The organism is Pseudomonas sp. KU43P (assembly GCF_033095865.1).
Lineage (GTDB): Bacteria > Pseudomonadota > Gammaproteobacteria > Pseudomonadales > Pseudomonadaceae > Aquipseudomonas.
In genome coordinates, this window is record NZ_AP019365.1 from 3,101,789 (window position 1) to 3,158,776 (window position 56,988).

The 56,988-nt window shown below is 64.1% G+C and carries 52 protein-coding genes (2 of these 52 only partly in view); 26 read left to right on the plus strand and 26 right to left on the minus strand.

Features of this window, described 5'->3' with window-relative positions; translation table 11 throughout:
• The 3 genes in view from KU43P_RS14090 to KU43P_RS14100 are tightly spaced (at most 42 nt apart) and all read right to left on the minus strand, a layout consistent with a single transcriptional unit that may run on beyond the window.
• A protein-coding gene (locus KU43P_RS14090; RefSeq protein WP_317657990.1) for an SDR family NAD(P)-dependent oxidoreductase crosses the window boundary here: on the minus strand, nt 1–394 show its 5' portion. The gene continues 347 nt to the left of window position 1, outside the view; 394 of the gene's 741 nt are visible here — the first part of the coding sequence; its start codon is at nt 392–394; the stop codon falls past the left edge of the window.
• Nucleotides 391–1,740: an MFS transporter gene (locus KU43P_RS14095; RefSeq protein ID WP_317657991.1), complete on the minus strand. Its 1,350-nt coding sequence runs from the start codon at nt 1,738–1,740 to the stop codon at nt 391–393. The genes KU43P_RS14090 and KU43P_RS14095 overlap by 4 nt, the downstream gene beginning before the upstream one ends.
• Before the next feature lie 42 nt (nt 1,741–1,782).
• Nucleotides 1,783–2,610 (minus strand): amidohydrolase family protein, encoded by an 828-nt coding sequence (locus KU43P_RS14100; protein ID WP_317657992.1) that lies wholly within the window; start codon nt 2,608–2,610, stop codon nt 1,783–1,785.
• A 145-nt stretch (nt 2,611–2,755) separates the two neighbouring features.
• On the opposite strand from KU43P_RS14100, the gene KU43P_RS14105 reads away from it, so the two are divergent.
• Nucleotides 2,756–3,709, plus strand: a complete 954-nt coding sequence (locus KU43P_RS14105) for a LysR family transcriptional regulator (RefSeq protein ID WP_317657993.1) — start codon at nt 2,756–2,758, stop codon at nt 3,707–3,709.
• Nucleotides 3,710–3,720: 11 nt separating this feature from the next.
• Here KU43P_RS14105 and KU43P_RS14110 read toward each other — a convergent pair whose 3' ends face one another.
• Nucleotides 3,721–4,200, minus strand: a complete 480-nt coding sequence (locus KU43P_RS14110; RefSeq protein ID WP_317657994.1) for an isochorismatase family protein — start codon at nt 4,198–4,200, stop codon at nt 3,721–3,723.
• 270 nt (nt 4,201–4,470) lie between these two features.
• On the opposite strand from KU43P_RS14110, the gene KU43P_RS14115 reads away from it, so the two are divergent.
• The 5 genes from KU43P_RS14115 (at nt 4,471) to KU43P_RS14135 (ending at nt 9,221) form a co-directional block, all read left to right on the plus strand.
• Complete coding sequence (locus KU43P_RS14115) at nt 4,471–4,779, plus strand: hypothetical protein (RefSeq protein ID WP_317657995.1); 309 nt, start codon at nt 4,471–4,473, stop codon at nt 4,777–4,779.
• Between the two features lie 232 nt (nt 4,780–5,011).
• Nucleotides 5,012–6,067, plus strand: a complete 1,056-nt coding sequence (locus tag KU43P_RS14120; RefSeq protein WP_317657996.1) for a Rieske 2Fe-2S domain-containing protein — start codon at nt 5,012–5,014, stop codon at nt 6,065–6,067.
• Between the two features lie 14 nt (nt 6,068–6,081).
• Nucleotides 6,082–7,437 carry an FAD-dependent oxidoreductase gene (locus KU43P_RS14125; RefSeq protein ID WP_317657997.1) on the plus strand — a complete coding sequence of 452 codons (1,356 nt, stop codon included), beginning with the start codon at nt 6,082–6,084 and terminating at the stop codon, nt 7,435–7,437.
• A 129-nt stretch (nt 7,438–7,566) separates the two neighbouring features.
• Complete coding sequence (locus KU43P_RS14130) at nt 7,567–8,487, plus strand: LysR family transcriptional regulator (protein ID WP_317657998.1); 921 nt, start codon at nt 7,567–7,569, stop codon at nt 8,485–8,487.
• 95 nt (nt 8,488–8,582) lie between these two features.
• A complete protein-coding gene (locus KU43P_RS14135; RefSeq protein WP_317663817.1) occupies nt 8,583–9,221 on the plus strand; it encodes a TetR family transcriptional regulator C-terminal domain-containing protein in 639 nt (212 codons plus the stop codon).
• Between the two features lie 6 nt (nt 9,222–9,227).
• Here KU43P_RS14135 and KU43P_RS14140 read toward each other — a convergent pair whose 3' ends face one another.
• Nucleotides 9,228–12,020, minus strand: a complete 2,793-nt coding sequence (locus KU43P_RS14140; protein WP_317657999.1) for an amino acid adenylation domain-containing protein — start codon at nt 12,018–12,020, stop codon at nt 9,228–9,230.
• 113 nt (nt 12,021–12,133) lie between these two features.
• The gene (locus KU43P_RS14145; RefSeq protein ID WP_317658000.1) at nt 12,134–13,306 is read right to left on the minus strand and encodes an MFS transporter; all 1,173 of its coding nucleotides are present in this window, start codon (nt 13,304–13,306) and stop codon (nt 12,134–12,136) included.
• Nucleotides 13,307–13,577: 271 nt separating this feature from the next.
• Here KU43P_RS14145 and mexE point away from each other — a divergent pair, with 271 nt between their 5' ends.
• From mexE to KU43P_RS14170, 5 genes are all read left to right on the plus strand, one after another.
• On the plus strand, nt 13,578–14,819 hold the full coding sequence (mexE, locus tag KU43P_RS14150) for a multidrug efflux RND transporter periplasmic adaptor subunit MexE (RefSeq protein WP_317658001.1): 1,242 nt from the start codon (nt 13,578–13,580) through the stop codon (nt 14,817–14,819).
• A gap of 12 nt (nt 14,820–14,831) precedes the next feature.
• Entirely contained in the window at nt 14,832–18,011 is a 3,180-nt protein-coding gene (locus tag KU43P_RS14155) for an efflux RND transporter permease subunit (protein WP_317658002.1), read from the plus strand.
• Nucleotides 18,008–19,423, plus strand: coding sequence for an efflux transporter outer membrane subunit (locus KU43P_RS14160; RefSeq protein ID WP_317658003.1), 1,416 nt, complete (start codon nt 18,008–18,010; stop codon nt 19,421–19,423). Before KU43P_RS14155 ends, KU43P_RS14160 begins: the two co-directional genes overlap by 4 nt.
• 253 nt (nt 19,424–19,676) lie before the next feature.
• Nucleotides 19,677–20,732 carry a tetratricopeptide repeat protein gene (locus KU43P_RS14165; RefSeq protein ID WP_317658004.1) on the plus strand — a complete coding sequence of 352 codons (1,056 nt, stop codon included), beginning with the start codon at nt 19,677–19,679 and terminating at the stop codon, nt 20,730–20,732.
• A gap of 102 nt (nt 20,733–20,834) precedes the next feature.
• On the plus strand, nt 20,835–22,439 hold the full coding sequence (locus KU43P_RS14170; RefSeq protein WP_317658005.1) for a response regulator: 1,605 nt from the start codon (nt 20,835–20,837) through the stop codon (nt 22,437–22,439).
• A 6-nt stretch (nt 22,440–22,445) separates the two neighbouring features.
• Here KU43P_RS14170 and KU43P_RS14175 read toward each other — a convergent pair whose 3' ends face one another.
• Entirely contained in the window at nt 22,446–24,434 is a 1,989-nt protein-coding gene (locus KU43P_RS14175; RefSeq protein ID WP_317658006.1) for a response regulator, read from the minus strand.
• Between the two features lie 329 nt (nt 24,435–24,763).
• On the opposite strand from KU43P_RS14175, the gene KU43P_RS14180 reads away from it, so the two are divergent.
• Together KU43P_RS14180 and KU43P_RS14185 are read left to right on the plus strand one after the other, a co-directional pair.
• Nucleotides 24,764–25,471: a type 1 glutamine amidotransferase domain-containing protein gene (locus KU43P_RS14180; RefSeq protein WP_317658007.1), complete on the plus strand. Its 708-nt coding sequence runs from the start codon at nt 24,764–24,766 to the stop codon at nt 25,469–25,471.
• A gap of 142 nt (nt 25,472–25,613) precedes the next feature.
• Nucleotides 25,614–26,387, plus strand: a complete 774-nt coding sequence (locus KU43P_RS14185; protein WP_317658008.1) for a CSS-motif domain-containing protein — start codon at nt 25,614–25,616, stop codon at nt 26,385–26,387.
• Between the two features lie 16 nt (nt 26,388–26,403).
• On the opposite strand, the gene hppD is transcribed toward KU43P_RS14185, so the two are convergent.
• Complete coding sequence (hppD, locus tag KU43P_RS14190) at nt 26,404–27,480, minus strand: 4-hydroxyphenylpyruvate dioxygenase (RefSeq protein ID WP_317658009.1); 1,077 nt, start codon at nt 27,478–27,480, stop codon at nt 26,404–26,406.
• A 302-nt stretch (nt 27,481–27,782) separates the two neighbouring features.
• Here hppD and KU43P_RS14195 point away from each other — a divergent pair, with 302 nt between their 5' ends.
• On the plus strand, nt 27,783–29,354 hold the full coding sequence (locus KU43P_RS14195) for an EAL domain-containing protein (RefSeq protein WP_317658010.1): 1,572 nt from the start codon (nt 27,783–27,785) through the stop codon (nt 29,352–29,354).
• A 48-nt stretch (nt 29,355–29,402) separates the two neighbouring features.
• Complete coding sequence (rarD, locus tag KU43P_RS14200) at nt 29,403–30,290, plus strand: EamA family transporter RarD (RefSeq protein ID WP_317658011.1); 888 nt, start codon at nt 29,403–29,405, stop codon at nt 30,288–30,290.
• Here the strand turns inward: rarD and KU43P_RS14205 are convergent.
• Nucleotides 30,253–31,824: a TerC family protein gene (locus KU43P_RS14205; protein WP_317658012.1), complete on the minus strand. Its 1,572-nt coding sequence runs from the start codon at nt 31,822–31,824 to the stop codon at nt 30,253–30,255. The genes rarD and KU43P_RS14205 overlap by 38 nt on opposite strands.
• Before the next feature lie 259 nt (nt 31,825–32,083).
• Here KU43P_RS14205 and KU43P_RS14210 point away from each other — a divergent pair, with 259 nt between their 5' ends.
• Complete coding sequence (locus tag KU43P_RS14210; RefSeq protein ID WP_317658013.1) at nt 32,084–32,665, plus strand: LysE family translocator; 582 nt, start codon at nt 32,084–32,086, stop codon at nt 32,663–32,665.
• Here the strand turns inward: KU43P_RS14210 and KU43P_RS14215 are convergent.
• Complete coding sequence (locus tag KU43P_RS14215) at nt 32,610–33,506, minus strand: AraC family transcriptional regulator (protein ID WP_317658014.1); 897 nt, start codon at nt 33,504–33,506, stop codon at nt 32,610–32,612. The two genes, KU43P_RS14210 and KU43P_RS14215, sit on opposite strands and share 56 nt — an antisense overlap.
• Before the next feature lie 9 nt (nt 33,507–33,515).
• Nucleotides 33,516–34,058: a helix-turn-helix domain-containing protein gene (locus tag KU43P_RS14220; RefSeq protein ID WP_317658015.1), complete on the minus strand. Its 543-nt coding sequence runs from the start codon at nt 34,056–34,058 to the stop codon at nt 33,516–33,518.
• A 156-nt stretch (nt 34,059–34,214) separates the two neighbouring features.
• Here KU43P_RS14220 and KU43P_RS14225 point away from each other — a divergent pair, with 156 nt between their 5' ends.
• Together KU43P_RS14225 and KU43P_RS14230 are read left to right on the plus strand one after the other, a co-directional pair.
• A complete protein-coding gene (locus KU43P_RS14225; RefSeq protein WP_317658016.1) occupies nt 34,215–34,997 on the plus strand; it encodes an aldolase in 783 nt (260 codons plus the stop codon).
• Nucleotides 34,998–35,030: 33 nt separating this feature from the next.
• Entirely contained in the window at nt 35,031–35,927 is an 897-nt protein-coding gene (locus KU43P_RS14230) for a dihydrodipicolinate synthase family protein (protein WP_317658017.1), read from the plus strand.
• Nucleotides 35,928–36,043: 116 nt separating this feature from the next.
• Here the strand turns inward: KU43P_RS14230 and KU43P_RS14235 are convergent, their stop codons facing one another.
• From KU43P_RS14235 to KU43P_RS14245, 3 genes are all read right to left on the minus strand, one after another.
• On the minus strand, nt 36,044–37,462 hold the full coding sequence (locus KU43P_RS14235) for a short-chain fatty acid transporter (protein WP_317658018.1): 1,419 nt from the start codon (nt 37,460–37,462) through the stop codon (nt 36,044–36,046).
• Between the two features lie 140 nt (nt 37,463–37,602).
• On the minus strand, nt 37,603–38,259 hold the full coding sequence (locus KU43P_RS14240; protein ID WP_317658019.1) for a CoA transferase subunit B: 657 nt from the start codon (nt 38,257–38,259) through the stop codon (nt 37,603–37,605).
• Between the two features lie 35 nt (nt 38,260–38,294).
• Nucleotides 38,295–38,993 (minus strand): CoA transferase subunit A, encoded by a 699-nt coding sequence (locus tag KU43P_RS14245; RefSeq protein WP_317658020.1) that lies wholly within the window; start codon nt 38,991–38,993, stop codon nt 38,295–38,297.
• 140 nt (nt 38,994–39,133) lie between these two features.
• Between KU43P_RS14245 and KU43P_RS14250 the strand changes: the two genes are divergently transcribed.
• On the plus strand, nt 39,134–40,039 hold the full coding sequence (locus KU43P_RS14250) for a LysR family transcriptional regulator (protein WP_317658021.1): 906 nt from the start codon (nt 39,134–39,136) through the stop codon (nt 40,037–40,039).
• The gene (locus KU43P_RS14255) at nt 40,027–40,848 is read left to right on the plus strand and encodes an aldo/keto reductase (protein ID WP_317658022.1); all 822 of its coding nucleotides are present in this window, start codon (nt 40,027–40,029) and stop codon (nt 40,846–40,848) included. The genes KU43P_RS14250 and KU43P_RS14255 overlap by 13 nt, the downstream gene beginning before the upstream one ends.
• A gap of 111 nt (nt 40,849–40,959) precedes the next feature.
• On the opposite strand, the gene KU43P_RS14260 is transcribed toward KU43P_RS14255, so the two are convergent.
• From KU43P_RS14260 to lexA, 4 genes are read right to left on the minus strand one after another with little or no spacing between them, the layout of a single operon-like run.
• Nucleotides 40,960–44,040 carry an error-prone DNA polymerase gene (locus KU43P_RS14260; RefSeq protein WP_317658023.1) on the minus strand — a complete coding sequence of 1,027 codons (3,081 nt, stop codon included), beginning with the start codon at nt 44,038–44,040 and terminating at the stop codon, nt 40,960–40,962.
• Nucleotides 44,037–45,455, minus strand: coding sequence for a Y-family DNA polymerase (locus KU43P_RS14265; protein WP_317658024.1), 1,419 nt, complete (start codon nt 45,453–45,455; stop codon nt 44,037–44,039). The genes KU43P_RS14260 and KU43P_RS14265 overlap by 4 nt, the downstream gene beginning before the upstream one ends.
• Before the next feature lie 6 nt (nt 45,456–45,461).
• On the minus strand, nt 45,462–46,073 hold the full coding sequence (imuA, locus tag KU43P_RS14270) for a translesion DNA synthesis-associated protein ImuA (protein WP_317658025.1): 612 nt from the start codon (nt 46,071–46,073) through the stop codon (nt 45,462–45,464).
• Nucleotides 46,073–46,690, minus strand: coding sequence for a transcriptional repressor LexA (gene lexA, locus KU43P_RS14275; RefSeq protein WP_317658026.1), 618 nt, complete (start codon nt 46,688–46,690; stop codon nt 46,073–46,075). Before lexA ends, imuA begins: the two co-directional genes overlap by 1 nt.
• A gap of 93 nt (nt 46,691–46,783) precedes the next feature.
• On the opposite strand from lexA, the gene KU43P_RS14280 reads away from it, so the two are divergent.
• The gene (locus KU43P_RS14280; RefSeq protein ID WP_317658027.1) at nt 46,784–47,437 is read left to right on the plus strand and encodes an HAD family hydrolase; all 654 of its coding nucleotides are present in this window, start codon (nt 46,784–46,786) and stop codon (nt 47,435–47,437) included.
• A gap of 209 nt (nt 47,438–47,646) precedes the next feature.
• Complete coding sequence (locus KU43P_RS14285) at nt 47,647–48,375, plus strand: DUF899 domain-containing protein (protein ID WP_317658028.1); 729 nt, start codon at nt 47,647–47,649, stop codon at nt 48,373–48,375.
• A gap of 5 nt (nt 48,376–48,380) precedes the next feature.
• On the opposite strand, the gene ureG is transcribed toward KU43P_RS14285, so the two are convergent.
• From ureG to KU43P_RS14325, 8 genes are read right to left on the minus strand one after another with little or no spacing between them, the layout of a single operon-like run.
• Nucleotides 48,381–49,004, minus strand: coding sequence for an urease accessory protein UreG (gene ureG / locus KU43P_RS14290; protein WP_012314281.1), 624 nt, complete (start codon nt 49,002–49,004; stop codon nt 48,381–48,383).
• Between the two features lie 11 nt (nt 49,005–49,015).
• Nucleotides 49,016–49,690 (minus strand): urease accessory protein UreF, encoded by a 675-nt coding sequence (locus KU43P_RS14295; protein WP_317658029.1) that lies wholly within the window; start codon nt 49,688–49,690, stop codon nt 49,016–49,018.
• Nucleotides 49,690–50,235: a HupE/UreJ family protein gene (locus tag KU43P_RS14300; RefSeq protein WP_317658030.1), complete on the minus strand. Its 546-nt coding sequence runs from the start codon at nt 50,233–50,235 to the stop codon at nt 49,690–49,692. Before KU43P_RS14300 ends, KU43P_RS14295 begins: the two co-directional genes overlap by 1 nt.
• A 20-nt stretch (nt 50,236–50,255) precedes the next feature.
• Nucleotides 50,256–50,753, minus strand: a complete 498-nt coding sequence (gene ureE, locus KU43P_RS14305; RefSeq protein ID WP_317658031.1) for an urease accessory protein UreE — start codon at nt 50,751–50,753, stop codon at nt 50,256–50,258.
• A 10-nt stretch (nt 50,754–50,763) separates the two neighbouring features.
• Entirely contained in the window at nt 50,764–52,467 is a 1,704-nt protein-coding gene (gene ureC / locus KU43P_RS14310) for an urease subunit alpha (RefSeq protein ID WP_317658032.1), read from the minus strand.
• Nucleotides 52,464–52,781 (minus strand): urease subunit beta, encoded by a 318-nt coding sequence (locus KU43P_RS14315; protein ID WP_317663819.1) that lies wholly within the window; start codon nt 52,779–52,781, stop codon nt 52,464–52,466. The genes ureC and KU43P_RS14315 overlap by 4 nt, the downstream gene beginning before the upstream one ends.
• Before the next feature lie 19 nt (nt 52,782–52,800).
• Entirely contained in the window at nt 52,801–53,103 is a 303-nt protein-coding gene (locus tag KU43P_RS14320; RefSeq protein WP_236235799.1) for an urease subunit gamma, read from the minus strand.
• Between the two features lie 9 nt (nt 53,104–53,112).
• Nucleotides 53,113–53,946, minus strand: coding sequence for an urease accessory protein UreD (locus tag KU43P_RS14325; protein ID WP_317663820.1), 834 nt, complete (start codon nt 53,944–53,946; stop codon nt 53,113–53,115).
• Nucleotides 53,947–54,216: 270 nt separating this feature from the next.
• On the opposite strand from KU43P_RS14325, the gene KU43P_RS14330 reads away from it, so the two are divergent.
• The 4 genes from KU43P_RS14330 to KU43P_RS14345 all read left to right on the plus strand — a co-directional run.
• Nucleotides 54,217–54,594 carry a glyoxalase superfamily protein gene (locus tag KU43P_RS14330; protein WP_317658033.1) on the plus strand — a complete coding sequence of 126 codons (378 nt, stop codon included), beginning with the start codon at nt 54,217–54,219 and terminating at the stop codon, nt 54,592–54,594.
• Nucleotides 54,591–54,953, plus strand: a complete 363-nt coding sequence (locus KU43P_RS14335; protein ID WP_317658034.1) for a hypothetical protein — start codon at nt 54,591–54,593, stop codon at nt 54,951–54,953. The genes KU43P_RS14330 and KU43P_RS14335 overlap by 4 nt, the downstream gene beginning before the upstream one ends.
• A gap of 199 nt (nt 54,954–55,152) precedes the next feature.
• Nucleotides 55,153–56,172, plus strand: coding sequence for a branched-chain amino acid aminotransferase (locus KU43P_RS14340; RefSeq protein WP_060514178.1), 1,020 nt, complete (start codon nt 55,153–55,155; stop codon nt 56,170–56,172).
• Nucleotides 56,173–56,414: 242 nt separating this feature from the next.
• Nucleotides 56,415–56,988 carry the 5' portion of a response regulator transcription factor gene (locus KU43P_RS14345; protein ID WP_317658035.1) on the plus strand. 107 nt of this gene lie beyond the right edge of the window, so only the first 574 of its 681 coding nucleotides appear in the window; the start codon lies at nt 56,415–56,417; its stop codon lies beyond the right edge, outside the window.

The following is a 56,988-nucleotide window of genomic DNA, read 5'->3' on the forward strand; positions in this document are numbered from 1 at the left end:
AGCCGCGCTCGCGCATGTGCGGTATCGCCGTGCGGCAGCAATAGAAGACGCTGTTCAGGTCGACGGCGATGACCTTTTCCCAGGCCGCCGGCGGGTACTCCCAGCACGGCAGTACCGGGCCGTTGATGCCGGCATTGTTGACCAGGATTTGCACCTGGCCCAATCGCGCCAGCACCTCGGCGAATGCCGCCTGCACCGATTCCAGCGAAGCCACGTCGACGGCCTGGCGCAGCACCGGCTCGAAGCCGCTGGCACCACTGTCCCAACCCTCGACCGCCAGGTCCCAGATCACCACCTGGGCGCCGGCAGTGTGCAGCCGCTGCGCGATGGCCAGGCCGATACCGCGCATGCCGCCGGTAACGATTGCAGTTTGCCCTTGCAGGGTTTGGCTCATTGTCTTGCTCCATTTTCGACACAGGGGAGATCCGGCAGGCGACGCAGGTCGCGCACCATGAACAGGTAACACAGCGCACCGAGCGCGGTGATGGTGGACACGAAGGCGAGGGCCCAGACGAACGAGCCCGTGGCACTGACGATCAGGCCGATGGTCAGCGGGGTGACGATGCCGGCCGCGTTGGCGAACAGGTTGAACAACCCGCCGCTGAGGCCCAGCAGGCCTTTCGGGGCGATATCGGAGACGATCATCCAGGCCAGCGCCGACATGCCCTGCGCGAAATAGGCCACGCAGAGGATGCCGATCACCTGTGCGTCGGACTCGACGTAGTTGGCCAGGACGATGATCGAGGCCGTCAGCAGGCCGGCGATCACCGGCAGCTTGCGCGCCACGTTCAGCGAATGGCCACGGCGCAGCAAGGCGTCCGACAGCCAGCCCCCGGCCAGGGTGCCCAGCGACGCGGCGATGAACGGCAGTACCGCGACCCAGCCGACTTTCAGCCAGGGCATGTGCCGTTCGGTCACCAGGTAGGTGGGGAACCAGGTGAGGAAGAACACGTTGGTCGAGTTGCAGGCGAACTGCCCCAGGCAGATGCCCAGCATATTGCGGTGCTTGAGCAGTGCCGGGATCTGCGACCAGCGAAACACCGTGGCCTTCTGCCCACCGTCGACCACCCCCCCGCCGGCGGCGATGTAGTCCAGCTCGGCCCGGTTGGCGGAGGTGGACTGATGCGGCTCATGGTACTTGCGCCACCACAGCAGCCCGTACAGCACCCCCAGCAGGCCGACCGCCATCAGCAGGAAGCGCCAGCCATAGGCGTGCAACACCCAGAACAGCAACGGCGTGAGGAACGCAAGGCCGGTGTATTCGGCAAAGGTGTAGATGCCGGTGGCCCTTGCCCGCTCGCTCTGCGGGAACCAGGTCGCCACCACCCGGCTGTTGGTGGGGAAGCACGGCGCTTCGGTCACGCCCACCAGAAAGCGCATGCCCAGCAGCGAAAGAAAGCCTTGGGCCAACCCTTGCAGGCCGGTGAACAGCGACCACAGGGTCAGCGCCAGCCAGTAGGTGAACTTGGTACCCAGGCGATCGATCAGGATGCCCCCGGGAATCTGCGCGGCAGCGTAGGTCCAGGAAAACGCCGAGAAGATCACCCCCATCAACGCCGCGTTCAGGCCCAGGTCGGCGCTGATGCTGGGCGCGGCGATGCCCATCACGCTGCGGTCCAGGTAGTTGATCATGGTGCCGCCACTGATCAGCGCCAGGATCATGAAGCGGGTGCGAGTTCTGTGTTGCAGGCGCGCGGGCGTGTCTAGCACGCCTTGGCCGAGGTGCTGTTCAACGGTCATGACAATTGCTCTGTTGTTATTGGAATGGCAAATGCGCGCGGGTCAGGCGAAGCCGAACAGGCGCCTGGGTGTGTCCCACAGGATCTTTCGGCGCAGGCGGGGCTCCGGCATCAGGCGTTCGGCCAGTTTCAGCAGCGGGCCGTAGTCGACACGTGACGGTTGGCGGATGAACGGCCAGTCCGAGCCCCAGATACAGGCATCCGGGCCGAAGGCTGCGATCAGGGCCTGCACATAGGCGCTGCTCTGTTCGTGCAGGGCATGCGCGGCGGCAAATTTCTGCATGCCGGAGAGTTTCACGTAGACCCGGCCAAGCCGCGCCAGCCTGAGCAAGGCCTGGAAACCGGCCTGCTGCACGCCCGCTGCGGCATCCGGGCGCCCGCAGTGGTCAATCAGCACGCGCACGGTGCTGCGCTCGATCAGGCCCTGCAAGTCGACAAGCTGGTTTTCGCAGACCTGGATCTGGGCGAACAGGCCGAGCTCGGCCAGCCTGGCCAGCAGCGGTTCGGCCTCTTGCAGCCTGGACAGGCCGTGCATGGCGGGGTTGAACGCCACACCCACCACCCCTTGTTCGCGCAGCGCGGCCAACTGCTCGAGGCCGATCTGGCCATCAACCACCGCCACGCCCTTGAAGCGCCCCTGGCCGGAGGCCAGCGCATGCAACAGGCAGCGGTTGTCGGTGTGGTAGCCGCTGTTCGGCCCGACCAGCAGCGCATGACGCACGCCATAGGCGTCCATCACCTGGTCGAACTGCTCCAGCGGGGCAATCTCCTGGCCAGCCGGCGCGTAGGGCGCATCCGGGTGGTAGGCAAAGCGCGCAGGGTCAAACAAATGGTTATGGCAATCGATCTTCGGTTCATCAAAGATGTTCAAAGGCGGTTCCTTCAAGCGCCACTGCGCTTGCCTGCAGATCTTGTTATCGTTCGCCGTCCAGGCGATTACCTGGGTCCAAGATACTGCGGGCGTGTGCGTTGCGCTCATACACAGATAATCAAGACCATAACCTGAGGTAATACCCATGCATCCCGCCAAAGCCAGCAACGATGCCGGCACGATGGTGTTCAAGCTGCGGCATATGGAGGTGTTCCGGGCGGTCATGCTGACCGGCTCGATCAGCGCCGCCGCCAAGCTGCTGTATGTCTCGCAACCGGCGGTGAGCAAGCTGATTGGCTATATCGAGGGGCGGCTGACCTACCGCCTGTTCGAGCGCATCAACAACCGCCTGGTGCCCACCGAGGAGGCGCAGGTACTGTTTCGGGAAGTCGAGCGGGTGTACCAGGCGGCTTTGCAGGTCAACGAATGTGCGCTGTCACTGGCGGCAGGCAGTCACCGAAACCTGCGCCTGTGCTGCAGCGCTTCGCTCTCGACGGTGGTCATCCCCATGGCCCTGGCCCGGCTCAAACGCGAGTCGCCCGCGTTGCAGATCGAGTGGCAGACCTCGCTGATGGGCGAGATGCCCAACCAGATCCTGTCGAAGAAGGTCGACCTGGCAATCGCCGCCCTACCGGTGGTTCACGATCACCTGCACTCCCAGCCTTTCATGCGCGGGCGCATGGTGGCGGTGATGCCAGCCGATCACGTGCTGGCAGGGCAATCTACGCTAGCCCTGCACGAGCTGGCAGGCCATGCACTGTTGCTGTTTCGGCCAGACATGCCGTTTGGCCAGCTGCTCGCCGAAGCGATAGCGCGGCGCGGCCTGCAACTGGATTCGCTGCTGTCGTTCACCAATGCCAACGAAGCCGTGGCGTTGGTCAAGCAGGGCATGGGGATTACCCTGATCGACGAGTTCGTGGCGCAGGACAGTGGCCTGGCAGTGGTGCCCTTGGCCGAGGACATCCACTTCGACATCAGCTTCGTCTACTCGCGCTTCGAGCCACCGTCGCAGGCGGCGCTGCAATTGATGCGGGTTTTGCAGGAACAGGCGCTGCGGCTGGGTCGAAGCATCGATGGGGGCGCCTTGCCCGGCGTGTGAATGGCTGCCCTTCAAGCGTGGCGTTCGGCCAGGATCTCGGCGCGGGTGGTGACGTTGCCGAAGTGATGCTTCCACAGCTCGATCCCCATTTTCCCGGAGCGGTCCAGCGAGGAGCCCACTGTCAGGTCGGTAATCAAGGTCGGCATCAGCCCGGCATCGAACAAGGCGAAGCCTGCGGCCAGTACGCAGGTCTCGGTCTGCAAGCCGCAGACCAGCACCCGCTGCGCCCCCAGTTGGCGCAAGTGCTCGATGGTTTCGGCAGTCTGGCCATAGCCGTGTTTGACGAACACCTTGTCGGCTTCGACCAGGCTTTCGTCCTGGGCGGCGGGGTGCCAGCCGAGCTGCCGCTGGAAGGGGGTGACCTGCTCGTCGTGCAGCTCGATCGAGGCGATGGTGGGAAGGGTGGCGGACAACGCCCGGATGCCATCGACGAGCCACTCGGGCGGGCTGAATGTGGACTGGACGTCGACGATGAGAAGAACCTGCCGCATGAGCGCTCCGAGGGTTGGGTAAAGGTGCGCAGTATAACGTTCCTGCCCCCCATGGCTGCAGTGGGCCAGTAGCGAGCCGTGGCCGTCCGATCATTTAAGTAACGGTTTTCTAGAACTTTTTCCGGTTTGCTGGTCTATGTGAACAGGCCTGTTGGCCTAACGCCCCATAGTCAGCAGAGGTTGTCTTCGCTCATGAAAATCCATGTCCCACGGATAGTGCTTCTTGGCCTGTTCGCGTTCGCGGCAATGGGCTCGGCATCTGCAACACCGATGAAGGTTTCAACCCCGCTGCGCGCCACAGAGGCAACGGCAGTGAAGGCCCCCGACAACCCGTGGCCGAACCTGGCCAGCGAGGGGCTGGAGCAGCCCGCCACGCTGCTGGCCCATGATGACCGCTATTGGCATGACGACCACAGGCATGACCGGCGCGACGACTGGCGTCGTGATCAGTGGCGCCGTGAGCAATGGCGCCGCGAGCAGGCACGGCGTGACTGGGAACGCCGCCGCGACTGGCAACGCCAGCATGAACGGGCCATGCGCCACCGGTATGAGGCGGAGCATCACTACTACCGCCGCTGATGGGGCCGTTTGCCGGCCCTATCGCCGGCAAGCCGGCTCCCACAGCTTCAGTGCTGGCTCAACAACGGCTGGGCATTTGTGGGAGCCGGTTCGCCGGCGATGAAGGCAACGCAGGCCAACCCGCATAACGGCGGGCATATGACCAACATGTTTCCTGCGCCATGGGCAGGCACCCCAGGCTTCTCTAGCATCGACTTCGCATTCGATGGCATCAAAAACAAGGAGAAGCGAAATGCCCACCCCCGCCGCAGCCTGCGCTACCCCCACCTGGAACCCGATCACCCAGACCAGCTCCTTCACCCCGCACGACCGTGAGATCCTCACTCGCCACTGGCACCCCGTGGCCTTTTCCGCCGACGTCGGCGACAAACCCTACGCTGTGACCCTGCTGGACGAACCCATCGTCCTCTACCGCACCGCCGGCAAGTTGAACGCGGCCCGCGACATCTGCAGCCATCGCGGTGCACCGCTGAGCAAGGGTTGGGTGCAGGGCGAGAACATCATCTGCCCTTACCACGGCCTGCATTTCGGCACCGATGGCCGTTGCACCCGCATCCCCTCGGAACCCAACGCCAACCTTACCGAACGCCACCGCATCCAGATGTATGCCACACGCGAAGACTACGGGATGATCTGGGTGCTGATGGCCGGCAGCGATGCGCCGTTTGCCGAAATGCCGTCCTGGCATGACGCAAGCTTCCAGCGCATTCTGCCTCCGTCGATCGACATCGCCGCCTCGGCCGGCCGCCAGGTGGAAGGCTTCATCGACGTCGCGCACTTCGCCTGGATTCATCACGACGCCTTCGCCGACCGCGACAACCCGGTAGTGCCTACCTACAGGGCCGAGCTTACCCCCCACGGCATGCATGCCGAATACATCAGCAGCGTCAGCAACTTCCCCAAACAGTTGCAGCACCGCGCGCCCGAGGGTTTCCAGTGGAAGCGCACGTTCGATGTGTTCGCGCCCTTCACTGCTCGCCTGGCAGTGAATTTCCCCGATGCCGAACACCGTCTGGTGATTCTCAACGCAGCCAGCCCGATTTCGGCGCGCAAGACCCGCATGTTCTGCGCCATCACCCGCAACTTCGACCAGCAGCTGCCGCTGGACGACGTCTATGCCTTCAACCAGCAGGTGTTCGAGGAAGACCGCGACATCGTCGAGCTGTGCCGCCCCGAAGACCTGCCGCTGGACCTCTCGCTGGAGATCCACATCCCCGCCGACCGCTCCTCGACGGCCTATCGGCGTGCCTTGAGTGCCTTGGGCCTTGGCCGCGCTTTCACCAGCTGACGGGAGTCGCGAACATGTACAAATGGGAATGTCTTGTGTGTGGCTTCTTCTATGACGAAGCCTTGGGCAGGCCGGAAGACGGCATCGCAGCGGGTACCCGCTGGGAAGATGTGCCGCAGGATTGGTACTGCCCTGAATGCGGGGTCGGCAAGGCCGACTTCGAAATGGTCCGGTTGCCGCTGAAGGCCGAAGTGCCACAGGCGGCGGCGCCAAGCGAACCGGTGGTGATACTCGGCTCCGGGCTTGCCGGCTATACCGTGGCACGCGAGCTGCGCAAGCTCGATGCCGTGACGCCGATCATGATCGTGACCCGCGATGGCGGCGAGTTCTACTCCAAGCCGGCATTGTCCAATGCCTGCCAGAGCGGACGGCTGCCCGATCAGTTGGTGACCAGCGATGCCGCGCACATGGCCGTGCAGCTCAACGCTACGATCATCACCCACACTCAGGTCGAGCGCATCGATGTCGACGCCCAGTGCATCTACCTCGCAGGCAAGGCGCAGCGCTACGGCGCCCTGGTGCTGGCATTGGGTGCAGACCCGCGACGCCCGTCGCTCAAAGGTGACGGCGCGGATGCACTGATCACGGTGAACGACCTGGACGACTACCGGCACTTGCACCAGCAGATCGGCCAGGCCAGCCGCATCGCCATTCTCGGCGGCGGGTTGATCGGCTGCGAATTCGCCAACGACCTGTGCCATGCAGGGCACGAGATCATCATCGTCGACCGCGCCACCTGGCCATTGAGCCGCCTGCTGCCCGAACAGGCCGGCGAAGAAATGGCCAACGCCCTGCACGCCATCGGCGTGCGCCTGGAACTGGGCAATGGCCCGGTCGCCGTGCATCGCAGCGCCAACGGCCTTGAGCTGCAACTGGCCGATGAACGCGTGCTCGAGGTGGACTACGTGCTCAGCGCCATCGGCCTGCAGCCACGGGTCGAGCTGGCGCGCACGGCCGGCCTCACGGTCGAGGCTGGCATCGTCACGGATGCGCACCTGCGCACCAGTGCCAGCAATGTCTATGCCCTCGGCGACTGTGCCCAGGTGCATGGCCTGCTGTTGCCCTACGTGATGCCGATCATGCTCCAGGCGCGAGCGCTGGCGCAGACCCTGGCCGGGCAACCGACAGCGGTCGCCTACCCCGCCATGCCGGTCACCATCAAGACCAGCGTGCTGCCCACTGTGGTCGCCTCGCCGCTGGATGACCAGGGGTTGTGGTCGACCGAGTTGCTCAGCCGCTGCGACAAAGGCATCGCGGCTGTTCGCTCGCTTTACCACGACCGCGACAGCCGGGTGCAGGGCTTCGTGCTGATGGGCGCGGCGACCCAGCAGAAAGCCGAGTTGCTGAGCGCCCTGCCTGCCTGGAGGTGACAGCACAGGCCGGCTTGCGTTATATATCTTGATATATACCGAAAACAGCAACCTTCTGCGGGAGCCGGCAAGCCGGCTCCCGCAGGGATCGCACTCGCATTCAGGTTTTTGCAGTGCTGGAGAGCGCCTGTGCCCAAACCCACCCCCAACTGCGATGCCCAGCTCCTGCGCACGCTGCACACCCTGCTCACCGAAGGCAGCGTTTCACGCACCGCCGAACGCCTCGGGCAAAGCCAACCCGCCATCAGCGTGGCCTTGCGCCGCCTGCGCGACATGACCGGTGACCCGCTGCTGGTCCGCAGTGGCAGCCGAATGCTGCTGACCAGCCACGCCCAGACCCTGATCGACCCCGTGCGCCAGGCCCTGGCCGGCATCGACCAGGTGCTGCACCCGGTCGACCACTTCGACCCCGCCACCAGCCGGCAGCACTTTCGCATCAGCACGCCGGACTACCTGAGTGTATTCTTCGTGCCCGCCATCATCGAACGCTTCCACGCCCAGGCGCCCTGCGCCACCCTGGAGCTGACACACCTGCAGGCCGAAGGGGGTTACGAGCATGGGCTCGAAGAGGGTTCGCTGGACCTGGTGATCGGCAACTGGCAACGCCCGGCCCAGCACTTGCACCTGCAATCCTTGTGCGACGACGACCTGGTGTGCCTGATCCGCGATGGGCACCCCATCCCTCCCGGCGGGCTGACCCGCGAGGCCTATAGCCAGGCCGACCACCTGGATGTGCTGACCCACACCGCCGGCGGGCACGGCACCATTGGCACAGAGCTGGGCAAGGCCGGCCTGGTGCGACGCGTGACCACGACCTTGCCCTACTTCTGCCTGGCGCCTTACGCGCTGGTCCGATCCGACCTGGTATTCACCACCACACGCGCCTTCGCCCGTCACTACGCCGAGCTGCTGCCTCTGCGTATCGAACCCTTGCCGGCAGCCACCAGGCCGTTGCGCTATTACCAGCTCTGGCACGCACGCAAGCACCGCGCACAGGCCTCCAAATGGTTGCGTGGCCTGGTCCTGGCCAGTGCCAACGCCATTGCGTGACGCACCACAGGCTTTTGTCAGGCGACTCACACTTACGCTATATATTTTTGTATATTGCGCTTTTACCCGCTTCAGGGAAGCCTGCCGTGTACATCATGCCGTTCGAACTGCCACGAGAAATGCCCAAGGCTTGCGAGGAGCCTTTGGCCGATCCCGTACGCAGCACCATCCTCAATGCCGCCAGCGAAGCATTCGCCCAGCAGGGCTACGCCGCAACCAAGCTGTCGGAGATCGCCACCCTGGCCTGCCTGCCCAGGTCCAACGTGCTCTACTACTTCAAGTCCAAGGCGAACATTTACAGCCAGGTGCTGGAGGACATCGCCCCCCGCTACCTGGATGCCTGCGCGCCCTTCCAGCACGACGACGCTCCGCTGGAGGCGTTGAGCCGCACGGTCACCGCCATGATCCGCCTGTTCGAGGGCCGCCCGTTCGCCTCCAAAGTGCTGCTGCAGGAACTCAAGGAAGGTGGCCGGCGCATTCCTGGGGACTTTCTTGAACGCTGGGCCTGCCAGGCCCAGGAAAATACCGCGCAGATTCGCCAATGGATTGGCAGCGGGCAACTGGCGGCGGTCAATCCAGAGCATGTACTGCCTTCGGTCTGGGCCATTGCGCAGGCGTGCATCGACCGCTGCTGGCATGCCCCGGCGGGTGCGGGGCAAGGTATCGACTACCGCGTGGCAACGGCTTCATCGGTGCGCTTGCTGCTCAACGGCCTGGCGCCGGGCAACCGCTGACCGCACTCAGGCGGCAGGCTCCAGAGCCTGCGCCAGGCGTTTCCTGCGTGCCCGGCTCCAGCGCTTGAGCGCCAGGCGTATGGCCAGGTTCCAGCAATAGGCCACCAGCACCCCGCCGACGATGGCCAACACCACGGCAAGCAGGGGTTGGTCGCTGATACGCCGGGCCACCGACTGGAATTGGTAGTGGGTCAGGTAGATGAACAGCGTCGACGAGGCGATCAGCGCACCGCCCCGTGCGATGGCCGCCGGAACCGGTACCGACCGGCACCAGATCAGCGCCAGCACCGCCGGCAGGGCAATATCGATGTGCAGCCCGCTGAGCCACACGTCCCAGCCGTATCCGGCGATGGTCACCAGCTCCAGCTCGCCGACCACCACCACGGCTACTGCGCTGGCCAGCCATTTGCGTCGCGTCGTATCGGCGTATTGCACGGCCATGCCAAGCACCATGGCCGCCAGATAGTGCTGGGGCACGCGGTTGTATAACGCGGTGGCATCGAACACCCAGCGGCTAAGCGCCAGGTCTGCCACCAGAAGCGCGCAGGCGGCCAGCAACAAATGGCGGAACGGATTGGCCATGATCAACTGGCGCACCGGCTTGATCGACAGGACAAGGCCGATGATCAGCACCATCTGCACCAGCACTTCGATGTACCAGTAGCTGAAGTGGCCCACGGCCTCGGCGGGGAACCAGTTGGAGATCAGCAGCAGCGATTGCCAGTGCACCTGGTCGAACACGCCTTGCACCAAGGCGGTGTACAGCAAAGTCGGCAGTGCAATGGCGAGCATGGACTTGATCAGCGAGCGCGCGTCACCGCGTTCATTGATGGCGTTGACCTGGAAGCGGGCCAGGCCGAGCCCGGACACCAGGAACAACGCGGTGGTCTCCCCCATCACCATGCCGTTGCCCAGCACGCCCAGGTGGCCCATGACGATCAGCAGGATCGACAACATGCGCATCAACACCGGCATTTCCATGGCCCGTAGCGCGTGCCTGGGCGCCCTGCCCTTGCCGGCCAATTCGGCCAGCGCCTTCACCGGCATCAGCTCCCAGCGCGGCGGCAGTTGCCCGACCAGTTCCTCGAGCACCGTTGACGCCTGGACGAACGACAACGAATCGCCCCCCAGCTCAACGAAACTCAAGTTGGCATCGATGTGCGGCACCTGGAGTATCCGCGCCCAGGCATCGGCCAGTTTCTGCGCCAGCGGTGTCAGTGCTTCATGGCCATTGCCTGCCGGCACTTGCGTGGGCGCAGGCAGCGCTCGCCGATCGATCTTGCCATTGGGCGTCAGCGGTATCGCTTCGATGAACACGAACAGCGCCGGCACCATGTAGTCCGGCAACTGCCCTGCGACCGCCTCGCGCAGTTGCGCACAGGCCACGGCCGAATGCGCGACACAATAGGCAATCAGCCTTGGCGCCGCGCTGTCGGTACTGGCCACCACCACGCACTGTTCGATTTGCGGTAGCCGGGCGATCACGCTCTCGATCTCCGCCAGCTCGATGCGATGGCCGCGAATTTTCACCTGGCAGTCGGCGCGCCCGAGAAAGGCGACGCTGCCGTCTGGCAGGTAGCTGCCAAGGTCGCCGGTGCGGTAGCAGGTATCACCCTGCGCTGCGGTAAACGGATTGGCCACGAATTTTTCGGCGCTCAGCACCGGGTCGCGCCAATACCCCAACGACAGGTAGGGGCTGCGAATCAGGATTTCGCCCACCTCGCCTTCGCCTACCAATTGCTGGTGATCGCCTACCACCAACACCTGTGCACCGTCGATGCCTTTGCCCAGCGGAATCGCAGCCTGTTCGGGCAGCGTGTCGAGTTGATGGAAGACCATCGCCTGCGGGGTTTCCGTGGTGCCGTAGAAATTCACGCTGGTGGCATTGGGAGCGATCGTTCGCAGGGTCTGGTAAAGCGCAGGGCTCAGAGCATCGCCGCCCCAGAACAGCCAGCGCACCTGTTCGAGCCGCTGCTGGTTGATGCCCGCGCCCGTGGCGATCAACTTGCCCAACGGTGGCGTCAGGTGGATCACCGAGACCCCCTGGCTTGCTATCCAGGCCGCCAGCTGCGCTGGATGCGTCAGGGTCGACTGGGCCGGGCACACGACCGTCGCACCGATCGACAATGGCGTGAAGATGTCCCGATAGACTGGGTCGTGACCCAGGCCGGAGAGCAGCGAGAAGCGGTCCTGCTCGCTGAAACCATGCCGGCGAACATGCCACTCGATGAAATGCACCAGGGGCGCGTGATGGGTCACCACCCCCTTGGGCGTACCGGTGCTGCCGGAGGTGAAGGTGATATAGGCAGGAGCGGCCGGGTCGACCTCGGGCAGCGCCTTAGGCTGTTCGGGGAACTGCAGCAGGGCGCGAGCGGGTAGTTCTGGCACCCTGACCACCTGCGCCGAGCCAGGGGCGGCTACCTGTGCCTCGCCACAGCACAGGATGAACGCAGGCTCCAGGCTGTCGACCAACTGCGCGATACGCGCTGCCGGGTAGGCCACATCGACCACGGTGAACGGCAGGCCGGCGCGCAGCGCGCCGAGCATGGCGTACACCAAGCCGGCACCACGGCTGCAGACGATCAGCACCCGATCGCCACTGCTGCCACCGCGTTCACGCAGGAAACCGGCGATGCCATGGCTGATCTGCTGCAACTGCCGATAACTGCAACTCAGGCCGTCGCCGATGATGGCCGGGGCATCAGGTGAACGCATCTCCTGTTGCAGAAAGTCGCTGAAAATCGGCCTGTCGGCACGGTATTCCAGGCACAGCGTCGGGTTCGGGCGAGTGTCCTGCATGGGGTATCTCGTCGGCGGCGTGATGACGGCTGATTTGATCAAACGCTAGTGCACGCGGGGCCTGCGCGCCAATGCAGATGGTCGCGAGCCTCTGCCATGGGGCGTTAGGGGGCTCAGGTGCCGCTGCGTACCTTGCGCATAACCGCCAGCACCAGGCCAACGTTGGCCAACGCCAGCAAGCACAAAGTCACCAGCACCCCCATCGAGCCGAAGTGCTCGAACAGGTAGCCGCCCACCAGCGGCGTCAATGCCTGCCCGATCAACGAGGGCCGCGACATGCGCCCCATCAGCAACACATATTGCGCTGGCGGCATCATCGCCAGGGGCAACAGCCCCCGCACGATCGCCCGCAGACCATTACCGCAGCCGAACACCAGCAGGCCCACGGCAGTGGCCGCCGGCACCAGCGTCACCAGCAGCAGGCCGGCCAGCACCAGGCTGACCCAGGCCAATGCTGTCCAGATCGGATGGCGCTTGCCGGCCAGGATCTGCAGCACCCGCGACGCCACCTGGCTGGGGCCGAGCATCGCCGCCAGGCCGATGGCCACAGGCAGCGAATGGCCAAGGCCCTGGAGCACGGCCACCAGTTGCACGGCAATCGCCGTCATGATGATCGCGCCGATGGCGAACAGGCTGGTCAGCAGCAGGTAGAGCTGGCGGTCGACCAGAGGCGCATCACCGTTGTGCTGTTGCCTGCGCACCTCGACCCGCCCGCCAGCCGGCAGCACCCGCCAGTACAACGGTGCCACCACCACACTCAATACCAGCGCGTAGCACACGCAGGTCACCCGCCAGCCCAGGTGCTCGATGGCCAAGGCCACGATGGGCCAGGACAGGGTCGAAGCGAAGCCGGCGATCAGCGTGATGCCAGTGATGGCCTTGCCCGCGCCTTCGCCATACAACCCGCCAAGCGTGGCGAACAGGGCTTCGTAGAGCCCCATGGCCATGCCCACGCCGATCACCGCCCAGGCCATCAGGAACACCGGCAGGTTGTGGCTGGCAGCCATGATCAGCAGGCCCAGGGCGACCACTGCACCGCTGGCGGCCATTTGCGGGCGGCCGCCGTAGCGGGCAGTCAGACGGCTGCTCAGGGGGGCGAACAGGGCCGAGACCATCAGGCTCAGCGACAGCGCGCCGTAGACCCACTGGCTGGGCCAGCCGGTGTCGCGGCTGATCGGGTCGGCCATGACCGCCATGAGGAAGAACGAACCGCCCCAGACCAGGATTTGCAGAACGCCCAGGGCGACGATGGCGAGGGGCCTGGGGAAAGTAGCGGTGGTGTTCACGATGGCGGGCCTTGAATCACTGGCGAGGGTGTCTGTACCGGCCTCATCGCCGGCAAGCCGGCTCCCACTGGGTACCCTCCGTTGCCCGGGCCTTGCGTGGGAGCCGGCTTACCGGCGATGAGGCCAGTGAGGGCACCCTACCATGCCCGCCATCGATGAAATATCCCGACATATCATTGCCCGTGATAATAACCTTCGCTGCGTTCGATTCGTGCGCCACGCGCAAGGCACTCACACTCCGCCCACTACTAATATCTTGGCGGAGTTCTCCATGGACCACTCACTCAAACCCTTGCGCTTTCCCCTCGCTGCCCTGGCAGTGGTGGCGCTCAGCGCCTGCGGCCGAACCCCAGACGCTGTGCAGGCTCCCGCCGCGCCAAAGGTCAGCGTGGCCAAGGTGATCGAACAGCCAATCAATGAATGGGACGAGTTCACCGGCCGCCTGGAAGCCCCGGAAACTGTCGAGGTGCGCCCCCGGGTCTCCGGCCAGATCGACCTGGTAGCTTTCACCGAAGGGGCTCAGGTCAAGAAAGGCGACCTGCTGTTCCAGATCGACCCGCGCCCGTTCCAGGCTGAAGTCCGCCGCCTCGAAGCGCAGTTGCAACAGGCCAAGGCCACCGCCATTCGCAGCGCCAACGAAGCCCGCCGCGGCGAGCGCCTGCGTGACAGCAATGCGATCTCCGCCGAGCTGGCCGAATCGCGCAGCAGCGCGGCCGCCGAAGCCCGCGCAGGGGTCGACGCGATCCAGGCCCAGCTCGACCTGGCTCGCCTGAACCTCAGCTTCACCCGCGTCACCGCCCCCATCAGCGGCCGCGTCAGCCGCGCCCAGTTCACCGCCGGCAACATCGTCACCGCAGACGTCACGCCGCTGACCAGCGTGGTCTCCACCGACAAGGTGTACGCCTACTTCGACGCCGACGAGCGCGTGTACCTCAAGTACACCCAGCTTGCCCGCGACGGCCAGCGGGGCCAGAGCACCCCGGTGTACCTGGGCCTGACCAGCGAAACCGGCAATCCGCACCTGGGCCAGATGAACTTCGTCGACAACCAGGTCAACCCGCGAACCGGCACCATCCGTGGCCGCGCCGTGTTCGACAACCGCGACGGCCAGTTCACCCCGGGCTTGTATGCGCGCCTGAAACTGGTCGGCAGCGCCCAGTACGACGCCGTGCTGATCAACGATGAAGCCGTCGGCACCGACCTTGGCAAGAAGTTCGTGCTGGTGATGGACAAGGACAACAAGGCGACCTACCGCGCCGTGGAACTTGGGCCGAAACTCGAAGGCCTGCGCATCGTGCGCAGCGGCCTGGACAAGGACGACCGCATCGTGGTCAAGGGCCTGCAACGGGTTCGCCCCGGCTCGCCGGTCACCCCGGAAGAAACACCCATGGCCAGCGAGCAGACCCTCGCCGCCCTCGCCCAGCAGCGCCAGGCCCTCGAGGCCAGCAACAGTGCGCAGAAGGTCGCGGGTTCCACTGAGAAAGTCGCCAGCGCCCAAGCGCCACGCGGTTAAGGGATCACACCGATGAACTTTTCGAAATTTTTCATTACCCGGCCGATCTTCGCCGCGGTGTTGTCCCTGGTGCTGCTGATCGCGGGTTCCATCTCGTTGTTCCAGCTGCCGATCAGCGAGTACCCGGAAGTGGTGCCACCCACAGTGGTAGTGCGCGCCAACTTCCCCGGCGCCAACCCCAAGGTCATCGGCGAAACCGTCGCCGCACCACTGGAGCAGGCCATCACCGGTGTCGAGAACATGCTGTACATGTCCTCGCAGTCCACCGCCGATGGCAAGCTGACCCTGACCATCACCTTCGCCCTGGGCACCGACCTGGACAACGCACAGGTACAGGTACAGAACCGCGTTACCCGTACTCAGCCCAAGCTGCCGGAGGAGGTGACGCGTATCGGTATCACCGTCGACAAGGCTTCGCCCGACCTGACCATGGTCGTGCACCTGACCTCGCCGGACAACCGCTACGACATGCTCTACCTGTCCAACTACGCCATCCTCAACATCAAGGATGAGCTGGCCCGCCTGGGCGGCGTCGGTGACGTGCAACTGTTCGGCATGGGTGACTACTCGCTGCGGGTCTGGCTCGACCCGAACAAGACCGCTTCGCGCAACCTGACCGCCAGTGACGTGGTCGCGGCCATTCGCGAGCAGAACCGCCAGGTTGCCGCCGGCCAGCTGGGCGCCCCGCCCGCCCCTGGCTCGACCAGCTTCCAGCTGTCGATCAACACCCAGGGCCGCCTGGTCAACGAAGAAGAGTTCGAGAACATCATCATTCGTGCCGGTGCCGATGGCGAAATCACCCGCCTGAAGGACATCGCGCGGGTCGAACTCGGCTCCAGCCAGTACGCCTTGCGCTCGCTGCTGAACAACCAGCCGGCCGTGGCCATCCCGATCTTCCAGCGCCCAGGCTCCAACGCCATCGAGATCTCCGACGAAGTGCGGGCGAAGATGGCCGAGCTGAAGAAAGATTTCCCTGAAGGCATGGACTACAGCATCGTCTACGACCCGACCATCTTCGTGCGTGGCTCCATCGAAGCGGTGGTGCACACCCTGTTCGAAGCGCTGGTGCTGGTGGTGCTGGTGGTGATTCTGTTCCTGCAGACCTGGCGCGCCTCGATCATCCCGCTGCTGGCGGTGCCTGTGTCGCTGATCGGTACCTTCGCGGTGATGCACCTGTTCGGCTTCTCGCTCAACGCCTTGTCGCTGTTCGGGCTGGTCCTGGCCATCGGTATCGTGGTGGACGACGCCATCGTGGTGGTGGAGAACGTCGAGCGCAACATCGGGCTGGGCCTCAAACCGCTAGAGGCAACACAGAAGGCCATGGGCGAAGTGACCGGGCCGATCATCGCCACGGCGCTGGTACTGTGCGCTGTGTTCGTACCTGCCGCGTTCATCTCCGGCCTTACCGGGCAGTTCTACAAGCAGTTCGCCCTGACCATCGCCATTTCGACCGTGATCTCGGCGTTCAACTCGCTGACCTTGTCGCCGGCCCTGGCCGCGGTATTGCTCAAGGATCACCATGCACCGAAGGACCGTTTCTCGCGGTTCCTCGACAAACTGCTGGGCAGCTGGCTGTTCGCGCCGTTCAACCGCTTCTTCGACCGTGCCAGCCACCGTTATGTGGGTGGCGTGCGCCGAGTGATCCGCTCCAGTGGCATCGCCCTGTTCGTCTATGCCGGCCTCATGGGTCTGACCTACCTGGGCTTCTCGTCCACCCCGACCGGGTTCGTGCCGGCCCAGGACAAGCAGTACCTGGTGGCCTTCGCGCAGCTGCCTGACGCCGCCAGCCTCGACCGTACCGAGGCGGTGATCAAACGCATGAGCGAGATTGCCCTGAAACAGCCTGGCGTCGCCGATTCGGTGGCCTTCCCGGGCCTGTCGATCAACGGTTTCACCAACAGCCCGAACAGCGGCATCGTGTTCACCCCGCTCAAGCCGTTCGACGAGCGCAAGGACCCAAGCCAGTCGGCCGCCGCCATCGCCGCCGCGCTCAATGCCCAGTTCGCCGACATCCAGGACGCCTACATCGCGATCTTCCCACCGCCGCCGGTACAGGGCCTTGGCACCATTGGCGGGTTCCGCCTGCAGATAGAGGACCGCGGCAACCTGGGCTACGAAGCGCTGTACAAGGAAACCCAGAACATCATCGCCAAGAGCCACAACGTGCCGGAACTGGCGGGCCTGTTCACCAGCTACCAGGTCAACGTGCCGCAGGTCGATGCCGCCATCGACCGGGAAAAGGCCAAGACCCATGGCGTGGCGATCACCGACATCTTCGACACCCTGCAGGTCTACCTGGGCTCGCTGTACACCAACGACTTCAACCGCTTCGGCCGCACCTACCAGGTCAATGTCCAGGCCGAACAGCAGTTCCGCCTCGATGCCGAGCAGATTGGCCAGCTGAAGGTGCGTAACAACCAAGGCGAAATGATCCCGCTGGCGACCTTCCTCAAGGTCAGCGACACCTCCGGGCCTGACCGTGTGATGCACTACAACGGCTTCATCACCGCGGAAATCAACGGCGCGGCGGCGCCAGGCTACAGCTCCGGCCAGGCCGAAGCCGCCATCGAGAAGCTGCTGAAAGAGGAACTGCCCAACGGCATGACCTTCGAATGGACCGACCTGACCTACCAGCAGATCCTCTCCGGCAACACTGCCCTGCTGGTGTTCCCGCTCTGCGTGCTGTTGGCGTTCTTGGTGCTGGCGGCCCAGTACGAGAGCTGGAGCCTGCCGCTGGCGGTGATCCTGATCGTGCCGATGACCTTGCTGTCGGCCATTACCGGGGTGATCGTCTCGGGTGGCGACAACAACATCTTCACCCAGATCGGCCTGATCGTGCTGGTGGGCCTGGCGTGCAAGAACGCGATCTTGATCGTCGAGTTCGCCAAGGACGAACAAGCCAAGGGCCTGGACCCGCTGGCTGCGGTGCTGGAAGCCTGCCGCCTGCGTCTGCGGCCGATCCTGATGACCTCGATCGCCTTCATCATGGGTGTGGTTCCGCTGGTGTTCTCGTCCGGCGCGGGCTCTGAAATGCGCCACGCCATGGGTGTCGCGGTGTTCTCCGGGATGATCGGCGTGACCGTGTTCGGGCTGTTCCTGACCCCGGTGTTCTTCTTCCTGATCCGCCGTTTCGTCGAGCGTCGCCAGGCCCGCAAGGCCGAACGCGCCCACTCGCTGGAGAGCCATGCATGAACCTGCTCAAACCCCTGACCCCGAGCCTGCTGGCCCTGGCCCTGGCGGCCTGCGCGGTAGGCCCGGACTACAAGACGCCGGACACCGAGCCTGCGCACGTGGACACCGAGCTGCAAGCCAAGGCATACAACCGCAGCCGCTTCGAGAGCCTGTGGTGGAAGCAGTTCGATGACCCGGTGCTGAACCAGCTGGTGCAGGCATCGCTGGACGGCAACCGCGACCTGCGCGTGGCCTTTGCCCGGCTCAAGTCGGCCCGGGCGATCCGCGATGACGCCGCCAACGATCAGCTGCCGGTGGTGACCAGCCGCGCCAGCAGCGAAATTGGCAAGGGCCAGATCCCCGGCCAGACCGAGCAGCGGGTCAACAGCGAGCGCTACGACCTGGGCCTGGATATGGCCTGGGAGCTCGACCTGTTCGGCCGCATTCAGCGCCAGATCGAGGCCAGCGACGCGCAGGCAGCGGCCGCCCAGGCCGACCTGCAACAACTGCAGGTCAGCCTGATCGCCGAACTGGTCGACGCCTACGGCCAACTACGAGGTGCGCAACTGCGCGAGAAGATCGCCGTGGCCAACCTCAAGACCCAGGAAGAGTCGCGCACCATCACCGTGACCCTGCGTGACGCCGGGGTCGGTAACGAACTCGACGTGGTGCGTGCCGATGCACGCCTGGCCGGGGTCGAGGCCACCGTGCCGCAACTGCAGGCCGAACAGGCACGCGCCCGCCACCGCATCGCTACCCTGCTCGGCCAGCGCCCGGACGCCCTCAGCGTGGACCTGTCGCCCAAGGCCCTGCCGGCGATCGCCAAGGCCCTGCCGATAGGCGACCCCGGCGAACTGCTGCGCCGTCGCCCAGACATTCGCAGCGCCGAGCGCCAGCTGGCAGCGGCCACCGCCAACGTTGGTGTGGCCACCGCCGACCTGTTCCCGCGGGTGAGCCTCAGCGGCTTCCTTGGCTTTACCGCCGCACGGGGCTCGCAGATCGGCTCGTCTGCGGCCAATGCCTGGGCCCTGGGCCCGAGCATCACCTGGGCCGCGTTCGACCTGGGCAGCGTGCGGGCGCGCCTGCGCGGTGCCAAGGCCGACGCCGAAGGGGCACTGGCCAACTATGAACAGCAAGTGCTGCTGGCCCTGGAAGAATCGGCCAACGCCTTCAGCGACTACGACAAGACCCAGCAACGCCTGTTGTCGCTGATGCGCCAGAGTGATGCCAGCCGCAAGGCGGCGGAACTGGCTTCAGTGCGCTACCGCGAAGGCACGGTGGATTACCTGGTGCTGCTCGATGCCGAGCGCGAACGGTTGAGCGCCGAAGACGCCCAGGCCGTGGGTGAAGTCGAGCTGTATCGCGGCATCGTTTCGATCTACAAGGCGCTCGGTGGCGGCTGGCAACCCGAGACAGTGGCCAGCGTGCGCTGAGCCCCGCCCTTAGCAACGGCTCCTTTGGTTGGTCTCTCCCAACCTTTTGCCCCGCAGGCCTTGGCCCGCGGGGCTTTTTTATGCTGGCTGCACGGGCCTCATCGCCAGCAAGCCGGCGCCCACAGGGAGGCCATGCCCGGTCTTTGTGGGGGCCGGCTTGCCGGCGATAGGGCCCGTGCAGGCAAGCCGACAGTGCTTGCAGCCCAAGGTAAACTGCCCCAAGCTCTCCCTTCCTACCGCCATGGACCGCACGATGCCCAGACGCCACCGCTACCTGATCGCCTTGCTGCTGCTGATCCTGGTATCGGTCACCATCGGCTACCTGCGCCGGGACACTCCACCCGCACCACCTACGCTACCGCCCCATAGCTATGTCAAGGCCTTGCGCATGGCCCACGAAGGCCAGCCGGGCGCTGCGCGGGTGCTGTATCAGCAACTGCAACGTGACGACCTGGCACCGATTCGCCGCGCCGCGCTGTTCGCCGAGCTGCCCAACTACCCTTCGCCACAAGCCCTGAAACTGGCCCAGGCGGGTTTGGAAAACGATGAACCGCTGGTACGCCGCGCCGCCATTTCCAGCATCCACCGCCTGGTCCCTGCAGCGCAGCGCAGCCTGGTGCTGGGGCCGCTGCTGGACGATGACGAGCAAAGCGTGCGTTTTGCCGCCGTTGATGCCCTGCTCGGCCTTGACCCCGACGCCATCGGCCTGTATTTCGGGCCGCTGCAGGCAGCGCTGGAGCAATACCAGCAGGCACTGGAGCAACAGCCCGACGATGCCGAGGCACAAGTGCACCTGGCACGTCTGTATCTGCATGAAAATGACTACACCCAAGCCGCCTTGGCCCTGCAACGTGCCCTTGCGTTGGCACCGGACAGCACCGATGCGCTGGCGGCCCAGGTGAGCCTGCTGGAACGCCAGGGTCACCATGACCAGTCCCGGCAGATACTGGCCAAAGCGCTGGCCCTGCGCCCGGATTCGGCGTTTCTGCAGAACCAACTCGGCCACTGGCTGATCCGCCACGAACAGCGCGAATACGCCTTGCTGGCCTTGTCGCGCGCGGTCGAGCTGGAGCCGGATAACGCCGACTATCGCTACACCCTGGCGGTGACCTTGCACGATCTGGAGCAGGCCGATGCCGCGCAAAAGCAGCTGGAAACCCTGCTCAGCCGGCAACCGGCCAATCGTGCAGCACGGGTATTGCTCATCCAATACTGGAAGGAAACCGGCCAACTGCAGAACGTTCAGGTCTTGCTGGCCGAACTGGAACGGTTGAACCCCGACGACCCCTTCCTGCAACAGGGCCTGTAGTTTGCGTTGAACCCTTGGCAACTGGCTGTGGTCCAGTGGGTATCGGACACTTGGCGGCATGAACCCTCGTTCCGCCTTGCCTTCAGTCAAAGGAGATACGCATTGGCCAGTTCTGTGTCACTGGACGAACGTGCCGTGATCCTGGCGCCCACGCAGCTTGCGACGGATACGTCGCGGCTGCTGGCGGCTGCCGGTGTGCAGAGCCTGTGCGCGTGTGACATGGCCAACCTGCAAGCGTGCCTGGCAGAGGGCGCCGGGTTGGCGATCATCGCGGAGAACACGCTGACCGACGGCCCCAAAGGCGTCCTGCAGCAGTTCATCGCGCAGCAGCCCAAGTGGTCTGACCTGCCGATCGTGATGCTTACGGCCACCACCACCTGCGCCACCACGCCCGCCGATCATCCACTGGGCAATCTGACGCTGCTGGTGATGCCGTTCGAGGAAACACAACTGCTTCAACTGACGCAGACCGCCCTGCGTACCCGCCGACGCCAGTACCTGGCACGCGACCAGCTGGTTGACCTGCAGCAGCGCCTGGACGCCCGCAGCGAAGTGCAGCAGGCGGAGGCCCTAGCCCTGCACCAGACCCGCAAGATGGAAGCGATCGGCCAATTGGCAGGCGGCGTGGCACACGATTTCAACAACCTGCTGACCAGTATCGGCGGCAGTTTCGAATTGATCGACCGTCGCTTGAAACGGGGGCACAGCGAAGGCCTGGAGGGAGTGTTGCGCATGGGGCAGGAGGCCGTGTCGCGGGCGGCTCGGCTTACCCATCGTCTGTTGGCGTTTTCATCCCGCCAGTCGCTGAACAACCAGCACATCGAGCTCGCGGAACTGCTTCAGGAAAAGCGCATAAAGACAGTGCTGGCGCGTGGCGTGACCCTGCAACTGCAATTGGCGCCCGACCTCTGGCCTGTGCAGGCAGACCACATCCAACTACAGGAGGCGGTCGACAACTTGCTGCAGAACGCTTGCGAAGCCATGCCCAGCGGGGGTTTGCTGCGTATCGAGGCCAGCAACTCGCATATCGGCGCGCAGCAGCTGCCTGGCAGCGACCTGAATGCAGGCGATTACGCCTGCGTCAGCATCATCGATGAAGGCCAGGGCATGTCGGACAGCACCCTGGAGCGAGCCTTCGAGCCGTTCTTCAGCACCAAGCCGATTGGCCAGGGCATCGGCCTGGGCCTGTCGATGGTTTACGGCTTCAGCAAGCAGTCCCACGGCCACGTGGTGCTGCGCAGCCAGATCGGTCAGGGCACCCGGGTAGACTTGTACATGCCGCGCCATCACGGCCGCGCTGTATCGAAAAAAGCCCCAGCAGCGCCCACAACCCATGGCAACGGGCGCAATGTGCTGTTGGTCGAGGATGACCCCCATGTGCGCCAACTGCTGTGCCAGACCTTGCAGGAGGACGGCTTCCCCTGCCATAGCGCCAGCAATGCCAGTGAAGCTCTGCAGGTGCTGCGCTCCAGCGAAGCCATCGACCTGCTGGTCAGCGACGTGGGCTTGCCAGGCATGAACGGCCGGCAATTGGCGGAAATCGCCCGCACCTTGCGCCCACAGCTTCCCGTACTGTTCATCACCGGCTACGCCGAAACGGCAACGGCCCGCGAGGGCTTTCTTGCTCCTGGCATGCAGTTGATCAGCAAACCGTTCGAACTCAAGCAGTTGCAGCAACAGGTCGAGCGGATGCTCGAAGGCTGTTGACGCCGCTCACTCGTTGAGCATCAGCAGTGCCTGGTCAGCAAGCGATTCCAGAGGGAAAGGCTTGAGCATCAGCTCGGTGCCTGGTGCTTCGAACAGTTGGGGCTCCAAGATCGTATGGGTGTAGCCGGTGATGAACAAGATCTTCTGCTCCGGCTTGATCATGCGCATCGCCCGTGCCACCTGACGCCCACTGAACCCGCCCGGCAAGCCGATATCGGTAATGACCAGGTCGAACGGGCCATTATGGCGGAAACAGTCGAGCGCTGAATTGGCATCGGTCACATCACATACCTCGAAGCCGCGTTCGCGCAGGTACTCGCGCATCAGCATGCGCAGGTTTAGCTCGTCATCGACCAGCAACAGGCGCAGCCCTTCGCCCCGCATTACCGTCGGCACACGAGCCGGGGGCACTTCGGGGATGGTTTCGGTAGAACGAGGAAACAGCATGGACACCATTGCCCCATCATCCGGCGCCGACTCCAGCCACATGTAGCCACCGGATTGGCCGACGAAGCCATGCACCATCGACAGACCCAGCCCGGCACCATGCCCCACGGGCTTGGTGGTGAAGAACGGATCGCACGCCCTGGCCAGCTCTTCGCTGGTCATGCCATGGCCATCGTCAGAAACATGCACGGCCACATAGTCACCGGGTGGCAGGCCGCTCTGGTCCGGGAATGCACTGGCCAGGCGCATGTTCGTCGTACGCACTGTCACGTTGCCGCGCCCAAGGCAGGCATCACGCGCGTTGGCGCACAGGCTGACGAAGGTACTTTCCAATTGCGCGACATCCAGGCACACGGCCCAGGGGTGAACGTCCTTATGCCAATGCAGGCGCATCTCCGCCCCCAGCACCTGGAGCAACAAGGGCTCCATGGCCGACAGCTGGCGGTTGATATCCAACGGTTTCGGGGAAAGCGGCTGGTGCCGGGAGAATGCCAGCAGGCGGTGAGTGAGGGTCATGGCCCGCTGCACCGAATCGCGGGCTAGTTCGACGTAATTGTCGATGCGATCCAGGCGGCCCTGGATCAGGCGCCGCTGTAGCATTTCCAGGCTTCCACCGATGCCCGACAGCAAGTTGTTCATCTCATGGGCCATGCCCCCGGCCAGGTGGCTCACCAGTTCCATCTGCTGACTGTCGCGCAGCATGGCCTGGGCCTGTCGCATCGCCTCCTCGCGGTCGTCGGTGATATCGCGCCCCACCGCGGTCAGCATGGTGCCATCGAACTTGGCCGTCCAGCGGAAAGTGCGGTAATGCCCGTCACTGTGGCGCAGGCGGGTTTCCAGCTGATCGGCACCCTGGTCACGCACGAAGTCGATCACTGCCACTTCCACTTCGGCCCGGTCTGCCGGATGCACGAGCTGCAGGATCGGGATGTCATGCACCTCGGCCATGGTCCAGTTGAGAATGCGCAACCACGCCGGGTTTGCCGCCTTCAGCTTGAGGTCGCGGGTAACGGTGATCATGGCATCACGTGACAGCTGCCACATGGATTCGCGATCGACCAGGTAACGCTTGATCTGCTCCTCGAAGGCCTGTGCCTGGTCGCGCCACTTTTCCAGCGCCTCGACGCTGGCGGTGGTCTCGATGACCGTGTGCAGGAACCCCGCAACCTCCCGCTGCTCATCACAAATCGGGGTGTAACTGAAGGCATACCAAGCTTTGCTATCGCTATTGGCGCGGGCGATCCACAGCGGTTGGTCCTCGACGAAGCTGGCATGGCCTTGCAGGGCCTTGTACACCCATGGCCCCACCTCCTCCCAGTTGCTCGCCCATAACGCATCAAAGCCTTTACCCAGGGCATGGTTCATACCCTCCAACAGCCGTTGGTACTCACTGTTGTGAATCACCGTCAGCTCGGGGCCCCAGACCACCGCGCTGGGAAAGGGCGACATCAGCATCGCATCGACCGCAAGGCGTAAGGGCGCCTGCCAGAGGGGCAATGGCCCAAGGGCGGTTTGCCACCAATCATGGGCAGCGATCAGCTCGCCCATGCCGTTGATCGATTGCGCCGCGGGGAGCAATTGAATGCCTGATGACGAAGAGGTGCGCTGACTGCCTTTAGCATCCAATGTCGTGATTCCGCCGTAGCACTGGATAAACGAGTGATTTGCGCATCTTCTTCTCCCGCCTGGCAGGGCTGCAATACCCAATGTGCGAACAGACCCGCAAAAAAATGAGGAAACAAGTATCGGTAATGAGTCCCAAATCACACTAGCACATCGCCGCTATCGCGTGCGCACTGGCAACCGACAGCTATGCTCATTAGGTTTTCCCGCGTCATGGCGTGTCTTCCCGTATTACTACAGACCGGAGCGTGGTGATGAGCAAGAAAATTCTCGTGGTGCTGACCAACACCGCAAAGTACCCGAACCTGAAGCGGGCGACTGGCCTGTGGCTGGGTGAAGCCGTGCATTTCGTCAAGGTGATGGAGGAAGCGGGGTACGGCGTTGACTATGTCAGCCCCGAAGGCGGCTACGTGCCCATTGACCCGCACAGCCTGCAAATGGCGCCGGAACTGGATTGGCAAAGGTATAACGACAAGTTGTTCATGAACCGCCTGGGCGCCTCACTGCCACCGGGCAAGGTAAAGGCCGACGACTACTGCGCCATCTATTACACAGGCGGGCATGGGGTCATGTATGACTTTCCCGATAGTCAACCGCTGCAGGAGCTGGCGCGCAGGATCTATGAAAACAACGGCATCGTCGCTGCGGTGTGCCACGGCGTGGTGGGCCTATTGAACATCAAGCTCAGCGATAACAGCCTGCTGCTCAAGGATCGCAAGGTCACCGGCTTCTCCAATACCGAGGAGAAACTGGCCGAACTGGACACTGTCGTTCCGTTCCTGACCGAAAACGAGCTGGGCGCCCGCGGCGGAGTTTACAGCAAGCATGACGACCCCTGGGCACCGTTCGTGGTCGCCGACGAGCGCGTGATCACGGGACAGAATCCAAATTCCACGGAGCTCCTGGCGGAGCATGTGCTGGAGCAGTTGAAGAGAAGATGCGTCCTACACGTCGACGGCTAGCTTCATCGGGTCAATACGGCCGCAGCTTACAGTAGGCGTACTGCGGTTTTCCTAGGCTCTTCGTTCTCAACTGTCCATCACGGACAGCGTCGAAGCGGAGGGCCGCAGGCCTATGTCGAGATCCACTACGATCGGTCGCTCCATGCTGGAGTTTTTGTTGACTCTGGCGATCAGCTTGATACCTGTTGGCTCGGGCCTGGCGGTGATGGTTTATCAGCAGGACCGAAAACTCACCGAAAACGCGCGAATATCCTTGCAAGAAGCTATCTATTCGGTCGATCTGTCGCTGGACAGGCTGCACGCCATCACCACCAATGCCTTGATGCTGACCAGCAAACCGTGCGCAGAAATCAAAGTCAGCCTGATCGAACAGGTCGCACAGACACAGTACCTGCGGTCGCTCGCATTGAGCCACAAGCATCAGGTGTACTGCACTTCGTTGCCAGGCTACGTGGAAAACAGGGCTCTGTATGGAGATACACATACGCCCCTGCAATTGGTATTCGACTCTCCATCCACTCTGGACAGTGCAATCCTCACCTATCAACTAGAACAGGACGGGTTCAGCGCAGTTGCAACCGCGTATGCCGAGCAATTACGCAATGAACTTCGGGCATTCCAGGATGGCCTTACCTTGTTGATAGAAATAGGCGACACGTACATCTGGGCCGACGGGGATGCTCGGAGCCTATCCCGGCCTTCCCAATCCGAATATTTCCACCAGGCGGTGTCGCAGAAATATGGCTACGTCATCAAGGCCGGCTATGCAAACGGCTATTCCGCCAATGAGGCACGCCAATCGATGATCATGGTGCTCCCCTCTTTGGTACTAATCGGCATAATTACCGGCGCCGTCATCTACTGGGCGTTGTTCCGCCGCGGCGCTCGAGGGGGTACCGCCGCCAACCTGCGTTGACGGCGCCACACTGCGCTTACTCTACGTTGAGTACACCTCGGCGAACCTGGTCACGCTCGATGGACTCGAACAGCGCCTTGAAGTTGCCCTCACCAAACCCATCGTCACCCTTGCGCTGGATGAACTCGAAGAACACCGGCCCCAGCAGGGTTTCCGAGAAGATCTGCAGAAGCAGACGCTTGTCACCCGCTTCGGAAGCCCCGTCGAGCAGAATACCCCGGGCCTGCAGCTGGTCGACCGGTTCACCGTGCCCGGGCAAGCGCTCTTCCAGCATCTCGTAATAGGTTTGCGGCGGCGGGGTCATGAAGCGCATGCCGCAGGCCTTGAGCGCATCCCAGGTCTTGAGCAGATCGTCGGTCAGGAAGGCGACGTGCTGGATGCCTTCACCGTTGAACTGCATCAGGAACTCTTCGATCTGCCCGGCATCCTTGGATGACTCTTCGTTCAGCGGAATGCGGATCATGCCGTCCGGTGCGGTCATGGCCTTGGACGTCAGGCCGGTATACTCGCCTTTGATATCGAAGTAGCGAATTTCACGGAAGTTGAACAGCTTTTCGTAGAACCCCGCCCAGTAGGTCATGCGCCCGCGGTAGACGTTGTGGGTCAGGTGGTCGATGATCTTCAGGCCGGCGCCTACGGGGTTGCGGTCGACGCCCTCTATGAAGTTGAAGTCGATGTCATAGATCGAGCTGCCTTCCTCGAAGCGGTCGATCAGGTACAGCGGCGCGCCACCGATACCCTTGATCGCCGGCAAGCGCAACTCCATCGGGCCGGTTTCGATCTCTACCGGCTGAGCCCCCAGTTCAAGCGCGCGGGCGTAGGCTTCATGGGCGTTGCGTACACGGAACGCCATGCCGCACACCGATGGGCCATGCTCGGCAGCAAAGTACGAGGCGATGCTCTTGGGTTCGTTGTTGAGAATCAGGTTGATGCCACCCTGACGATACAGGTGCACATCCTTGGAACGGTGAGTAGCCACCTTGGTGAAACCGAGAATCTGGAAGACCGGCTCCAGGACCCCAGGGGTCGGCGAAGCCAGTTCGATGAACTCGAAGCCCATCAGGCCCATTGGATTTTCAAAGATATCTGCCATGTTCGTATCCTCATCTGCTGCGAAAGGTTAATGAATGCGCGGGATGTGGAATGGCAACGGCGGTGAACACGGAATGCCGCGCACGCTGCGGGCGAGGAAGTCACCAATGGTCAGCTTGAACCCAGGATTAGTCATAGGGACCCATTCTCGGTGGGGTCGATCCTTCGGCGAGGAAGGATGTTATTGTTGTAATCGTAAACAGATTCTACATTGCGTAAATTCCTTTGTCGCGCATTTGTTCGCCCCCCCTGCCGACAAACGGCTATCATTGGCACGTTAATGTTCATAAAGATTAGGCCAGCATGCCCCTTACCGTAAAACGCCCTGCCCGCTGGAGTTGGCGTACCCTACTCCCCTGGGCGGTTGGCGCGTTGCCACTGGGGTTCGGCCTGATCGTGATGAACTGGCAAGTGGAGCGCGAGCTGCAGGCCAGCAGCCAGGCCACCACACGCCAGGTGGTCGAACAGGTCGAGCACATCCTCGACACCCTTGCCAGCACGGCCAACGCCCTGCTGCCGATGGCCGGCAGCCCTTGCGAGCAGGCGCAACTCACCCTGCGCAGCCAGGTCACGCGTAATGCCTATGTGCGGTCGACCAACCTGTTCCAACACAACACCCTCTATTGCACGTCGCTGTTCGGCGACTTCGATGAGCCCGTCAACGCCCGCGACTATACCGACGGCAGGTTGTGGCTGATGGATGGCAATTCGGTCACGCCGGGCCACGCCTTGCTGGTCTACCGCGCCAGCGAAGGCGAACGCGGCGCCATCACTACCGTTGACGGTGAACACCTGGTGACCGCGCTGCGCATGATCGGGCCCGACCAGCAATTGCAACTGCGTGTGGGCGATGACTGGATGGGCAAGGATGGTCTGGTGCACCAGGGTGAGCTCCCAAGGGCCCCCGTCGCCGAAGTGACGCTGAGCTCCACGCGCTACCCGTTCAGCGTGAACGGCGGCTACATCGCCGGTACCCCAGGGCAACTGCTGCGCAGCCACTACCTGGCTCCGCTCAGCCTGCTGCTGTTGTTGGGGGCAGTGGCAGGCGCCGCGTGCCGCTGGCAGATTCGCCGCGCCAATTCGCCACGTGCCGAGCTGCGCCGCGCCCTGGAGGCCGACGAATTCCTGCCATATTTCCAGCCGGTGGTGCGCAAGGACGATTACCGCTGGGCCGGTGCGGAGGTGCTGATGCGCTGGAATCATCCCCGCGAAGGCCTGGTACGCCCCGACCTGTTCATTCCCTATGCCGAACACAGCGGGCAGATCGTCGAAATGACCCGCGCTCTGATGCTGCACACCGCGCAAAGCCTCGCGCCCTATGCTGCGTTGCTGGAAGATGGCTTCCACATTGGCGTCAACATCACCGCCGACCATTGCCGCGATCTGCAGCTGCTCGACGATTGCCGCACCTTCTTGCAACATTTCCCGCCAGGGCGGGTGGTGCTGACACTGGAGCTGACCGAACGCAAACTGATCGAAGCCACGCCCATCACCCTCGACCTGTTCGAGAAACTGCATGGAATGGGCGTGATGATCGCCCTGGACGACTTCGGCACCGGCCAGTCGAGCCTCAACTACCTGCGCCAGTTCCAGGTCGATTACCTGAAAATCGACCAGAGCTTCGTCGCCATGATCGGAAGCGATGCGCTGTCGCAACACATCCTCGACAGCATCATCGAGCTGTCCGGCAAGCTGGGCCTGGGCCTGGTGGCGGAAGGGGTGGAAAACGAGGTCCAACGTGACTACCTGGCCCATCATGGCGTCGATTTCCAGCAAGGTTATCTGTTCGGCCGGCCAATGCCGGCCGCCGAGTTCCTTCAGGCCCTGGCCGTCCAGCCGGGGGCCGCGCGGTTGCCCCAGGACGCCCCCCCCTGAGATTATGCGCGGCTGATCCACCCGCTCATTCCCCTATCCGAGGCATTCGTGTCAAAAGGCATTTTCTGTTCGGTCATGGCGTCCTGCCTGTTCGCCGTGATGTACTTCTATACCTCCCTGCTCACGCCACTTGATGGCGAAGAAATCTTTGGCTGGCGCACCCTGCTGACCTTGCCATGCCTGACACTGTTCATGCTGGTGAGCAAGGACTGGAAACGGGTCGGCGAACTGCTCGCGCGCGTGCGCCGCACGCCCATCCTGCTGCTGGGCATGGTCGGCACTTCGTGGTTGATGGGTGTGCAGCTCTGGCTGTTTCTCTGGGCGCCGCTGCATGGGCGCAGCCTGGAGGTCTCGATGGGCTACTTCCTGCTGCCTTTGGCGATGGTCCTGACCGGCCGGCTGGCCTATGGCGAGCGGCTTTCACGCCTGCAGAAGGTGGCCGTGAGCTGCGCCGCGCTGGGCGTGGGCCATGAGCTGTACCAGAACGGCAGCTTCGCCTGGGAGACGCTGCTGGTGACGATCGGCTACCCGATCTACTTCGTCCTGCGCCGGCGCTGCCGCACAGACCACCTGGGCGGCCTGTGGTGCGACATGTGCCTGTTGCTGCCCTGGGCTCTGTACTTCGTCAGCCAGGGGCCGCTGAGCAGTGCCGACCTGCTGGCGCACCCAGGTCTGTACGGCTTGATCCCGCTGCTCGGGGCAATCAGTGCCTCGGCGCTGATCGCCTACGTGCTGGCGAGCCGTCTGCTGCCATTCAGCCTGTTCGGCCTGCTCAGCTACGTCGAACCGGTGCTGCTGGTCGGGGTGGCGTTGCTGCTGGGCGAAACCATCGGCCCAGATCAGTGGCTGACTTACCTGCCGATCTGGGCCGCGGTACTGGTGCTGGTGCTCGAAGGGTTCAAGCACCTGATGCGTCAGCGTCGGCGTTCGGTGTAAGGCGCACCTGGCGCACCCGGCGCTCCTCCACCGCCACCACGGTCATGCTCCAGCCGTTCCAGGCCAGGTGGTCACCGACCACCGGCAGCCGGTCGAGCAGGCTCATCACCAGGCCCGCCAGGGTCTGGTAGTCCTCCGTCGCACGGGCGACGAAACCGGTGCGGGCCTGGACCTGGCTGAGGTTCAGCGCGCCGCTGACGACAAAGCTGTCACCTTCCTCGACGATCGCCGGCCCTTCCACTTCGCTGGCGTCCGGCAGCTCACCGGCGATCGACTCCAGGATATCGGTCATGGTCAGCAGGCCGGTGAAATCACCGAATTCGTTGACCACGAAGGCAATGTGAGTCGACTGGCTACGCATCTGTTCCAAGGCGTTGAGGATGCTGAAGCTTTCCAGCAGGTTCAACGGCGCATGGGCCATGCGTTCCAGGTCAGGCTCACTGCCTGACAGGTACTCCTTGAGCAGCTCTTTCTTGTGCACGAAACCCAGCGGCTCGTCGATCCGACCGTCGCGAATCAGCGGCAAGCGCGAGTAAGGCGAGTGGGCCAGTGCTGCGGTGATTGCCGCAGCCGGCTGCGCCAGGTCGAGCACATCGACTTCGGCGCGGGCGGTCATTACGGTACGAATCGGCCGCTCGGCGAGGTTCAGCACGCCGCTGATCATCACCCGCTCACGACGGTCGAACAGCACCTGCTCTTCGCCACCTTCGACCAGGTCGGCAATTTCCTCACCCACCTCATCGGCCTCGACCCGGCGCCCACCCAGCAGGCGCAGCACGGCATGGGCGGTGCGCTCACGCAGCGGCCGGTGCTGCTGCAGGCTGCGCTTGCGACGGGCACGGGCCAGCTGGTTGAACAGCTCGATGAGAATCGAGAAGCCGATCGCCGCGTACAGATAACCTTTCGGGATATGGAAGCCCAGGCCTTCGGCGGTGAGGCTGAAGCCGATCATCATCAGGAAGCCCAGGCACAGCATGATCACCGTCGGGTGGGCGTTGACGAAACGGGTCAGTGGCTTGCTGGCGACGATCATGATGCCGATCGAGAAAATCACCGCAATCATCATCACCGACAGATGTTCGACCATGCCCACCGCGGTGATCACCGCATCCAGCGAGAACACGGCGTCCAGCACCACGATCTGCGCCACGATCGGCCAGAACGCGGCGTGACGCAACGTACCGCTGGCCTGGGTGACATGGCCCTCGAGGCGTTCGTGTAGCTCCATGGTGGCCTTGAACAACAGGAACACACCCCCAAACAGCATGATCAGGTCACGGCCGGAGAAGCTCTTGCCGAACACTTCGAACAGCGGTGCGGTGAGGGTGACCATCCACGAAATACTGGCCAGCAGGCCCAGGCGCATGATCAGCGCAAGGCTCAGGCCGATCACCCGGGCACGGTCGCGCTGATGGGGTGGCAGCTTGTCGGCCAGGATGGCGATGAACACCAGGTTGTCGATACCCAGCACCAGCTCGAGGACGATAAGCGTCAGCAGGCCTAGCCAGGCCGTGGGGTCGGCTAGCCATTCCATTAGCGGGTACTCACGAAGAATGCGTCACGAGGACGGGGGAAGGATGGCCGGGACGGCCGGGGACTGGGGGGCTCCGCGAAGGTGCTCATGGGGACCTTGATAACAATTAGGGAAGACGATGCTACAAGCACAGCAGCTTTTTCTGATAGCGCGAAACTATTACAAAACCTGTAAAGGAACCGGTGGGGATTTTTCTTCAATACACCGGCCTGCCGGGGCGACAGGATGGCGGCATCATTCAACGGGTGGAGATACTTCGATGAGTCTGTCCCTTTCCATGGCTGCTTTCGCATTGGCAGCATCGATTTCCCCCGGCCCGGTCAACATCGTCGCCCTCGGCAGCGGTGCCCGTCACGGATTGCGTGCGAGCCTGGCGCATGTGGCGGGAGCGACGCTGGGGTTCTGCCTGCTGCTGGTGCTGGTGGGCCTGGGGCTGCACGAATTGTTGCTGCATTGGCCGTTGCTGGGTGTCGCGCTACGTTGGGGTGGTGTGGCGTTTCTGCTGTACATGGCCTGGAAGCTGGCCAGCGATGACGGCCAGATAGGCGGCGAGCACAGCCTGCAGGCGCCGTCGGCCTGGCAAGGCGCCGCGATGCAGTGGCTGAACCCCAAGGCCTGGCTGGCGGCGGTGGCGGGCGTTGGCGCGTATACCGGTGGAGAGCAGCCGCTGCTGTGGCTGTTTACCTGGATCTATGGGCCTATCTGTTTTGTTTCGGTGGCCTGTTGGGCGTGGGCTGGAAGTGTCATTCGGCAGTACTTGAGCCAGGCACGTTACCTGCGGCTGCTCAATCGCGGCTTGGCGGTGTTGTTGGTAGGCAGTGCGGTGTATCTGGTCTTCTGATGCTGGCTTTGCAGGCCCTATCGCCGGCAAGCCGGCTCCCACGGAGGGTCGGCTTGCCGGAGACAGGGCCTGCTCGATAATGCCCAGGCGTCGCCGCCAGATGCTGTTTGAACGCCCGCTGCAAGTGCGCCTGGTCGGCAAACCCCGCCTCAACCGCCACTTCGGCGATCGCCCTGCCCCTGCGCAATTGCGCCCGCGCATGCTGCACCCGCTGATCCAGCAGGTAACCATGGGGAGTAAGACCAAAACGCTGGCCGAACGCGCGAATCAGGTAGGACCGCGAAAGGCCACTGGCTGCACAGATATCCTCCAGGCTAAGCGAGTCGACGCGGTGAGCACGAATGAACGCTGCCGCGGCTTCCAGGCGCGGGTGTTCATTGCGCGCCTCACAGGCGATGGCCTGCAAATGCCCCGGTAGCTCGTTGAAAAAGCCCGCCAGGCAAGCTTCACGATCGTCATTCTCGTCATCGAACAGGTCGGCGAATAGCTGCAGCAGCCGTTGGTACAACGCAGGCGAAGTACTCCAAGTCTGAGTGGGCAGCACGAAACCCAGCGCCTGCAACCACGGCATATCGACGAACAGCATCAGGTACGACCAACCTTCCCCCTCGATGGGATTGCAGGTGTGCACCACACCCGGGTTCATCAGCACGGTGGTCCCGGCGCTCACTTCGTGCCGACTGTTGCCGCTCAGGTACGTACTACGCCCACCGGTGATCACACCGATGGAAAAACTCTCATGGGAATGGGCCGCATAGCACACCTTGCGCCCATCCCCCACACGCCGGGCCTCGACGAAGGGTAACGCCGGATCTCGCCAGAACCGCGACACTTCGATCATCGCTCCCCCTCACTCGCCGCTGTCGTGCACCACCACCAGCAACTGCGCCGGGCGCGGGCCCACCGAACGCAGGCGGTGCGGGGTCTGGGCATTGAAATGCAGTGCATCGCCCTGCTCCAGCACTACACGCTCGTTCATGAAGTCGACTTCCACCTGGCCTTCATGCACGAACAGGAACTCCTCGCCCTGGTGCTCCTTGAACGTCGGGTCGCTGAACTCGGTCGGCGGCTGGATCAGGAACGGCAACAGGCTGCGCTGCCCGACCTGGCTGGTCAGCGCCGCATAGCCCGGCCCCTGCCCGTCGCCCACCAGCGCCTGACGCTCGCCCTGGCGCACCAGGCTGTAGCGGCCCTGCCCAGCCTGCTCCTCGGCGAACAGCTCCTCGACATTGACGTTCAACGCCCGCGCCAGCTTCAGCGCAGCCGCAATCGAAGGCGTATTCAAACCCCGTTCGACCTTGGAAAGGTAGCTTTTGGTCATGCCCGCCTTCTCGGCCAGCACCTCAAGCGTGATCCCCAGTTTTTTTCTGAGTAATTTCAATCGGATAGACATGTGAAACGGGCTTCCCAAACGAACGCACTTGCTTATGACACTTTGTGTCATATAGGATATTTTGTGTCATGTGTTTGGCCGCCTCTCCACCGACCAAAGTATCGAGGCGGGCAAGCACCGACATCGACCATCACGCCACAGAGGACCTAACCCCCCATGGCCAAGACCCTGTCACACAGCAAAGACCAGCTGGTGCAAAAAGCCCTGACGCAGATGCAAGGCTCGCTTGCCGATAATACGTGGACTGTACGGGAAAAGCTGGCCCTGACCTGCCGAATTCTGTTCGACCATGGCCATGACTCCGGCCTTGCCGGGCAGATCAGCGCCCGCGGCCCGCAGCCAGGCACCTTCTACACCCAGCAACTGGGCCTGGGCTTCGACGAGATCACCGCCAGCAACCTGCTGTTGGTCAACGAGGACCTGGAGGTGCTTGACGGCCAAGGCATGCCCAACCCGGCCAACCGCTTCCACAGCTGGGTGTACCGTGCGCGCCCGGACGTGAACTGCATCATCCACACCCACCCGACCCATGTCGCGGCGCTGTCCATGCTCGAAGTACCGCTGGTGGTTTCGCACATGGATCTGTGCCCGCTCTATGACGATTGCGCCTTCCTGGAAGCCTGGCCTGGCGTGCCGGTGGGCAACGAAGAAGGTGAAATCATCAGTGCCGCCCTCGGCGACAAGCGCGCCATCCTGCTCTCGCACCACGGCCAACTCTCCACCGGCACCAGCATCGAACAGGCGTGCGTCTACGCCCAGTTGATCGAGCGCGCCGCGCGCCTGCAATTGCTGGCCATGGCCGCCGGGACGGTAAAGCCCATCGCGCCGGAACTGGGCCGTGAAGCACACGATTGGATCGACCGGCCCAAGCGCCATGTTGCCGCGTTCAACTACTTTGCCCGGCAGAGCCTGCGTGCCCACGCCGACTGCCTGAACTGACCCCTGAATGCCTTGCTTGCGGAGCCCATAATCATGACCACAGAATTCAACGGCATCATCGGCTACACCATCACCCCGTTCAGCGCCGACGGCGAACACCTCGACCTGCCAGCCCTGGGCCAGTCCATCGAGCGTCTTCTCGACGGCGGCGTCCAGGCCATCGCACCTTTGGGCAGCACCGGCGAAGGCGCCTACCTGAGCGACAGCGAATGGCAGCAGGTGGCCGAATACAGCCTGGCCCAGGTTGCCAGGCGCGTCCCCACCATCGTCAGTGTGTCCGACCTGACCACCGCAGGCGCCGTGCGCCGCGCCCGTTTTGCCCAGGCCCATGGCGCCGATGCGGTGATGGTGCTGCCAGCGGCGTACTGGAAGCTCAGCGAAGCGGAAATCGTTCAGCACTACCGCGCCATCGGCAGTGCCATCGACATCCCGATCATGCTCTACAACAACCCGGCTACCAGCGGCACCGACATGCCAGTGGAGCTGATTCTGCGGATCGTGCGTGAGGTGGCCAACGTGACCATGGTCAAGGAGAGCACCGGAGACATCCAGCGCATGCACAAGCTGCAGCTGCTCGGCGAGGGCCAGGTGCCGTTCTACAACGGTTGCAATCCCTTGGCGCTGGAAGCGTTCGTGGCGGGGGCGAAGGGCTGGTGCACGGCAGCGCCGAACCTGATTCCGGCGTTGAACCAGGCGCTTCATCAGGCTGTGCTGGCGGGGGATCTGGAACAGGCCAAGGCGCTGTTCTACCGGCAGTTGCCACTGCTCGACTTCATTCTCAAGGGCGGCCTGCCGGCGACGATCAAGGCTGGGCTGGCACTGACCGGGCTGCCGGTGGGTGAACCACGGCGGCCGGTCTTCGGCCTCGATGAGCAAGGCCGGGCTGACTTGGCAGCACTGCTGAAAACCCTGAACAGCCAAGCACTGTAAATCCCCCTCCCCCGTGGGAGCCGGCTTGTCGGCGATGAGGCCAGGGCAGGCAGAACCCCGTACGGGCCCTGTCGCCGGCAAGCCGACTCCCACAGGTTCGCGGCCCACTCATCAGGTCAAGGCATCACCGGCGGCACATATTGCAAGGTGGTACCCAATGCCCACAGCAACACCAGCACCAACGGAATATGCACCAGCAATTGCACGAACGAGAACCCAATCAGGTCACGCGCCTTGAGCCCCAACACCCCCAGCAACGGCAGCATGTAGAACGGGTTGATCAGGTTCGGCAGTGCCTCGGCGGCGTTGTAGATCTGCACCGCCCAGCCCAGGTGGTACTGCAGGTCGTTGGCCACCATCATCACGTAGGGTGCTTCGATGATCCACTTGCCCCCGCCCGAAGGAATGAAGAAGCCCAGCACCGCCGAATACACGCCCATGAGCAACGCATAAGTATCGTGGGTGGCGATCTGGGTGAAGAACAGCGAAATGTGGTGCGCCAGTGTCTGCTCGTCCACACCCTTTACCTGGGTGAGGATGGCCGCGATCGAGCCGTACAGCGGGAACTGGATCAACACCCCGGTAGTGGTCGGCACGGCGCGGGCCACGGCATCGAGGAAACTGCGCGGGCGCCAGTGCAGCAAGGCGCCGAGCATGATGAATAACAGGTTGTAGGTGTTGAGCCCGGAAATCGCGGTGATCGCAGGCTTGGTAGCGAATTCCTGGTAGAGCCAGCCGCCCGCCAGGGCTACCAGCAGCAGGATCAGGATCGGGCTGTATTCCAACCATTCACCCGGCCGGGTTCGCTGCGGTGCAGGGGGCGCTGTGAAGCTGGGGTCGACGCCACAGTCTTCTGCGCTGCGCGCACTGTTCGGGCCGGGCGCGGTGGCATAGGCGATCACCAGCGAGACCACGACCAACGCTGCCAGCATCACCCCGGACTGCCACAGGAAAATGGTTTCGGTGAACGGGATCACCCCGGTGATCGACAGGATCGAAGGTGGCAGGCTGGCCGGGTTGGCCTGCAATTGCGCCGCCGAAGACGACAGGCCCAGTGCCCAGACGGCGCCAAGGCCCAGGTACGCAGCGGCACCTGCCGCGCGGTAATCCATCTTCAGCTCGGTGCGGCGCGCCAGCGCACGCACCAGCAGGCCGCCGAATACCAGCGACAGGCCCCAGTTGAGCAGCGAGGCGAGCATCGAGATCAGCGCCACCCAGCACACGGCGGAACGGCCGTTCTTCGGCAGCCGCGCCAGGCGGTCGATCAGGCGTGCGGCAGGCGGCGAACTGGCCACCACATAGCCGCCAATCACCACGAAAGCCATCTGCATGGTGAACGGAATCAAGCTCCAGAAGCCATCGCCGAAGGCCTTGGCAGTATCGGTAGGTTTGGCGCCCATGGCCAGGGCGCCGATGCACACCAGCATCACTGCCAGGGCAGCGAAGACCCAGGAGTCAGGGAACCAGCGTTCGGCCCAGTTGGAACAGCGCAGGGCAAAGCGGGCGGAGCGGCTGTCTTGAATTTCAGCGGCCACGGTTACTTCCTTTTATTGGTTTTATCGGATAACAGAATCAACGCAAAAACCCTGCAGAAACAGGTTCACCCGCGAATGCTCGGGTGAAATCACCGTCGCATTCGCGGGCAAGCCCGCTCCCACAGGGTTGGGGATGTAGCTTAGAAGGTCATCTCCTTCACATCGTCCGGCACGATCAACTTGCCGGCGGTTTTCTCGATGATCTCCTCGACGGTCACTCCCGGCGCGGTCTCGCGCAGGATGAAGGCGCCGTTTTCGATCTCCAGGTAAGCCAGGTCGGTCAGCACCTTGCGGATGCAGCCGGCACCGGTGAGCGGCAGGCTGCACTGTGGCAGCAGCTTGGACTCGCCGTCCTTGGAGGCGTGAGTCATGGTGACGATGATGTTGTCGGCACCGGCCACCAGGTCCATGGCGCCGCCCATGCCCTTGACCAGCTTGCCCGGGATCATCCACGAGGCGATGTTGCCCTGTACGTCCACTTCGAAGGCGCCCAGCACGGTGAGGTCGACGTGGCCGCCACGGATCATGGCGAAGGATTGCGCCGAATCGAAGATCGAGGCGCCGCGGCGGGCGGTGACGGTCTGTTTGCCGGCGTTGATCATGTCGGGGTCGAGGGTGCTCTCGGTGGGAAACTCGCCCATGCCGAGCAGGCCGTTTTCCGACTGCAGCATCACATCCATGTCGGCCGGTACGTAGTTGGCCACCAAGGTCGGGATGCCGATGCCGAGGTTGACGTAGTAGCCGTCCTTCAATTCACGGGCGACGCGTTGCGCCATCTGTTCGCGGGTCAGTGCCATGGTCAGGATCTCTTTGTTGTTCTGGTGGACGGCGCTCAGGCCTTGACGGTGCGCTTTTCGATGCGCTTTTCGAAGCTGCCGACGATGACCCGGTCAACATAGATGCCCGGGGTGTGGATCTCGCTGGGCAACAGCACGCCGGGCTCGACGATCTCTTCCACTTCCACCACGGTGATCTTGCCGGCGGTGGCGGCCAGCGGGTTGAAGTTCTGCGCGGTGTTGCGGTACACCACGTTGCCGTAGTGATCGGCCTTCCAGCCCTTGACGATGGCGAAGTCGCCGGTGATGGACTCTTCGAGGATGTACTTGCGGCCCTTGAACTCGCGCACTTCCTTGCCGTCGGCCACCGGAGTGCCGTAGCCGGTGGCGGTGAAGAAGGCCGGGATGCCAGCGCCGCCTGCGCGCATTTTCTCGGCCAGGGTGCCTTGTGGGGTCAGTTCCACTTCCAGCTCGCCGCTGAGCAGCTGGCGTTCGAACTCGGCGTTTTCACCGACGTAGGACGCGATCATCTTGCGGATCTGCCGGTCTTCCAGCAGTACACCCAGGCCGAAGCCATCGACGCCGCAGTTGTTGGAGACCACGGTCAGGCCCTTGACGCCACGGCGGCGGATTTCGTTGATGAGGTTTTCCGGGATGCCGCACAGGCCGAAGCCGCCAGCCAGCACCGTCATGTTGTCGGTCAGGCCGTCAAGGGCCTCTTCATAAGTTGCTACGCGCTTGTCCAGTCCGGCCATGTTGATCCGCCTTTTGTAGTTGTTGAACCGACGAGGCTGTCGGTGAGCGTGTACCTGCATCTTCACCGCTGGCGACTGATTTGTTAATTTTGTTTTCATCATCGATTGATAATATTTCCAAAACAAACCGTGAGCCTGCCATGAACGTCAAGCAACTGCGCGCCTTCGTCGCCGTGGCCAAGTACCAGAGTTTTGCCCAGGCTGGCGAACACCTGCATGTTTCCCAGCCGGCCCTGAGCCTGACCATCAAGGCGCTGGAAGACAACCTGGGGGGCGCCCTGCTCACCCGCACCACCCGCAGCGTCAGCCTCACGGCCGAGGGAGAGGTGCTGCTGCCGCTGGCCAGGCGCCTGCTGGCCGACTGGGACGACACCGAAGAAATGCTACGCCAGCGCTTCACGTTGCAGCTGGGCCGCGTCTCGGTGGCGGCCATCCCGGCCTTTGCCGGCAACCTGCTACCACATAGCCTCAAGGTGTTTCGCCAACGCTATCCCAAGGTCAACGTCACGGTGCACGACGTGATCAACGAGCAAGTGCTGGAACTGGTGCGCCATCGCCGCGTCGAACTGGGCATCGGTTTCGAGCCGGACAATTGCGATGGCCTGAATTTCCATCCGCTGTACCTGGACCGCTTCGTTGCCGTGGTGCCCGCCGACTCACCACTGGCCTTGCAAAGGCAGGTCAGCTGGGCGCAATTGCTGGCCGAGGATTTCATTGCCCTGCAACGCCCATCGGCCGTGCGCCTGCTGTTGGAGCAGAACGTGGCGGCCTTGCACGGCAAGCTGGCGGTGGCGTTCGAAAGCCATCAGCTTTCAACCATTGGCCGCATGGTCGCCAGCGGCTTGGGCGTCAGTGCGGTGCCGGCGTTGTGCATCAACCAGATGCAGGAACTGGGCGCCCGTTGCGTAACGCTGGTCGACCCCGCCGTGGAGCGTCGCATCGGTGTGATCGCCCTGAGCGACCACAAGCTTTCCACCGCAGCGCAGGCGCTGCTCGAAGTGCTGCTTTCCCACACTCAAGCTCCGGAGGTGACATGCGTTACGTGAATCTGGCAGGTTGCAACGTGCCGGCCATTGGCCAGGGCACCTGGTACATGGGCGAAGACCCGACCCGCAAGGCGGCCGAAGTGGCCGCGCTGCAACAAGGCATCGACCTGGGCATGAGCCTGATCGACACCGCCGAAATGTACGCCGAAGGCGGTGCCGAGGAAGTGGTGGGCCAGGCCATCGCCGGGCGCCGGGACCAGGTGTTCCTGGTCAGCAAGGTCTATCCGCACAATGCCAGCCGGCGCGGTGTCCCGGCGGCCTGTGAACGCAGCCTGAAACGCCTGGGCACTGACGTGATCGACCTGTATCTGCTGCATTGGCGCGGGCAGTATCCGCTCGAAGAAACCGTCGAAGCCTTCGAAAGCTTGCGTGAGCAAGGCAAGATTCGCCGCTGGGGCGTGTCCAACTTCGATGTGGATGACTTGCGAGAGCTGCACAACCCCGACTGCGCCACCAACCAGGTGCTGTACAACCCGACGCAACGTGGCATCGAGTTCGACCTGTTGCCCTGGAGCCGTCAGCGTGGCTTGCCAACCATGGCCTACTGCCCATTGGCCCAGGCCGGGCGGCTGTTGCAGCATCCGTTGTTGCGCGAAATCGCCGAACGTCATGGCGCCACACCGGCTCAGGTCAGCCTGGCCTGGGTGACGCGTGAGGACGGGGTGATCGCCATTCCCAAGGCGGTGGCGCCGGAACATGTGCGGCTGAATGCGGCGGCTGGGGCGTTGGTCTTGACCAGCGAGGATCTGCGGGCGATCGATCGGATGTTCCCGGCGCCGACGCGCAAGCAGCATCTGGCGATGGTCTGATTGGCATTGCATGGGGCTGCTTTGCAGCCAGCCCCCACAGGGACTGCACACACCGTGAGGCCTGTGACGTTCCCTGTGGGAGCCGGCTTGCCGGCGATTGGGCCCATGAAATCAATGAAAATCCCGGCTGCGCACATCCAGCCCACTCAACAGCGGGCTGATATCTTCGAGCCGCCGCGCAATCAGGTGACGCACCCCGTTCTCCTGCTCCAGGCGCCCACTGACCTTGAGCAGTTGCGACCCCACCAAGGCCCGCCGCTGGCGCTCGGCAAGATCCCGCCAGACCACCACATTGACCATGCCGAACTCGTCCTCCAAGGTCACGAAGGTCACTCCGCTGGCCGTCTGTGGCCGCTGCCGCCCCACCACCAGCCCGGCTACGGCGATCGCATCGCCATGCTCGACACCCGCCAGCTCGCTCGAACTGCGACAGCCCAGCGCGCGCAGCCGAGGGCGCAGCAGGTGCAGCGGGTGTGGACCGAGGGTAGTACCCAGCGTGTCGTAATCGGCTACCAGGTCTTCGCCCACGGTGGGCGCCGGTAAGGCCACCGCAACCTCAGGTGCAGCCTCCAGGTCCGCGAACAACGGTAGCTGGGGCTGCACCGCAGCCACCTGCCAGCGTGCCTGATGACGGTCGTGGGCCAGTGCACACAGCGCGCCGGCATCGGCCAGCCGGGCACGGGCGCGGCCATCCAGACTTGCACGCAAGCACAGGTCCTCGACATCCCGCCAGGGCCGCTGCGCCCTCGCCTGCTCCAGCCGCCGGGCATCGGCTTCGGCGAAACCGCGGATCTGTCGCAACCCCAGGCGTATGGCCAGGCTACCCTGGCCATACGGCTCCAGGGTGCAATCCCACTCGCTATGGAACACATCCACCGGTCGCACCTCGATGTCCTGGCGCCGTGCCTCCTGCAACAGCTGGTCGGGGCTGTAGAACCCCATCGGCCAGCTGTTGACCAGCGCGCAGGTGAAGATCGCCGGTTCGTGGCACTTGAGCCAGCTGCTGGCATAACACAGCAAGGCAAAACTGGCCGCATGCGACTCGGGGAAGCCATAACTGCCAAAGCCCTTGATCTGCTCGAAGATGCGTTCGGCAAAGGCCAGGTCGTACCCATTGCGCAGCATCCCCTCGATCAGGCGCACGCGGTGCGGCTCAAGGCCGCCGTGGCGTTTCCAGGCGGCCATGCTGCGGCGTAGCTGGTCGGCCTCGCCGGGGCTGTAGTCGGCGGCGACCATGGCCAGCTCCATGACCTGCTCCTGGAACAGCGGCACACCCAAGGTGCGCCCGAACACTTCCTTGAGCTTGGGCGATGGGTAGGTCACCGGTTCCTGCTTCAAGCGCCGACGCAGGTACGGATGCACCATGTCCCCTTGAATCGGCCCGGGACGCACGATGGCCACCTCGATCACCAGGTCATAGAAGGTGGTGGGCTTGAGCCGCGGCAGCATGGCCATTTGCGCCCGCGATTCGATCTGGAACACGCCCATGGTTTCGGCCCGGCTGATCATGGCGTAGGTGGCCGGGTCTTCGCTGGGGATGGTCGCCAGGGTCAACTGGCGACCACGGTGGCGCTGCAGCAGGTCGAAACAGCGGCGCAAGGCGCTGAGCATGCCCAGGGCGAGCACATCGACCTTGAGCAGGCCCATCATGTCCAGGTCGTCCTTGTCCCACTGGATCACCGTGCGCTCGGCCATGGCTGCGTTTTCCACCGGCACCAGTCGATCCAGCGGCTGTTCGGAAATCACGAAGCCACCGGGGTGCTGGGACAGGTGGCGGGGAAAGCCGATCAACTGCCCGGCCAGCAGCAGGATGCGCTGCAAGGACGGGCTGGCCGGCTCGAAACCCGCCTCGGCCAGGCGCTGTTCATCGGGAATGCGGTCGGTCCAGCGGCCGCAGCACTTGGCCAGGGCGTCGACCTGGTCGGCAGGCAGGCCCAGCACCCGGGCGACATCCCGCACCGCCCCGGCGGCGTGATAGGTATTGACCACCGCCGTGAGTGCGGCGCGATGCCGGCCATAGCGGCGGAACACGTACTGGATCACTTCCTCGCGCCGGTCATGCTCGAAATCCACGTCGATATCGGGAGGCTCGTTGCGCTCGCGAGACAGGAAGCGCTCGAACAGCAGGCGGTGTTCCATGGGGTCCAGTTCGGTGATGCCCAGCACGAAGCACACCACCGAGTTGGCCGCCGAACCACGCCCCTGGCAGAGAATATGCTGGCTGCGGGCGAAGGCGACGATGTCGTGCACGGTGAGAAAGTAACTTTCGTAACCCAGCTCTTCGATCAGCGCGAGCTCTTTTGCCAGAACTTCACGGACCCTCTCGCTCGGCCCGGCCGGCCAGCGCAGGGGTAAGCCGCGTTCGCACAACACGCTGAGCCAGCTTGCCGGCGTATGACCCTCGGGTACCAATTCACGCGGGTACTGGTACTTCAGCTCGGCCAGGTCGAAGCGGCAACGTTCGGCGATGCGCAAGGTTTCGGCCATCAAATCGGGTGGGTGCAGTTCGGCCAGTTGTTCCAAGGTGCGCAGGTGGCGCTCGCCATTGGCGAACAGGAACCGCCCTGCCTCGGCGACGCTGCAATGCTGGCGGATCGCAGTCATGCAGTCCTGCAGGGCGCGCCGACCACGCGCATGCATGTGCACATCACCACAGGCCACGGCAGGGACGCCTAGCTGCACCGCCAGGCTGCGCAACCGCGCCAGTCGAGCCTGGTCATCGCAGCCTCGGTGCAGGTGCACGCCCAGCCACAGACGCTCGGCGAACAACTCGTGAAGCCACTGGCTCGTGGCCGAATCGCTCGGGTCATCGGCCAGCCAGATTGCCAGCAGCCCGGCATGGTGCTGGCGCAAGTCGTCGCCGAACAGCTGGTACTCGCCCTTCTGAGCCCGCCGCCGCGCACGGGTAATCAAGGCGCACAGGTTCTGGTAGCCAGTGAGGTTCTCCACCAGCAGCACCAGTTTCGGGCCATCCTGCAGGCGCATCTCGCTGCCGACGATCAAGCGCAGTTGCTGCTCCTTGGCCGCCTGCCAGGCCCGCACGATACCAGCCAGAGTGCACTCGTCGGTGATGGCCAGGGCCTGGTAGCCCTGCTCACGGGCGCGGCGAAACAGCTCTTCGGCGCTTGAGGCTCCGCGCTGAAAGCTGAAGTTGGACAGGCAATGCAGTTCGGCGTAACCCACGCTGCTCATGCGAACCAGCCTTGCAGCCACAGCGAGCCGGGCTGAGCCAGGTCGCGATAGGCCCAGCCCCGAAGCCCTTCGCGGGTTTCGATGCGGTAATAGTCGCGGCGCACATCGCCACCGTCCCACCAGCCCGACTCGATGCGCTCGGCCTGGCTCAACAGCGTGTGGTCCAGGGCATCCAGGGCCAAAGGTTGCGGTAGCAACCAGCCTGGGCGGCTGCCTGGCTGGGCCTGCAGGCTGCCAGGTGCCCCTTGCTCGGCCACTTGCCAGGCGTATTCCGGGCGGTGGTCGGCTTCGGCACGCAGCCCTGTCACTGCGTCATCGCCCAGACGGGCGCGCAAGCGCTCGCGTAACTGATCCCAAGGCTGAGCCTGCTGCGCACGCGGGTCGAACAGCGCCTGGTGCTGGGGCACGAAGGGCGGCAGGTCGGTGGCTACCAACCGCAGGTTGCGCACCGGGGCCGGGATACGCAGTGGCTCCAGGCGACCGCGGGCCAGTTCGAACAGCATCGCCGCATCCCGCTCGGCAGCCAGCAGGCCAACCTGCAGGAGCGTGTCCGGGCCTTCGGCATGCTCCAGATGCAGGCAGAAACGCTGCACACCGCAATCTCGCCCGGCGAGGAAAGCGGCCAGGTCATTGAGCATGCGCCGAAGGGGAAACAACAGGGCCTGGTGCGACTCGACGTCGAAATTGAGCTCCAAGCGCGTTTCGAAACGATCGGGCGGCTGGTAGAAATCAAGGCCCAGGGTACGCATGCCGAGCAATTGATCCAGGTGCAACTGCACCTGAGCCGAAAACCGTTTGGCCAAGGCATCGCGTGGCAAGGCCAGCACCTGGCCAAGCTGACGCAGGCCCATGCGGGCAAAGGCTTCGGCTGACTCCTCGGGCAGCCCCACACGGGCGATGGGCATGCCTGCCAGTGCGGCACGGGTTGCTTGGGGGCAAGTCAGGGCAAGGCCGTCATGGCCGTTGGCAAGCATGCGCGCCGCCACGGGGTTGGTGGCCAGCACGATACGCTGACGCAGCCCCAGTGCGGTCAATTCTTCGCGCAAGCGCGCCTCGAACACGGGCCAGGGGCCGAACAAGTTCAGGCTGGAGCCTACTTCCAACAGCAGTGCCCGCGGGTAATGCAGGCTTACCTGGGCACTGAAACGATAGGCCCAGGCCGCGAGCAACTGCTGAAGCTGCTCGATGCGCGCGGCATCGGCTTCGACACAATGAAAACCGTCGGCCATGGCCCGGGCGGCGGTCAGGCTCTGCCCGGCGCGCAGCCCCAGGGCCGCTGCGGCCGGGTTGACGGCCTGCAGTACTCGGCGCTGGCTCGGCCCGCCGATCAATACCAGTGGCGAATCGGCGTCGTCACGTTCGCGCAGGATCGAGTCCAGCGCCAACTGCGGCAGAAGAATGCAGGCCCAGAGCATGCTGCATCAGCCCCGCCCGATGGGCGCCGCCGGCGGCAGACCGCCGCGGCACTTGAGCACACGCCACTGCGCAGGCTGGGTGTCGATGGCAATACGCAGCGCTGCAGGTGAAGGGTTGTGCGCTGCCTGTTGCGGCCGACAGGCAATGGCCAGGGCCTGGCCCGTTTCGGCTGCCACCTGCAAGCGCCGCAGGGCACGGTCGTCGGCCCGCTGCGGCCAGCACAGCACAGCGGCGCAACTGCCAGAACGCAGGCACTGTTCGGCGGCCCAGAGGGCGTCCTGGCTATCGGCATCGACCTGAACCAGCCAGCGCAAGTCCACCCCCGCCGCTTGCCAGGCCGGGGCATAGGGTATGAACGGTGGCGCCACCAGCACCACCCGCCCGCCCTCACCCGTGAGCCGAGCCAGCGAAGGCCACAGCAACTGCAACTCACCGCAACCAGGGCTGGCCAACAGCAGTTCGCTGAGCGCCGCCACCGGCCAGCCACCTTCGGGCAAGCGCCCGTCGAGCGCTGCATGGCCAGTGGGCTGCAAACCGGTCGGGCGTGTCTGTACCTGCCGCCCGCGCCAGACATGGCGCTGATCCAGCAGCCGATCGAGATCGACCACCGCGCCCATCAGTCGCGCCTCAACAGGCCACAGAACACGCCTTCGATGAAGAATTCGCGGTCCGGCCCGACATCGATCGGCGCATAGGCTGGGTTACGGGGCAATAACCGATAGCCACCGGGTTGGCGTTGCAGGCGCTTGATGGTGACTTCGCCGTCCAGGCGAGCAACCACGATCTGGCCGTCACGGGCATCGCCCTGCTGGCGGATCCCCACCAGGTCGCCATCGAAGATGCCGTCATCGACCATCGAGTCGCCGCGCACCTTGAGCAGGTAGTCCGGGGTTCGGCGGAACAGGCTGGGGTCGAGCAGCAACTGCTCGTGGATGCCCAGGTCCGCACCTATGGGGGCACCCGCCGCCACCTGGCCCAGCACCGGCACTTCGAGGATCTCTGGGCGGCGCAACGGCTCGGCCAGGCGAATGCCGCGCGCCTGGTTCGGGGTGACGTCGATGTAGCCCGCCTGGCACAGCGCCGTGATGTGCTTGCGCGCCACGCTGCGCGAGGCGAAGCCGAAGCGGCTGGCGATGTCGGCCAGGCTCGGTGGCTGGCCATGGTCGGCAATACGCTCGCGGATGAAATCGAGGATTGCCCGGCGTTTGGGAGTGAGATTGTCCATGGAGTACATTTGTACTCTTTTTGGCGTGCACTGAACAGCCCCCTTCGTCGTCACCATTCGCTATCATCCCCTGGCTTGTGTTTTCAACTCTCTGGATACCTGATGCTGACCGCCCTGCTGTTCGACCTCGACGGAACCTTGACCGACACCGACACCCTGCATTTGCAGGCGTTTCGCCAGTTGCTGCACGATTACGACGGGCGCGAGCTGACCCAGGCGCAATTCGATGCCCAGGTCAGCGGCCGGGCCAATGGCGAGTTGTTCGCCGACTTGTTTCCCCAGGCCAGCGCGCTGCAATGCCAGGCCTTGGCCGAACGCAAGGAGGCGCTGTTCCGCGAGATGGCCCCGGCACTCGAACCGATGCCGGGGCTGCTGCGTCTGCTGGAGCATGCCCAAGCGCACGGGATCGGCCTGTGCGTGGTGACCAACGCGCCTCGGCTCAATGCCGAGCACATGCTGGCGGCGATGGGCCTGGGCGAGCGCTTCGAGCATGTGCTGGTGGCCGAGGAGCTGGCGCGCGCCAAGCCTGATCCCTTGCCCTACCTGACCGGGCTGGAGCGCCTGCAGGCAGTCGCCGGCCAGGCACTGGCGTTCGAAGATTCGCTGCCGGGGGTGAAGGCGGCCAGTGCTGCGGGGATCTTTACCGTGGGGATTGCGACGACGCAGACGGCCGAGCGGTTGATGGCTGCCGGCGCAAAGTTGGTGGTGGATGATTTCGATGATCCGCGACTGTGGGCGCTGATCGAATCCCTGTAGAGGGGAGTTGCGCGATCCCTGTGGGAACCGGCTGGCCGGCGATGAGGGTCTGACAGGCAAGCGTCGGCCTGTTCGGGCCCTATCGCCGGCAAGCCGGCTCCTACAGGATCTTCGCTGTCCTGGCCATTCGTCGCCCTGCTCTCTTGCCTGTCGAAACAGGCCGCGCCCGCTCGACCATCCTTTGAATCCCCCAGCGCGGAGTCACCGCCATGAGCCATTCAGAAAAAGGTCACGAGGTCGTCTCGCGCAGCCAATGGCTGGCTGCACGCCGGCAACTGTGGTTGCACGAAAAAGCCTTCACCCATCAGCGCGATGAACTGGCCGCCGCCCGCCGCGCCCTGCCTTGGGTCAAGGTCGAGCACGACTATCGCTTTCACGGGCCGGACGGCGAACTGAGCCTTGCCGACCTGTTCGCCGGGCGCAGCCAGTTGCTGCTCTACCACTTCATGTTCGTCGAAGGCTGGAGCGAAGGCTGCCCCGGCTGCTCGTTCCTGGCCGACCACTTCGATGGCGCCAACCTGCACCTGGCGCATCACGATGTGTCGCTGGTTGCCGTGTCGCGGGCGCCCTACGCCGAGTTCCAGGCGTTCCGCCAGCGCATGGGCTGGCGTTTCCCCTGGTATTCGTCGCAGGGCAGCGGCTTCAACGAAGACTTCGGGGTCAGTGTCGGTAGCCAGGGCGAACGGCAGTACAACTACGAACCCTACACCGGCAATGAAGCCGAACTGCCGGGTTTGAGCGCCTTCTACCGGGAGCAGGACGGCACGGTGTACCACACCTACTCGACCTACGCCCGCGGGTTGGACATCCTGGTCAACACCTACAACTTCCTCGATATCGCGCCGCTGGGGCGCAACGAGGCCGGGACCATGGACTGGGTGCGGCACCACGATCGCTACGAGGAGCAACCCGGGAAGCCGCACTGCTGCCATGAGTGATGGACTCAGCCCCTCACACCGAGCATGCCGCGCTCGACGATGAAGTCGATCACCGCCTGCAGGCCATCGCCTTTCTTCAGGTTGCTGAAAGTCCAGGGGCGCTCAGGGCGCATGCGCTGGGTGTCGCGCTCCATCACCTCGAGCGAGGCCCCCACATAGGGCGCGAGGTCGGTCTTGTTGATCACCAGGAAGTCGGACTTGGTGATGCCAGGGCCGCCCTTGCGCGGGATCTTCTCGCCCTCGGCCACGTCGATGACGTAGATGGTCAGGTCGGCCAGCTCTGGGCTGAAGGTGGCGCTGAGGTTGTCGCCACCGCTTTCCACGAAGATCACTTCCAGGTTGCCGAACTTGCGCGCCAGCGCTTCAACGGCCGCCAGGTTCATCGAGGCATCCTCGCGGATCGCCGTGTGCGGGCAGCCGCCGGTCTCCACGCCAACGATACGCTCGGGCTCCAGCGCGCCGGCCTCGGTCAGGATGCGCTGGTCTTCCTTGGTATAGATGTCATTGGTGACCACGGCGATCTGGTAGTGGTCGCGCATGGCCTTGCACAGGCACTCGAGCAGCGCGGTCTTGCCAGAGCCGACAGGGCCGCCGACACCGACGCGCAGGGGTTGCTGATAGCTTTGCATGTAGGCAGTCCTCAGGAACGGAACAATCGGGTGTATTGGGTTTCGTGACGCGATGAGGCAATCGCCAGCAACGGTAGGCCACCGCCGAGCTGGTCGTCTTCAAGGGCCAGGGCCTGGTCGAGCAGCCCGGGCAATGCTTCGCCCAGGTCACGCAGCAAGGTCTGGGCCGCCTGCTGGCCGAACGGCACCAGCTTGACCCCGGCCATCACCGCACCTTCGAGCCAGGCGAAGGCATGGCCCAGGGCGAGCTGGCGCAGCGGGATCGACCAGTGCACGGCCAGCCAGGCCATGCCGCCCAGCTGGCTGAGTTCGAGGCTGGGACGCCAGGCAGGGGCCTGCCCCAACTGCCAGCCATCGAGCAAGCGGGCAAAGGCCGAACCGCGCTGCTGCTCTTCAAGGCGCAGTTCGGCGGTTTCGCGGTTAGCCAGCAGAAAGCGGCTCCAGCGGCTGAACGCCTCGGCATCATCGGCCTGGCAGGCGTGGTACAGGCGCGCCAGCACCGGCCAGTCCAGGCAGGCAAGGGTGTCGTGCAGCTGTTCGTGCTGCCAGGCACTGAAACCGGCAGCATCACGCACCCAGCCCGCCTCCACGGCCCACTCCAGGCCCTGCGAGTACGTGAAGCCACCCACCGGCAGGCCGGGGCTGGCCAGCTGCAACAGGCGCAGCAGTGCCAGGTCGCTGTTCATCAACCGGCCAGCACCAAGGCTGCACCGGCCAGCATGCCGCCGCCAAACGCCTTCTGCAGGCCGCTATGACGGCGCAGCAGGCAACCGAGCGCAAAGCCCACCACCAGCAGCAGGCCGCTGACCGTGACGAAACCGGCACTGAACTGCCAGAACGCGCTGGGGGTGGCTTCCACGCCATGGGCCCAGCCGTGGAACAGGGCGAACACCGGCATCGCCAACGCCAGCAGCAACTGCCGGCTGGGCAACAGCACGGCGGCGGCCGCGACCAGCACGGACACGGCGATCAGGGTTTCCATGCCTACCACGTCACCGAACAGGTGGCCGCACACGGCGCCGGCGAACATGGCCGCCAGGGTTGCCAGCGGCAGGCTCAGGTTGCGTCGGGTAAGCGCCGCCAGCACGCCGGTTCCCAGCAGCATCAGCAGGTGATCGAGCCCGGTCAGCGGGTGCAGCAGGCCATCGTGCAACGGGTTGCTGTCGTGGCCGGGGTGGGCGAAGGCTGGCAACGCGACCATCAGCAGGGCAAGGGCGAAAGTCTTTTTCATGGGTATCTCCATCAGGCAGATCAGGAATGGGCTGGCAGGCGCACGAACGGGTGATCATGGCCATGGCCATGGCTGTGGCTGTGGCTGTGTGGCGCGCTCTGGTAGGCGCCGGCTTCCGGCTCGAACGGTGCCTGCTCGGTGGCCACCGTCAGGCCCAGGCCACGCAGCATGTCGTCGAGCACATGGTCGTGCTGGTAGCGCAACAGGCCAGGTTCGATCTGCAGCGGCACATGGCGATTGCCCAGGTGGTAGGCGGCGCGGGCCAGCAGGTGCGGGTCGTCGCAGCGCACCGTCGACACCCGTTCGGCAGCCGCGAGCACGCGCACCACCTGGGTGCCATCGGCGTCGGCCAGCAACTCGCCGCCACGCAGCAGGTGGCCGCGCTCAAGCATCAGGCCGGCTTCGCGGCCGTCGTCGAGGGTCACGCGTAGCCGGCTCTTGATCCGGCTGTCGACGTCCAGGGTCAGGGTGCCGGTGACCGTGTCGGCGGCGCCGATCCGGCGGGTCAGGACAATCATCTTCACTCCTTCAGAACAGGAAATAACGTTGGGCAAGCGGCAGTTCGCGGGCCGGCTCGCACACCAGCAGCTCACCATCGGCGCGCACCTGGTAGGTCTGCGAATCGACTTCGATCAGCGGTTGCAGTGAGTTGTGCACCATGTCGGCCTTGCGCACCAGGCGGCAGCCATGGGCCACGCCGATCAGGCTCTGCAGCCCCAGTTCCCCGGCCAGGCCACGGTCCATGGCGGCCTGGGGCAGGAATGTCATGCGCGTGGCATGGCGGGCCGCGCCGAGGGCACCGAACATGGGCCGGTAGTGCACCGGCTGCGGAGTCGGGATCGAACCGTTGATGTCGCCCATGGGGGCGGTAACGATCATCCCGCCCTTGATCACCAGGGCCGGCTTGACTGCGAAGAAGGCCGGCGCCCACAGCACCAGGTCGGCCAGCTTGCCCACTTCCACCGAACCGACTTCATGGGCGATGCCATGGGTCAGCGCCGGGTTGAGGGTGTACTTGGCGATGTAGCGCTTGACTCGGAAGTTGTCGCTGTAGCTGCTGTCGGGGGCCAACGGCCCCCGGCGCAGCTTCATTTGGTGCGCCACCTGCCAGGTGCGCAGCACCACCTCGCCAACCCGGCCCATGGCCTGGGAGTCGGACGAGGTCATGGCGAAGGCCCCCATGTCGTGCAGGATGTCCTCGGCGGCAATGGTTTCGCGGCGGATGCGCGACTCGGCGAACGCCACGTCTTCGGCAATGCTCGGGTCCAGGTGGTGGCAGACCATGAGCATGTCCAGGTGCTCGTCGACGGTGTTGACCGTGTACGGCAAGGTCGGGTTGGTCGAGGACGGCAGCACATTGGCCTGCCCTGCTGCACGGATGATGTCCGGGGCATGGCCGCCGCCGGCACCTTCGGTGTGGAAGGTATGGATGGTGCGGTCGCCGATGGCGGCCAGGGTGTCTTCGATGCAACCGGACTCGTTGAGGGTGTCGGTGTGGATCGCCACCTGGATGTCCATTTCTTCCGCCACACCCAGGCAGCAGTCGATGGCGGCCGGGGTCGACCCCCAGTCCTCGTGCAACTTCAGGCCCACCGCACCGGCGGCGATCTGCTCGCGCAAGGCTTCGGGCCGCGAGGCATTGCCCTTGCCCAGCAGGCCGATGTTGATCGGCAGGCAATCGGCGGCCTGCAGCATACGCGCCAGGTACCACGGCCCCGGCGTGCAGGTGGTGGCGTTGGTGCCGGTGGCCGGCCCGGTGCCGCCACCGATGAAGGTGGTCACGCCACTGGTCAGCGCTTCTTCTACCTGCTGCGGGCAGATGAAGTGGATGTGCGAATCGATACCGCCGGCGGTGACGATCTTGCCTTCGGCGGCAATCACTTCGGTGCCTGGGCCAACCGGCACGGTCACGCCCGGCTGTACATCGGGGTTGCCGGCCTTGCCGATGGCCGCGATGCGCCCGTGCTTGACGCCGATATCGGCCTTGACGATGCCCCAGTGGTCGATGATCAGGGCATTGGTCAGCACCAGGTCCATGGCCTGGGCAGCCAGCATCTGGCCCTGGCCCATGCCGTCGCGGATCACCTTGCCACCGCCGAACTTGACCTCTTCGCCATAGACCGTGAAGTCCTTCTCGACTTCAACCCACAATGCGGTGTCGGCCAGGCGCACACGGTCGCCGACCGTGGGGCCGAACATGTCGGCGTAGGCCCTGCGCGAAATACGGCTCATACCCTACCCTCCAGTGCACCCATCACCTTGCCCTGGAAGCCGTATACCTCGCGCTTGCCGGCATAGGCGACCAGCTGCACGGTACGCGATTGGCCCGGTTCGAAGCGCACGGCGGTACCGGCCGGGATATCGAGGCGGAAACCGAGCGTCGGCTCGCGCTCGAACACCAACGCGTCATTGACCTCGTAGAAGTGGTAGTGCGAGCCGACCTGCACCGGTCGATCACCATGGTTGGCCACGCTGACGCTGACCGTTGCACGGCCGACATTGAGCTCGATGTCGCCGTCGGCTACCTGAATTTCACCTGGAATCATGCTGGGCTCCTGCGCCAGGTCAGACGATGGGGTCATGCACGGTCACCAGCTTGGTGCCGTCGGGGAACGTGGCCTCGACCTGCACGTCATGGAGCATCTCGGCAACGCCGTCCATGACCTGCTCACGGCCGATCACTTCGCGGCCCAGGCTCATCAACTCGGCCACGGTGCGACCATCGCGGGCGCCTTCGAGCACCGCAGCGCTGATCAACGCCACCGCTTCCGGGTAGTTGAGCCTGAGGCCACGGGCCAAGCGCCGTTCAGCCAGCAGTGCGGCAGTGAACAGCAGCAGTTTGTCTTTCTCTCTTGGGGTCAGCTCCATGGCGCTCTCTCAAGTGGCCCAGATGCGCGGCGGGCACGCGGGCAGGCCGAGAACGGCCGGCCGCAAGACGTGCCATAAGCGTTGCAGGGTGCGTTGCAGGTGTTGGTTGTCGTGGTCGAGCAGGCGGATCACCAGCAGCGAGCCGAGCAAGGTGGCGCCCGCTGGCGTGTCGAGCCCATCGAGCAGTGCCCGGGCCTGCTCCAGCACGGCCGGGTTGGCAGGTGATGCGCAGAAGGTGGCGGACAACGGGTGCCCAGCCAATTTGGCCAGCTGGCCGCCGCTGATGCGCAGGCGCTCGTGCAGGCCAGGTTCGTCGGGCAGTTCGATGTGCAGGCGACTGTCCAGGGCGCCCTGATCGAAGCGTTCGCTCATCACCGGGCGGCCCAGGCACAGGGTTTCCCAGGCCAGCAGCCGAGCGCCGGGCTCCAGGGTGAAGCGGCTGTCCAGGCTGGCGCGGGCGCCCGAGAAGAAGATGCTGTCCTGGGGCAGCCATTCCAGGGTGCTGCCGGCTTGCAGGTGAAAGCGCTGAGCCAAGTAGGCGGTAGGGCCGATGCTGCGGTAGAACTTGCTCGCCCCGGGCATGGTCAGCAGAGCATGGCTGCCGGGTTCCAGGTGAATGTCCAGCTCCAACCGGTCACCGGCGACGATGCCGCCGGGCGGGTGCAGCACATAGACATGGCACGGCGCGCCTTCCGGATAGAATGGCCGCTGCACCAAAAGAGGTCCGAAATGACGGCGCGCACCAAGGCGGGTCACGCCCTCGCGCTCGACGAAGCGCAACTGCAGGTGGGCGCTCCAGCCTGCATCCATTTCAAATTTCTTCACCTGCAAGGCAAGCGACATCCCACAGACCCCGATTTTCATGGCCTCTCGGCCGCCCAGAGCGATCAGGTTCATCCGCCAACGCGTGACTGGCCTGACCACTCGATCAAATTCGCTGGCTGGGATATAGCAGTTAGCGGGCCAACTACGCAGGTGAAGGCAGATGAAATCTTCTTTGCGATGGCTCTGGGATGGGGCATTCAATGGGTTGGCGCACAATACGAGCGCGCACCTTGGCCCCGTTCCGGTGCTGCGCTACAGTCGTGCTTTACCCACGGCCAAGGAACCGCCATGTCTCTCGCCCCCGCCATCCCTGTGCTGCGAATCTTCTCGGTCGACAAGGCCAAGGAGTTCTACCTCGATTTCCTCGGGTTCACCCTGGACTGGGAACACCGTTTCAGCCCAGACCTGCCGCTGTATGCGCAAATTCGCCGAGACGGGCTGATCCTGCACCTGAGCGAACACCACGGCGACGCCTGCCCTGGCTCGACCGTGTTTGCCAGGACCGAAGACCTGCGCGCGCTGGAGCGCGAGCTGCAAGACAAGCGATACGGCTACTCCCGCCCAGAGGCAGAACCTGTCGACTGGGGCCTGCAGATGCAGATTCGCGACCCGTTCGGCAACTTGCTGCGCTTCTGCCAGCAGATCGACGACGAAGCTGCCCAGTGAAGCCTGTGAGCAAACGTGAGCTGGCGCGCCTGGAGCGTGAGCTGGTCGCCTGCCTGACCGACGCCTGCGAAACCGCCAAGGCAGAAATCGTCGGGTTCAGCTGGCTGACCCATCGCCTTGACCCGGGCCAGTTTCCGGCCAGTCTGCGTATCACCTGGGTCTTCGAGCACGAGGCCGACAAGGCCGCAGCGCTGGCAGGCGATGCGAAAGCGCGCATGCTGTTACTGACGTCCCAGGCGCTCGACGAGGCCGGCGTGCAGCTGGATCACCCGGCGTGGCATGTGCGGTTTGACAGCGAAGAAGCCTGCGCGCGCAGCCATGCGGGCGACTGGAACAAGCGACTTGAGGGCTGCAGATAGAAATGCAGCGTCTATGGATAAAGCGCCGCGCGGGCGGCGCTCTATCTCATGAACACTAAAAATCCGCCGACATGCACCTACTGGCCCCGCCAATTCGTGACTGGCCGTTCCCGATCCGCGGCGGATGTATTATCGTGGCGTGGTGCGCATATAACAGCAGCCCGAGCGATCGGGCATCTGCAAGACAATCGAGGGTGTCATGAGTAACGAGAGCATTAACTGGGACAAGCTGGGCTTCGACTACATCAAGACCGACAAGCGCTACCTGTCGGTATGGCGCAATGGTGAGTGGGACAAAGGCACCCTGACCGAAGACAATGTGCTGCACATCAGTGAAGGCTCCACCGCCCTGCACTATGGCCAGCAATGCTTCGAAGGCCTGAAGGCCTACCGTTGCAAGGACGGCTCGATCAACCTGTTCCGCCCAGACCAGAATGCTGCCCGCATGCAGCGCAGTTGCGCGCGCCTGCTGATGCCGCAGGTGCCGACCGATGTGTTCATCGAAGCCTGCAAGCAGGTCGTCAAGGCCAACGAGAAGTTCGTCCCGCCGCACGGCAAGGGCGCTCTGTACCTGCGTCCGTTCGTGATTGGTACCGGCGACAACATCGGCGTGCGTACCGCCCCCGAGTTCATTTTCTCGGTGTTCGCCATCCCGGTTGGCTCGTACTTCAAGGGCGGCATGAAGCCGCACAACTTCCAGATCTCCAGCTTCGACCGTGCGGCCCCGCAAGGCACCGGCGCAGCCAAGGTCGGCGGCAACTACGCGGCCAGCCTGCAGCCGGGCGCCGAGGCGAAGAAGGCCAACTTCGCCGACGCTATCTACCTCGACCCGCTGACCCACACCAAGATCGAGGAAGTCGGTTCGGCCAACTTCTTCGGCATCACCGCCAACAACGAGTTCGTCACCCCGAAATCGGCCTCGGTACTGCCAGGCATCACCCGCCTGTCGCTGATGGAACTGGCACAATCGCGCCTGGGCCTGACCGTGATCGAAGGCGATGTCGAGATCAACAAGCTCGACCGCTTCATCGAAGCCGGCGCTTGCGGCACTGCTGCGGTGATCACCCCGATCGGTGGTATCGAGTACAACGGCAAGCTGCACGTGTTCCACGACCTGGAAAAAGTCGGCCCGGTGACCCAGAAGCTCTACAACGAGCTGACCGGCATCCAGAGCGGTGACGTCGAGGCGCCGGCTGGCTGGATCGTCAAGGTCGCCTGAGGAGTGCCACATTGAAAACGGGGTATGCCAATGATTGGCATACCCCGTTTTTTTTGGCTGCCTGCACTGGCGCTATCGCCGGCAAGCCGGCTCCCACAGGTTCTGCGTCGCCCTCACTGTGGGAGCCAGCTTGCCGGCGATAGCGCCAGTGCAGGCCAAAGCCGTCAGATGAATTTTTCTTAAATCGCCGTTTGGCTATTCTTTGGCACAATCAAGTCTCCTTTAGACGCCCAGGAACGAGCATGCCACGTGTACTGACCATCGAAGACGACGCCGTCACCGGCCAGGAAATCGTCGCCGAACTGACCAGCCACGGTCTGGAAGTGGAGTGGGCCGACAACGGCCGCGAAGGCCTGGCCAAGGCCATTGCCGGCGGTTACGACCTGATCACCCTGGACCGCATGCTGCCCGAGGTCGATGGCCTGACGATCGTCACCACCCTGCGCAACCTCAAGATTGCCACGCCGATCCTGATGATCAGCGCCCTGTCCGATGTCGACGAACGTGTACGCGGCCTGCGCGCCGGTGGTGACGACTACCTGACCAAGCCGTTCGCCTCCGACGAGATGGCCGCCCGGGTCGAGGTGCTGCTGCGTCGCAACAGCGTGCCCATGACCCAGACCCGCCTGCAGGTCGCCGACCTGCAACTGGACCTGATCAGCCACGAGGCACGCCGCGGCGAGCAGACACTCAACCTGCTGCCCACCGAATACAAGCTGCTGGAGTACCTGATGCGCCACAGTGGCCAGGTGATTACACGGATGATGATCTTCGAGGAAGTCTGGGGCTACCACTTCGACCCCGGCACCAATCTGA

Coding starts and splice junctions, on each gene's coding strand:
- ureG (WP_012314281.1), bottom strand. CDS start 49,004: ATGCAAAGCTATCAGCAACCCCTGCGCGTCGGTGTCGGCGGCCCTGTC.
- KU43P_RS14205 (WP_317658012.1), bottom strand. CDS start 31,824: ATGGAATGGCTAGCCGACCCCACGGCCTGGCTAGGCCTGCTGACGCTT.
- KU43P_RS14230 (WP_317658017.1), top strand. CDS start 35,031: ATGACCACAGAATTCAACGGCATCATCGGCTACACCATCACCCCGTTC.
- KU43P_RS14315 (WP_317663819.1), bottom strand. CDS start 52,781: ATGATTCCAGGTGAAATTCAGGTAGCCGACGGCGACATCGAGCTCAAT.
- KU43P_RS14240 (WP_317658019.1), bottom strand. CDS start 38,259: ATGGCACTGACCCGCGAACAGATGGCGCAACGCGTCGCCCGTGAATTG.
- mexE (WP_317658001.1), top strand. CDS start 13,578: ATGGACCACTCACTCAAACCCTTGCGCTTTCCCCTCGCTGCCCTGGCA.
- KU43P_RS14120 (WP_317657996.1), top strand. CDS start 5,012: ATGCCCACCCCCGCCGCAGCCTGCGCTACCCCCACCTGGAACCCGATC.
- hppD (WP_317658009.1), bottom strand. CDS start 27,480: ATGGCAGATATCTTTGAAAATCCAATGGGCCTGATGGGCTTCGAGTTC.
- KU43P_RS14265 (WP_317658024.1), bottom strand. CDS start 45,455: ATGCTCTGGGCCTGCATTCTTCTGCCGCAGTTGGCGCTGGACTCGATC.
- KU43P_RS14195 (WP_317658010.1), top strand. CDS start 27,783: ATGCCCCTTACCGTAAAACGCCCTGCCCGCTGGAGTTGGCGTACCCTA.
- KU43P_RS14245 (WP_317658020.1), bottom strand. CDS start 38,993: ATGGCCGGACTGGACAAGCGCGTAGCAACTTATGAAGAGGCCCTTGAC.
- lexA (WP_317658026.1), bottom strand. CDS start 46,690: ATGTACTCCATGGACAATCTCACTCCCAAACGCCGGGCAATCCTCGAT.
- KU43P_RS14125 (WP_317657997.1), top strand. CDS start 6,082: ATGTACAAATGGGAATGTCTTGTGTGTGGCTTCTTCTATGACGAAGCC.
- KU43P_RS14215 (WP_317658014.1), bottom strand. CDS start 33,506: ATGATCGAAGTGTCGCGGTTCTGGCGAGATCCGGCGTTACCCTTCGTC.
- KU43P_RS14140 (WP_317657999.1), bottom strand. CDS start 12,020: ATGCAGGACACTCGCCCGAACCCGACGCTGTGCCTGGAATACCGTGCC.
- KU43P_RS14210 (WP_317658013.1), top strand. CDS start 32,084: ATGAGTCTGTCCCTTTCCATGGCTGCTTTCGCATTGGCAGCATCGATT.
- KU43P_RS14280 (WP_317658027.1), top strand. CDS start 46,784: ATGCTGACCGCCCTGCTGTTCGACCTCGACGGAACCTTGACCGACACC.
- KU43P_RS14105 (WP_317657993.1), top strand. CDS start 2,756: ATGCATCCCGCCAAAGCCAGCAACGATGCCGGCACGATGGTGTTCAAG.
- imuA (WP_317658025.1), bottom strand. CDS start 46,073: ATGGGCGCGGTGGTCGATCTCGATCGGCTGCTGGATCAGCGCCATGTC.
- KU43P_RS14180 (WP_317658007.1), top strand. CDS start 24,764: ATGAGCAAGAAAATTCTCGTGGTGCTGACCAACACCGCAAAGTACCCG.
- KU43P_RS14330 (WP_317658033.1), top strand. CDS start 54,217: ATGTCTCTCGCCCCCGCCATCCCTGTGCTGCGAATCTTCTCGGTCGAC.
- KU43P_RS14225 (WP_317658016.1), top strand. CDS start 34,215: ATGGCCAAGACCCTGTCACACAGCAAAGACCAGCTGGTGCAAAAAGCC.
- KU43P_RS14325 (WP_317663820.1), bottom strand. CDS start 53,946: ATGTCGCTTGCCTTGCAGGTGAAGAAATTTGAAATGGATGCAGGCTGG.
- ureC (WP_317658032.1), bottom strand. CDS start 52,467: ATGAGCCGTATTTCGCGCAGGGCCTACGCCGACATGTTCGGCCCCACG.
- KU43P_RS14095 (WP_317657991.1), bottom strand. CDS start 1,740: ATGACCGTTGAACAGCACCTCGGCCAAGGCGTGCTAGACACGCCCGCG.
- KU43P_RS14115 (WP_317657995.1), top strand. CDS start 4,471: ATGAAGGTTTCAACCCCGCTGCGCGCCACAGAGGCAACGGCAGTGAAG.
- KU43P_RS14285 (WP_317658028.1), top strand. CDS start 47,647: ATGAGCCATTCAGAAAAAGGTCACGAGGTCGTCTCGCGCAGCCAATGG.
- KU43P_RS14255 (WP_317658022.1), top strand. CDS start 40,027: ATGCGTTACGTGAATCTGGCAGGTTGCAACGTGCCGGCCATTGGCCAG.
- KU43P_RS14185 (WP_317658008.1), top strand. CDS start 25,614: ATGCTGGAGTTTTTGTTGACTCTGGCGATCAGCTTGATACCTGTTGGC.
- ureE (WP_317658031.1), bottom strand. CDS start 50,753: ATGATTGTCCTGACCCGCCGGATCGGCGCCGCCGACACGGTCACCGGC.
- KU43P_RS14110 (WP_317657994.1), bottom strand. CDS start 4,200: ATGCGGCAGGTTCTTCTCATCGTCGACGTCCAGTCCACATTCAGCCCG.
- KU43P_RS14175 (WP_317658006.1), bottom strand. CDS start 24,434: ATGGGCGAGCTGATCGCTGCCCATGATTGGTGGCAAACCGCCCTTGGG.
- KU43P_RS14320 (WP_236235799.1), bottom strand. CDS start 53,103: ATGGAGCTGACCCCAAGAGAGAAAGACAAACTGCTGCTGTTCACTGCC.
- KU43P_RS14220 (WP_317658015.1), bottom strand. CDS start 34,058: ATGTCTATCCGATTGAAATTACTCAGAAAAAAACTGGGGATCACGCTT.
- KU43P_RS14260 (WP_317658023.1), bottom strand. CDS start 44,040: ATGAGCAGCGTGGGTTACGCCGAACTGCATTGCCTGTCCAACTTCAGC.
- KU43P_RS14155 (WP_317658002.1), top strand. CDS start 14,832: ATGAACTTTTCGAAATTTTTCATTACCCGGCCGATCTTCGCCGCGGTG.
- KU43P_RS14340 (WP_060514178.1), top strand. CDS start 55,153: ATGAGTAACGAGAGCATTAACTGGGACAAGCTGGGCTTCGACTACATC.
- KU43P_RS14135 (WP_317663817.1), top strand. CDS start 8,583: ATGCCGTTCGAACTGCCACGAGAAATGCCCAAGGCTTGCGAGGAGCCT.
- KU43P_RS14295 (WP_317658029.1), bottom strand. CDS start 49,690: ATGAACAGCGACCTGGCACTGCTGCGCCTGTTGCAGCTGGCCAGCCCC.
- KU43P_RS14250 (WP_317658021.1), top strand. CDS start 39,134: ATGAACGTCAAGCAACTGCGCGCCTTCGTCGCCGTGGCCAAGTACCAG.
- KU43P_RS14160 (WP_317658003.1), top strand. CDS start 18,008: ATGAACCTGCTCAAACCCCTGACCCCGAGCCTGCTGGCCCTGGCCCTG.
- KU43P_RS14165 (WP_317658004.1), top strand. CDS start 19,677: ATGCCCAGACGCCACCGCTACCTGATCGCCTTGCTGCTGCTGATCCTG.
- KU43P_RS14300 (WP_317658030.1), bottom strand. CDS start 50,235: ATGAAAAAGACTTTCGCCCTTGCCCTGCTGATGGTCGCGTTGCCAGCC.